Annotated in this window: 48 protein-coding genes and 1 pseudogene; 28 read left to right on the top strand and 21 right to left on the bottom strand. The window is 71.0% G+C overall.

All coding sequences use genetic code 11. From position 1 onward, the window contains the following. Positions 1–337, top strand: a 337-nt coding sequence (locus EEJ42_RS09955; RefSeq protein WP_246096309.1) for a helix-turn-helix domain-containing protein, incomplete at its 5' end; no start/stop codon positions are given. 6 nt (positions 338–343) lie between these two features. On the opposite strand, the gene EEJ42_RS09950 is transcribed toward EEJ42_RS09955, so the two are convergent. Both EEJ42_RS09950 and EEJ42_RS09945 read right to left on the bottom strand, forming a co-directional pair. Next, positions 344–2668, bottom strand: a complete 2325-nt coding sequence (locus EEJ42_RS09950; protein WP_246096307.1) for a glycosyl hydrolase family 95 catalytic domain-containing protein — start codon at positions 2666–2668, stop codon at positions 344–346. Between the two features lie 165 nt (positions 2669–2833). Next, complete coding sequence (locus EEJ42_RS09945) at positions 2834–3142, bottom strand: hypothetical protein (protein ID WP_246096305.1); 309 nt, start codon at positions 3140–3142, stop codon at positions 2834–2836. A 124-nt stretch (positions 3143–3266) separates the two neighbouring features. Between EEJ42_RS09945 and EEJ42_RS09940 the strand changes: the two genes are divergently transcribed. After that, positions 3267–4586 (top strand): SGNH/GDSL hydrolase family protein, encoded by a 1320-nt coding sequence (locus tag EEJ42_RS09940; RefSeq protein ID WP_123099603.1) that lies wholly within the window; start codon positions 3267–3269, stop codon positions 4584–4586. 42 nt (positions 4587–4628) lie between these two features. On the opposite strand, the gene EEJ42_RS09935 is transcribed toward EEJ42_RS09940, so the two are convergent. Beyond that, the gene (locus tag EEJ42_RS09935; RefSeq protein WP_123099602.1) at positions 4629–5288 is read right to left on the bottom strand and encodes a response regulator transcription factor; all 660 of its coding nucleotides are present in this window, start codon (positions 5286–5288) and stop codon (positions 4629–4631) included. Continuing rightward, positions 5261–6550: a sensor histidine kinase gene (locus EEJ42_RS09930; protein ID WP_184503013.1), complete on the bottom strand. Its 1290-nt coding sequence runs from the start codon at positions 6548–6550 to the stop codon at positions 5261–5263. Before EEJ42_RS09930 ends, EEJ42_RS09935 begins: the two co-directional genes overlap by 28 nt. Before the next feature lie 173 nt (positions 6551–6723). On the opposite strand from EEJ42_RS09930, the gene EEJ42_RS09925 reads away from it, so the two are divergent. From EEJ42_RS09925 to EEJ42_RS09900, 5 genes and pseudogenes are all read left to right on the top strand, one after another. Continuing rightward, positions 6724–7479: an ABC transporter ATP-binding protein gene (locus EEJ42_RS09925; protein ID WP_123099600.1), complete on the top strand. Its 756-nt coding sequence runs from the start codon at positions 6724–6726 to the stop codon at positions 7477–7479. Next, positions 7473–9986: an ABC transporter permease gene (locus tag EEJ42_RS09920; RefSeq protein ID WP_123099599.1), complete on the top strand. Its 2514-nt coding sequence runs from the start codon at positions 7473–7475 to the stop codon at positions 9984–9986. The genes EEJ42_RS09925 and EEJ42_RS09920 overlap by 7 nt, the downstream gene beginning before the upstream one ends. Positions 9987–10211: 225 nt before the next feature. Continuing rightward, positions 10212–10310 (top strand): annotated as a pseudogene (locus tag EEJ42_RS52645) (DNA-binding response regulator); the annotation flags it as partial. Between the two features lie 42 nt (positions 10311–10352). Beyond that, positions 10353–11240 carry an AraC family transcriptional regulator gene (locus tag EEJ42_RS09905; protein ID WP_246096303.1) on the top strand — a complete coding sequence of 296 codons (888 nt, stop codon included), beginning with the start codon at positions 10353–10355 and terminating at the stop codon, positions 11238–11240. A gap of 14 nt (positions 11241–11254) precedes the next feature. Further along, a complete protein-coding gene (locus tag EEJ42_RS09900; RefSeq protein ID WP_123099610.1) occupies positions 11255–11665 on the top strand; it encodes a VOC family protein in 411 nt (136 codons plus the stop codon). A 75-nt stretch (positions 11666–11740) separates the two neighbouring features. Here EEJ42_RS09900 and EEJ42_RS09895 read toward each other — a convergent pair whose 3' ends face one another. After that, on the bottom strand, positions 11741–12367 hold the full coding sequence (locus EEJ42_RS09895; protein ID WP_123099596.1) for a hypothetical protein: 627 nt from the start codon (positions 12365–12367) through the stop codon (positions 11741–11743). A gap of 197 nt (positions 12368–12564) precedes the next feature. Here EEJ42_RS09895 and EEJ42_RS09890 point away from each other — a divergent pair, with 197 nt between their 5' ends. Together EEJ42_RS09890 and EEJ42_RS09885 are read left to right on the top strand one after the other, a co-directional pair. Continuing rightward, entirely contained in the window at positions 12565–14097 is a 1533-nt protein-coding gene (locus EEJ42_RS09890; RefSeq protein ID WP_246096301.1) for a GMC family oxidoreductase, read from the top strand. A 106-nt stretch (positions 14098–14203) separates the two neighbouring features. Continuing rightward, positions 14204–14725: a hypothetical protein gene (locus tag EEJ42_RS09885; RefSeq protein ID WP_123099594.1), complete on the top strand. Its 522-nt coding sequence runs from the start codon at positions 14204–14206 to the stop codon at positions 14723–14725. Between the two features lie 19 nt (positions 14726–14744). Here the strand turns inward: EEJ42_RS09885 and EEJ42_RS09880 are convergent, their stop codons facing one another. After that, positions 14745–17288, bottom strand: coding sequence for an ATP-dependent Clp protease ATP-binding subunit (locus tag EEJ42_RS09880; protein ID WP_123099593.1), 2544 nt, complete (start codon positions 17286–17288; stop codon positions 14745–14747). Between the two features lie 311 nt (positions 17289–17599). Here EEJ42_RS09880 and EEJ42_RS09875 point away from each other — a divergent pair, with 311 nt between their 5' ends. Further along, positions 17600–19672, top strand: a complete 2073-nt coding sequence (locus tag EEJ42_RS09875) for a glycoside hydrolase (protein WP_123099592.1) — start codon at positions 17600–17602, stop codon at positions 19670–19672. Positions 19673–19733: 61 nt separating this feature from the next. On the opposite strand, the gene EEJ42_RS09870 is transcribed toward EEJ42_RS09875, so the two are convergent. After that, the gene (locus EEJ42_RS09870) at positions 19734–20468 is read right to left on the bottom strand and encodes an IPT/TIG domain-containing protein (RefSeq protein ID WP_184503012.1); all 735 of its coding nucleotides are present in this window, start codon (positions 20466–20468) and stop codon (positions 19734–19736) included. Between the two features lie 405 nt (positions 20469–20873). Between EEJ42_RS09870 and EEJ42_RS09865 the strand changes: the two genes are divergently transcribed. Next, positions 20874–22511: an IPT/TIG domain-containing protein gene (locus EEJ42_RS09865; protein ID WP_123099590.1), complete on the top strand. Its 1638-nt coding sequence runs from the start codon at positions 20874–20876 to the stop codon at positions 22509–22511. 10 nt (positions 22512–22521) lie between these two features. Here the strand turns inward: EEJ42_RS09865 and EEJ42_RS09860 are convergent, their stop codons facing one another. Beyond that, on the bottom strand, positions 22522–22941 hold the full coding sequence (locus EEJ42_RS09860) for a YjbQ family protein (RefSeq protein WP_123099589.1): 420 nt from the start codon (positions 22939–22941) through the stop codon (positions 22522–22524). A 101-nt stretch (positions 22942–23042) separates the two neighbouring features. Between EEJ42_RS09860 and EEJ42_RS54570 the strand changes: the two genes are divergently transcribed. The 5 genes from EEJ42_RS54570 to EEJ42_RS09840 all read left to right on the top strand — a co-directional run bounded on the left by EEJ42_RS54570 (position 23043) and on the right by EEJ42_RS09840 (position 27058). After that, a complete protein-coding gene (locus EEJ42_RS54570; protein WP_370593019.1) occupies positions 23043–23126 on the top strand; it encodes a putative leader peptide in 84 nt (27 codons plus the stop codon). A 112-nt stretch (positions 23127–23238) separates the two neighbouring features. After that, positions 23239–24051 (top strand): ABC transporter permease, encoded by an 813-nt coding sequence (locus EEJ42_RS09855; protein ID WP_123099588.1) that lies wholly within the window; start codon positions 23239–23241, stop codon positions 24049–24051. After that, a complete protein-coding gene (locus EEJ42_RS09850) occupies positions 24024–24812 on the top strand; it encodes an ABC transporter ATP-binding protein (RefSeq protein WP_123099587.1) in 789 nt (262 codons plus the stop codon). The genes EEJ42_RS09855 and EEJ42_RS09850 overlap by 28 nt, the downstream gene beginning before the upstream one ends. 54 nt (positions 24813–24866) lie before the next feature. Then, complete coding sequence (locus tag EEJ42_RS09845) at positions 24867–25904, top strand: ABC transporter substrate-binding protein (RefSeq protein ID WP_123099586.1); 1038 nt, start codon at positions 24867–24869, stop codon at positions 25902–25904. After that, positions 25904–27058, top strand: a complete 1155-nt coding sequence (locus EEJ42_RS09840) for an LLM class flavin-dependent oxidoreductase (protein ID WP_123099585.1) — start codon at positions 25904–25906, stop codon at positions 27056–27058. The genes EEJ42_RS09845 and EEJ42_RS09840 overlap by 1 nt, the downstream gene beginning before the upstream one ends. 38 nt (positions 27059–27096) lie before the next feature. Here the strand turns inward: EEJ42_RS09840 and EEJ42_RS09835 are convergent, their stop codons facing one another. The 4 genes from EEJ42_RS09835 to EEJ42_RS09820 all read right to left on the bottom strand — a co-directional run bounded on the left by EEJ42_RS09835 (position 27097) and on the right by EEJ42_RS09820 (position 29425). Then, positions 27097–27390 carry a DUF1330 domain-containing protein gene (locus EEJ42_RS09835; protein WP_123099584.1) on the bottom strand — a complete coding sequence of 98 codons (294 nt, stop codon included), beginning with the start codon at positions 27388–27390 and terminating at the stop codon, positions 27097–27099. A gap of 55 nt (positions 27391–27445) precedes the next feature. Then, positions 27446–28255, bottom strand: a complete 810-nt coding sequence (locus EEJ42_RS09830; protein WP_246096299.1) for a hypothetical protein — start codon at positions 28253–28255, stop codon at positions 27446–27448. A 119-nt stretch (positions 28256–28374) separates the two neighbouring features. Then, complete coding sequence (locus EEJ42_RS09825) at positions 28375–28593, bottom strand: DUF397 domain-containing protein (protein WP_123099583.1); 219 nt, start codon at positions 28591–28593, stop codon at positions 28375–28377. A 1-nt stretch (position 28594) separates the two neighbouring features. Then, the gene (locus EEJ42_RS09820) at positions 28595–29425 is read right to left on the bottom strand and encodes a helix-turn-helix domain-containing protein (RefSeq protein ID WP_246096297.1); all 831 of its coding nucleotides are present in this window, start codon (positions 29423–29425) and stop codon (positions 28595–28597) included. A gap of 234 nt (positions 29426–29659) precedes the next feature. Between EEJ42_RS09820 and EEJ42_RS09815 the strand changes: the two genes are divergently transcribed. Beyond that, entirely contained in the window at positions 29660–29971 is a 312-nt protein-coding gene (locus EEJ42_RS09815; protein WP_123099581.1) for a hypothetical protein, read from the top strand. Positions 29972–29978: 7 nt separating this feature from the next. Then, positions 29979–31055: an NAD(P)-binding domain-containing protein gene (locus EEJ42_RS09810; protein ID WP_123099580.1), complete on the top strand. Its 1077-nt coding sequence runs from the start codon at positions 29979–29981 to the stop codon at positions 31053–31055. 28 nt (positions 31056–31083) lie between these two features. Here EEJ42_RS09810 and EEJ42_RS09805 read toward each other — a convergent pair whose 3' ends face one another. Next, entirely contained in the window at positions 31084–32103 is a 1020-nt protein-coding gene (locus tag EEJ42_RS09805) for a LacI family DNA-binding transcriptional regulator (RefSeq protein WP_123099579.1), read from the bottom strand. A gap of 173 nt (positions 32104–32276) precedes the next feature. Beyond that, positions 32277–33170, bottom strand: a complete 894-nt coding sequence (locus EEJ42_RS09800; RefSeq protein ID WP_246096295.1) for a LysR family transcriptional regulator — start codon at positions 33168–33170, stop codon at positions 32277–32279. A gap of 119 nt (positions 33171–33289) precedes the next feature. Between EEJ42_RS09800 and EEJ42_RS09795 the strand changes: the two genes are divergently transcribed. Beyond that, positions 33290–34468, top strand: a complete 1179-nt coding sequence (locus EEJ42_RS09795; RefSeq protein WP_123099577.1) for an aminotransferase class V-fold PLP-dependent enzyme — start codon at positions 33290–33292, stop codon at positions 34466–34468. On the opposite strand, the gene EEJ42_RS09790 is transcribed toward EEJ42_RS09795, so the two are convergent. From EEJ42_RS09790 to EEJ42_RS09760, 7 genes are read right to left on the bottom strand one after another with little or no spacing between them, the layout of a single operon-like run. Further along, positions 34465–35487: a LacI family DNA-binding transcriptional regulator gene (locus EEJ42_RS09790; RefSeq protein ID WP_123099576.1), complete on the bottom strand. Its 1023-nt coding sequence runs from the start codon at positions 35485–35487 to the stop codon at positions 34465–34467. The genes EEJ42_RS09795 and EEJ42_RS09790 overlap by 4 nt on opposite strands. Before the next feature lie 5 nt (positions 35488–35492). After that, positions 35493–36917, bottom strand: a complete 1425-nt coding sequence (locus EEJ42_RS09785) for a BNR repeat-containing protein (protein WP_123099575.1) — start codon at positions 36915–36917, stop codon at positions 35493–35495. Positions 36918–36939: 22 nt separating this feature from the next. Then, positions 36940–37260: an L-rhamnose mutarotase gene (locus EEJ42_RS09780; RefSeq protein WP_123099574.1), complete on the bottom strand. Its 321-nt coding sequence runs from the start codon at positions 37258–37260 to the stop codon at positions 36940–36942. Between the two features lie 11 nt (positions 37261–37271). Continuing rightward, positions 37272–38360: a rhamnose ABC transporter substrate-binding protein gene (rhaS, locus tag EEJ42_RS09775; protein ID WP_123099573.1), complete on the bottom strand. Its 1089-nt coding sequence runs from the start codon at positions 38358–38360 to the stop codon at positions 37272–37274. Positions 38361–38385: 25 nt separating this feature from the next. Then, entirely contained in the window at positions 38386–39354 is a 969-nt protein-coding gene (locus EEJ42_RS09770) for an ABC transporter permease (protein WP_123099572.1), read from the bottom strand. Further along, on the bottom strand, positions 39351–40385 hold the full coding sequence (locus EEJ42_RS09765; RefSeq protein WP_123099571.1) for an ABC transporter permease: 1035 nt from the start codon (positions 40383–40385) through the stop codon (positions 39351–39353). The genes EEJ42_RS09770 and EEJ42_RS09765 overlap by 4 nt, the downstream gene beginning before the upstream one ends. Then, the gene (locus EEJ42_RS09760; protein WP_123099570.1) at positions 40382–41908 is read right to left on the bottom strand and encodes a sugar ABC transporter ATP-binding protein; all 1527 of its coding nucleotides are present in this window, start codon (positions 41906–41908) and stop codon (positions 40382–40384) included. Before EEJ42_RS09760 ends, EEJ42_RS09765 begins: the two co-directional genes overlap by 4 nt. A gap of 212 nt (positions 41909–42120) precedes the next feature. Between EEJ42_RS09760 and EEJ42_RS09755 the strand changes: the two genes are divergently transcribed. The 9 genes from EEJ42_RS09755 to EEJ42_RS09715 form a co-directional block, all read left to right on the top strand. After that, positions 42121–45342 (top strand): alpha-L-rhamnosidase, encoded by a 3222-nt coding sequence (locus tag EEJ42_RS09755; RefSeq protein ID WP_123099569.1) that lies wholly within the window; start codon positions 42121–42123, stop codon positions 45340–45342. A 33-nt stretch (positions 45343–45375) separates the two neighbouring features. Beyond that, a complete protein-coding gene (gene rhaI / locus EEJ42_RS09750; RefSeq protein ID WP_123099568.1) occupies positions 45376–46536 on the top strand; it encodes an L-rhamnose isomerase in 1161 nt (386 codons plus the stop codon). Between the two features lie 60 nt (positions 46537–46596). Beyond that, the gene (locus EEJ42_RS09745; RefSeq protein WP_123099567.1) at positions 46597–48636 is read left to right on the top strand and encodes a bifunctional aldolase/short-chain dehydrogenase; all 2040 of its coding nucleotides are present in this window, start codon (positions 46597–46599) and stop codon (positions 48634–48636) included. 157 nt (positions 48637–48793) lie between these two features. Beyond that, positions 48794–50263, top strand: a complete 1470-nt coding sequence (locus tag EEJ42_RS09740; RefSeq protein WP_123099608.1) for a rhamnulokinase — start codon at positions 48794–48796, stop codon at positions 50261–50263. Then, on the top strand, positions 50254–51006 hold the full coding sequence (locus tag EEJ42_RS09735) for a (Fe-S)-binding protein (protein ID WP_123099566.1): 753 nt from the start codon (positions 50254–50256) through the stop codon (positions 51004–51006). Before EEJ42_RS09740 ends, EEJ42_RS09735 begins: the two co-directional genes overlap by 10 nt. A 29-nt stretch (positions 51007–51035) precedes the next feature. Then, complete coding sequence (locus tag EEJ42_RS09730) at positions 51036–52517, top strand: lactate utilization protein B (RefSeq protein WP_123099607.1); 1482 nt, start codon at positions 51036–51038, stop codon at positions 52515–52517. Beyond that, positions 52514–53158, top strand: coding sequence for a LutC/YkgG family protein (locus tag EEJ42_RS09725; protein WP_123099565.1), 645 nt, complete (start codon positions 52514–52516; stop codon positions 53156–53158). Before EEJ42_RS09730 ends, EEJ42_RS09725 begins: the two co-directional genes overlap by 4 nt. A gap of 110 nt (positions 53159–53268) precedes the next feature. After that, positions 53269–53859 carry a hypothetical protein gene (locus tag EEJ42_RS09720; protein WP_123099564.1) on the top strand — a complete coding sequence of 197 codons (591 nt, stop codon included), beginning with the start codon at positions 53269–53271 and terminating at the stop codon, positions 53857–53859. Then, positions 53859–57636: putative T7SS-secreted protein (locus EEJ42_RS09715; protein ID WP_123099563.1), on the top strand; the 3778-nt coding region annotated here is incomplete at its 3' end. The genes EEJ42_RS09720 and EEJ42_RS09715, both read left to right, overlap by 1 nt.

Here is a 57636-nt window from a genome sequence, read left to right as displayed (position 1 = left end):
CGCCGCCGAGGTGCCGGCCGTCGTGCACGAGGCCACCGCGCCGGCCGTGCACAGCCTCGTCTCGCCCGCCGACGCCCGGGAGTTCGCCCGCGCCCGCCTCGCCGCGCTCGACCGGGCCGGGCCGCCGGGCGCCGCCGTCCTGCGCGGCACCCTGCGCACCTGGCTGACGTTCCACGGCAGTTGGGACCGTACGGCCACCGAACTCCAGGTCCACCGCAACACCGTGCGCCACCGCATGGCCCGGGTCGCCGAACTCCTCGGCGCCGACCTCCAGGACCCGGCCGTCCGCATGGAACTCTGGTTCGCCCTGGAGTGGCTTTCCGACGACGACTTCTAGTCCGGGCTAGTCCGGCAGCCCCCACGGCTTCGCGTCGCCGACGGCCGGTACGTCGCGCGGGCCCGGGTCCGGGTGGGTGCCGCGCGGGGCGACGACGGCCGTCTCGTCCCGGCGGAGCGGGATCTCGATGCGGCCCGGCCCGGTCTCCCGGTACCGCAGCCGCCTGCCGCGCTCGTCCCGTACGTCGATCGCACCGCGGATACCGTGGTCCAGCACCAGGGGCGCGCCCGCCTCGCTGTGGACGCGCACCCACCGGGTGCGGCCACCGGCCCGGTCCGCGTCGATCAGGAACGCGCCCTGGGCGCGCAGGGAGGCCACGGACGCGTCGGGCCAGCGGCGCGATACGGACGGGAAGACCCGCACCACACCGCCGTGGCTCTGCACGGCCATGTCGAGCACGGACTGCGTGGCGGTCAGGGGGCTCTCGATGCCGAGGTTTCCGCCCTCGACGTACATGGTGTTCGGGGTCATCCAGGCGTTGTTGATGACATTGCCGCCGGTGAAGTAGGTGAGGAAGTCGAGGGCCTCCTCGGGGCGGCCCATCCGCGAGGCCATCGACGAGGCGGCGGCGTAGCTGTAACCGGCCCACAGGGCACGGTCCTTGACCCAGTGGTCGAAGGTGGTCCGCATGATGTCCCGGTCGCCCGGCCGGTCCCAGTCCAGCTCGTGCAGCGGATACAGCCACAGCATGTGCGAGAAGTGGCGATGGGATTCGGTCAGCGGCTTGCCCGCGCCGATCATGACACCGGTGGCGTCGCGGGGGTAGTCCACCAGGCGCTTCAGGATCTCGCGCCAGCGCGCGGCGCGCGGATGGTCCGTACGGAGGATCCGCAGGCAGTCGAGGAGCGTGGCGCAGCCCCAGCGGAGCAGGGAGAGGTCGTAGGTGCAGTCCTCGGCGTCCGCCCACTCGGGGGAACGGGTGAGCGGAAGGTGCAGCTTTCCGTCGCCGCCCTCGTGCAGGAAGTGGTCGTAGAAGTTCACCGCCTTGACCAGGATCGGGTAGAGGACGTCGCGCACGATGCGGGTGTCCATGGTGTGGCGGTAGCTGAGCCAGACGTTGTGCATGGCCCAGATGAGGTTGCCGTTGTTGTCGGTCTTGGTGGAGGTGCCGGGGATGCCGACGGTCTTGGCGCCGGGGCGCAGCATCCAGTCGGAGGGGTGAGCGAGGGCGTAGGTCTGCCCGTCCTGGTACTCCGGTGGGACCGAGAGCGGCAGATACTTCTCGAAGCGCTGGAAGGTGGAGGTGACGGAGTCGAGTTCGAGGTGGTTGGACCCCTGGATCAGCCAGGTGGCGATCTGCACGTTGAGGTTCCACCAGACGGCGGTCCAGCTGCCGCCGGTCTCCGGGTACCACGGCCCCCACTCGGACATCGACGGCCCGTCGGCCCGGGTGGCGCAGGCCGCCTTGTAGAGCTGGATCCAGTAGAAGTCCTGGAGGCGCTTGTCGGGTACGGACAGCAGGCTGCGCCGGTAGAAGCGGTGCCACCAGGCGCGGTGTTCGGCCACCAGGTCGTCGGGGTCCGCGGCCAGCGTACGGGCCACTTCGGCGACGGCCAGCTCGGTGGTGCGGGACAGGTCTTCGGGATGGCGGTAGACGATGTGCGCGGCCAGCAGTCTGCCGGTGCCGACGCGCCGTTCGCGCCAGGCGGTGGTCCAGCCGCCGCCCGCGATGAGCGGCTGCTCCACGTACCCGGTGTCTCCCGCGGTGCCGGTGCGGGGGTCGGGGTTGCCCGTGTAGTCGGCGGGCTTGTCCTTGGTGCGCGGCGAGGCCGCGGGCAGCCACGTGAACGACCAGGCCGCTTCCCGCTCGCCCGCGCTGGGCCGGGTGGAGATCAGCAGCGCGGTACGGGTGTTGTGCACCAGCATCGAGAAGCGGACGCTGCCCCGGGTGGTGGTGACGGTGCCGCGCAGCTCGGCGTCCCAGAGGTCGAGGGTCCAGTCGATGCCGGTCACCTCGCCGGCCAGGGTGAGGTCGAAGTGGCCGATGGGCAGCCGCGAGAAGCCGTACGGGGCGCGCCACTGGGGCCGCTGGTCCTGCACCTGACTGTGGCTGACCATGACCTTCACGGAGTTGGGCGTGGCGCCCCGGTAGACCTGCGCGCCGAGCAGTCCGTTGGCGAGGAAGGGGCCGTCCTTCCAGTCTCCGGGCATCCGGCGCCACCGCAGGGCCGCGTCCCTGACGATGCGTTCGGTCGGGTTTCCTGCCCGGCCCGCGTCCTGGGGCGCGGCCCAGGCGGTGCCGGATCCGGCCAGCCAGCCCGCGGCGCCGACTGCGGCCGCCGAGCCGATCACACCTCTTCGAGAGATCCCGTTCCCTGTCGTCGGGGTCACGTATGTGCCTCCCATACCTGGTGGTGAACTACCCGGCATGGTGCAGGGGTCGGGGCAGCAAGGGAAGACCTCCGACGTATCGGAAATCGACGCGCTTCATCTCCGCAGGTGGGCGAGGCGCACGTGATCGGAACGCGGCGACAGGGGTGTCAGCCAACCGATCTCTCAGACGCTGACCAGGCAGAGGAGAGCGACCACACCCACGAAGCCGAGCCCGCCGAGAGCGGTTCCGGTGATGGCCATCCACAGACGGCCCGCACCGCGGCGGGCGTGGTGGATGCCCATGGCGCCGAGGGCGACGGCGAGGCCCCCGGCGATGGGCACCAGGGGGAGGGTGAAGGACAACAGCAGGGACGGCAGTACGCCGACGATGGCGAGGACGCCGACGACGGAGAAGACACCGAGGACCACGGCGGTGGGGCCCAGCGCGACGGCGGGTGTGTCCGTGCGGTGGGCCATGGTCGGTGCAGGCATGAGCATCCCCCTCGCAAAAGCCCTCGGAGCGGGCTCATGTGACGTACCGATCGTAGCTGGGGTTCCTCCGCGCTCCGGTGGGCAGGGTGGGTGCGTCAAGTCCGCCTGATGGAAAGGACGTTCCATGCGAGGATTTCTTCGAAGACTCGGTCCGCTGGTGGCGGTTCTCCTCTGCGTGACCCTGGTGGCGGTCGCCCAGGGAGCCGAGCGGAGCCGGGCGCGCACCGCGTCGGCCGAGGAGGGCGGCGGGCCGCGTCCGGGCAGCCACTGGGTGGGGACCTGGACGTCCATGCCGCAGCTGACCGAGCCGGCCAACATGCCGCCCCCGCCGTACACCCAGGACGGCGCGGTCCTCGCAGACAGCACCCTGCGGCAGACCGTGCACGTGTCGGTGGGCGGCCGTCAGCTGCGGCTCCGCTTCTCCAACGCCTTCGGCGGGGCGCCCCTGCCCATCTCCCGCGTCTCCGTGGCCCTTCCCGCGGGGGGCAGGGCCGGGGTGAGCGCGATCGAACCGGGCACCTCCCGGCCCGTCACCTTCGACGGCCGCGCCGCCACCACGGTGCCGATGGGCGCCCTGATGGTCTCCGACCCGCTGGACTTCCGGCTGCCGCCGGGCGCGAACCTCACCGTGACCGTGTACCTGGCCACCGGACAGCAGTCGACCGCCATCACCTCCCACCCCGGCTCGCGCACCGCCTCCCACATGCTGCGCGGCAACCACATCGACGCAACCGACTTCAAGGGCGCGGCCTCGGTCGAGCACTGGTACTTCCTCAGCGGCGTCGAGGTGTGGTCACCGGCGCGCACCCGCGCCACCGCCGTGCTGGGCGACTCGCTCACCGACGGACGCGGCTCCACCAGCAACCACAACGACCGCTGGACGGACCGGCTGATGACCCGTCTGCGCGCCGACCACAGGACGGCCGACACCGCCGTGCTCAACCAGGCGGCAGGCGGAAACCGGCTCCTCCAGGACGGTCTCGGCCCGAACGGTCTGGCCCGCCTGGACCGTGACGTCCTGGCGCAGAGCGGCGTCACCTCGCTCGTCGTCTTCGAGGGCATCAACGACATCGGCACCGCCCCCGCCACCCCCGAAGCACAACAGGACGTCGCGGACCGGCTCATCTCCGCCTACGGCCAGATCGTCCTGCGTGCCCACGCCCAGGGGATCCGCGTCTACGGCGCCACCCTCACCCCCTTCGGCGGCAGCACCCCGTACGACGACGCGGCGGGCCACCGCGAAGCGACCCGGCAGCGGATCAACGACTGGATACGGACCAGCGGCCGCTTCGACGCGGTCGTGGACCTGGACCGGGCGACACGGGACGAGGACGACCCGAGCCGCCTGCGCGCGGACCTCGACGTGGGCGACCATCTGCACCTCAACCCCGAGGGCTACCGCGTGATCGCCGACGCCTTCCCGCTGCGCCTCTTCCACCGCTGACGGCTTCCACCGGTGGCGGGGCCGTACGTCCCGCCACCGGTGTCACGCCCGCAGATAGGTGAGCACCGCCAGCACTCTGCGGTGGGTGGCGTCGGTCGGCGGGAGGTCCAGCTTGCCGAGGATGTTGCCGATGTGCTTGCCCACGGCCGCCTCGGACACCACCAGGTGGCGGGCGATCGCGCCGTTCGACTTGCCCTCCGCCATCAGGGCCAGGACCTCCCGCTCGCGCGCGGTGAGCCGTTCCAGCGGGTCGCGGCGGCGGCGCAGCAGCTGGCGCACCACTTCGGGGTCCACGACCGTGCCGCCGTCCGCCACTTCGCACAGGGCGGCCACGAACTCCTCGACCCGCCCGACGCGTTCCTTCAGCAGATAGCCGACGCCCGTTCCGTCGCCGGAGTCCAGCAGCTCCGAGGCGTACGTGCGCTGCACATACTGGCTGAGGACCAGGATGGGCAGGGTGGGCCGGGTCTCGCGCAGCCGCACCGCCGCGTGCAGTCCCTCGTCCTGGAATCCGGGCGGCATGCGGACGTCCGTGAGGACGATGTCGGGGGCGTGTTCCTCGACCGCGGCGAGCAGCGCGGGAGCGTCGCCGACGGCCGCGACCACGTCGTGGCCGCAGCGGCCGAGCAGCCCGCTGAGCCCTTCCCGCAGCAGCACGCTGTCCTCGGCCAGTACTACGCGCAAGCTTCGGTCCGTTCGCAAGGAAACTCCACACGCAGCAGGGTCGGTCCGCCCGGTGGGCTGGACAGGGAGAGTCTGCCACCCAGCGCGGACACCCGGTCGCCGAGTCCGGTGAGCCCGCTTCCGGCGCCGGGGTCCGCGCCGCCCCGGCCGTCGTCGCGCACCTGGAGGAACAGCCGTCCGTCGCGGTGTGCGCCGCTCACCTCCGCACGGTTCGCCCCGCTGTGCCGGGCGATGTTGGTGAGGGCCTCGCGGACCACGAAGTACGCGGCGGCCTCGACCGCCTGGGGCAGCCGTTTGGGCAGCTCCAGGGCCACGTCCACGGGAACCACGGAGCGGTCCGCCGCGTCGGCGACCGCCGCGGGGAGGCCGTAGTCCGCGAGCACCTTGGGGTGGATGCCGTGGATGAGTTCGCGCAGCTCCGCGAGCGCCTTGTCCGCCTCCTCGTGGGCCGCGGCGAGCTGGTCGGCGAGCGGGCCTGGGGGGATGTCCAGGCGGGCCAGGCCGAGCGTCATCGTGAGCGCCACCAGCCGCTGCTGGGCACCGTCGTGCAGATCGCGTTCGATGCGGCGCCGTTCCGTCTCGAAGGCGTCCACCAACCGGAGGCGGGAGCGGGCGAGTTCGGTGACCTTCTCCTTCAGGTCACCCTCGCGCGGGGCGATCAGCAGACGTGTCAGTTCGGCCCGGGCCCCCGCCACGACCCCCAGCACGTAGCCGCACAGACCCAGGAGCAGCAGTCCGAGCACGGCGACCGCGAAGGCCACCGGCCAGGACGTGACGATCCACTGCTTGAGCACCTTCGTCTCCCGGCCGCCACCGACCGTGGCCATCAGCAGCGGTGTCGCGACCACGGACAGCGGCGCGAGCAGGGCGACGGCGAGGACGATCGCGTCGACCGGCCACAGCAGCACCGCGAACAGCACGGCATATCCGAGCTCCCGCCACGTCGTCCGCTCCCTCATGCGGGTCGTCAGCCAGGCCCACAGGCCGTAGGCCGTGGGCGCACGGTGCTGATCGGGGGCCGGGTCCCGGTCGATCAGGCGCAGCCTGCGCCGTTCCACCCAGGCCACCGGGATTCCGGCGAGCGCCGCGAGGACGAGCAGCGGCAGCCCCACCAGCACGACGGCGAGGATGCCGCCCGCCGCGGCCGTGGTGGCGATCCCCGCGAGGGCGACCGCGCCGGTCACCGCACCGGTGAGCAGGTATCCGGCCGAACGCCACGGCCACGACGACAGCAGGAAGCCCGGCCCGGACATGGCTTGCCACACATTCCGAGGGTCCATGGAGGTCACCGTAGAAGGCCCGACCGGCCCGTGCCATCGGTCCAGAGGGTGTTCCGGGGGTATGCCTGGCCCTACCCCAAGTCTCGGTTCCGCCGTACTGCGCCGTGGTGTCCGCGCGCGGTTTCGTGGCGCTCGACATCGGAACGACTCGACATCGATACGAGTGGGGACATATGGACAACGACGCGATCCAATTGCGCTCCGTCAGCAGACGCTTCGGCTCCGGCGACGGCGCGGTGACAGCCCTCGACCAGGTCTCGCTGTCCTTCCCCGCGGGGACGTTCACCGCCGTCATGGGCCCCTCCGGCTCGGGCAAGTCGACGCTGTTGCAGTGCGCGGCGGGGCTGGACCGCCCCACGTCGGGGTCGGTCACCGTGGGCGGCACCGACCTGACGACACTGAGCGAAACCCGGCTGACGCTGCTGCGGCGCCAACGCATCGGTTTCGTGTTCCAGGCGTTCAACCTGCTGCCGTCCCTGACCGCCCAGCAGAACGTGGCACTGCCCCTGCGGCTGGCGGGCCGCCGCCCCTCCGCGGCCCGGGTGCGCGAGGTGCTCCGGCAGGTCGGGCTCGGCGAACGGGCGCGGCACCGGCCGTCCGAGCTGTCCGGCGGTCAGCAGCAACGGGTCGCCCTGGCGCGCGCCCTGATCACCCGCCCCGAGGTGCTCTTCGGCGACGAGCCGACCGGTGCCCTCGACACCCGGACCGGCCGTGAGGTGCTGACCTTGCTGCGCGGCATGGTCGACGGCGAGGGCCAGACGGTCATCATGGTCACGCACGATCCGGTGGCCGCGTCCTATGCCGACCGGGTGGTCTTCCTGGTCGACGGACGGGTCGGCGGCGAGCTGACCGGTGCGGGCGCCGACGCCATCGCCGCGCGCATGACCGGCCTGGAGAGCATGGAGAGCCTGGAGGACGTGCCGTGCTGAGCGTCGCCCTGAGCACCCTGCGCACGCGCTGGGTCACCTTCGTCGGCAGCTTCGTCGCCCTGTCGCTGGGTGTCGCGCTGCTCACCGTCATGGGCCTGGCCCTCGCCTCGTCGCTGGACGCGCCCGACCGGAAACCCGAACGGTTCGCCGCCGCGCCGGTGGTGGTCAAGGGAGCCGACACGTTGCGGGTGCGCACCCCGAACGGCGTCCGGGTCCGGAAGCTCGCACATCCGCGGGCCGTCCCCGCGGCGGCCGTCGCGCGGCTGCGGCGGCTCGGGCCCGTGGTCGAGGACCGTTCGTTCGCCGTACGGGCGCGGGGCGGGCCGGACGATCTGGTGGGCCACCCCTGGTCCACCGCCGCGTTCGGCCGGTACGAGATCGGCGCGGGGCACGCACCCCGCGCGGCCGACGAGGTGGTCATCAGCGGCGCCTGGGCGAAGCCGGGCGAGCGGGTACGGACCGGTGGCGGCACGGTACGGGTCGTCGGCACCGTACGGATCGCCGGGACCGCACGGGGCGCCGGAAACGCACGGGGCACCGGAAACGCACGGGCCGCCGGGGCCACCGCAGGGCGCGGCCTCGAGGACGCCGTCTTCTTCACCGACGAACGCGCCGCCCGCCTCTCCCCCCGCAGCGTCCAGCTCGTCGTGGATGCCTCCCCGGCGGCCGTGCGCGCGGCGGTGCGCGGCAGCGCGGGGGTCCGGGTCCTCACCGGGGACGGGCGCCGCCACGCCGACCCCGACCCGGACCGGGACCGCGAGGTGCTGATGGCGATGAACGCCCTGTTCGGCACGGCCGGTGGGGTCACCGCCTTCGTGTCGGTGTTCGTGGTGGCGTCCACCTTCGCGTTCGCGGTGGCCCAGCGGCGCCGCGAGTTCGGGCTGCTGCGCACGGCCGGGGCGACGCCGGGACAGCTCCGCCGGATGGTGTTCGCCGAGGCCCTCATGGTCGGCGTTCTCGCCTCGGCCACCGGTTGTCTGCTCGGCGCGTACGGTGCGCCACGGCTGGCCGCGTGGGTGGTCGACGGTGGTGTGGCGCCCGGCTGGTTCGCCATCGGCGATCACGTCTGGCCGTACCACGTGGCGTTCTGGACGGGTCTGCTGGTCGCCCTGTGCGGCGTGGCGGCCGCGTCCTGGCGGGCGGGCCGTACCGGACCCGCCCAGGCGCTGCGCGAGGCCGCCGTGGACACCGGGACGATGCCCCCGGGGCGGTGGCTGTGCGGACTGGCGCTCCTGCTGACCGCCGTCGTCACCCTGGGCCTGGCCTTGGCCACCGACCCGGGCGAGCTGCTGCACCGGAAGACCTATGTGAGCCGTCCGATGCTGCTCATCACCGCGGTCGCGCTGCTCGCGCCCGCTGTCGTGCCCCCGCTGGCCCGGCTGATCGCCTGGCTCCCGGCCCAACTCCCCGGCGCCGGTGGCATGCTGGTGCGGGAGAACGCCGCCGCCGGTGTGCGCCGCACCGCCGCGGTCGCGGCGCCCGTGCTGGTCACGGTCGCCCTCACCGGCTCGCTCCTGGGCGCCACCACGACGCTGAACGAGGCGAAGGCCACCGAAGTCCGCGCGCGGACAGCGGCCGACTTCGTCGTCACCCCGGCGGGCGGAGCGGGCTTCGACGCGGCGACCCTGCGAAAGCTGCGCGCGGTGCCCGGCGCCGAGGTGTCCGCGACCGCGTCGAGCGCCGTCTCCGTCCTGGAGGACGGCGTGTCCCTCGTGACGTCCGAGGCCCGCGCCGTCGACCCCGGCCCGCTCGCCGCCACCACCCGGCTGCCGGTCGAAGCCGGACAGGCCGCTGACCTCGACGACGACTCGATCATCGTCAACGGCGAGTGGCAGCAGCACACCGTGGGCCGACGCGTCCAGGTGTGGCTGGGCGACGGCACCAGGAAGTGGCTGCGCATCGCCGCGGTGATGGCCACCGGCACCGGCGGCAACGGCGTCTACGTCACCCCGCGCAACGCCCCGGGCGCCACCGTGGACCGGGTCGACGTCACCCTCGCCGACGGCGCCGACGCGACCGCCGTGGCCACCGCGCTGAGGAAGGCGGTGCACACCTCGGGCGGGCGGCTCCTCACCAAGGACCAGTGGATCAGGGCGAGTTACCCGGGGACGAAGGACACCACCCGGATCGGCCTGCTGCTGGTCCTCGGCATCGCTCTCCTCTACACCGGCATCTCCCTCGCCAACACCATGGCCATGGCCACCTCCGACCGCGTCCGCGACCTGGCCACCCTGCGCCTGGCCGGGGCCACCCCGGGGCAGATCCTGCGGCTGGTGGGCGCCGAGGCGCTGATGGTGGTCGTGGTCGGCGCCGTCCTGGGTGTCCTCGTCGCCGGGCTCAACCTGATGGGCATGGGCAGCGCCCTGCAGCTGCTGTCGGCGCCGACCACGATCCGGATCCCCTGGAGGGCCATCGGCGCCGCCACGGGCGCGTGCGCGATGCTCGCCGTGGTCTCGTCCGTCGCCCCCGCCGCGCTCACCCTGCGCTCAGTGACTCCCCGGACGTGAGGCGGGCTCGGGCCTGCCCAGGCGTCGCGCCATCGGGACCGGCGCCATGCGCCCAGCGGCCACGAGCCGCTCGATGGCGGCCCGTCTCGGTCCGGGGGTCGGTGCCCGGCAGCCGCGGGCTCAGCTCGCTGACCGTGATGTCCTGCGCGGCGCGCTCCATGCGGGTGAGCGGCAGCAGGCCGATGGCGCCACCCGCTGCGCGGGCTGGCCGAGGAGGGCTGGGCGAAGCACGTCGGGCGGGTCCTCGCCAAGATCGGTGCCCGCGACCGCATCCAGGCCGTGATCATGGCGTACGACACCGGGCTGGTCAGGGCGAAGCCGTAGGAGCCGGGGGCCGGGTCCGGCGGGGCGTCGCATACTGGCCACATGGCTGCTGAGGCAGGACGGGAAGGCGAGGCGTTCCAGGAGTTCGTGCGGTTCGCGCCCCGGCTCGGCGGGATGGTCGCCTCCGCGGTGGGCTATCGCTCCGGCGGGCAGCCACCGGCGCTGCACCGCGGACTGCCGTCCCCCTGGCTGACGTTGATCTTCTCGCTGGACGGGCCGGTGACCAGCGGGCTCACCCTGGAGCAGGCGCGCGGTGCCGATGCGGTGCGGACCGACATCGTGGTGGGCGGGCTGCACCGGAGTCCGGCGTACATCATCCAGCCGGAGCACGAGACCGGGGTGCAGCTGGCCCTGCATCCGCTGGCGGCGCGCAGACTGCTCGGCCTGCCCGCGGGGGCGCTCACGGACCAGCTCGTGGTGTCGGGGACGGAGGTGCTGGGCGCGCGGGCCGCGGAGATCCACGAGCGGATGCGGGAGCAGCCGGGGTGGGAGGAGCGGTTCGCCCTCCTCGGCTCGTACCTGCGGGCGCGTGCGGCCGCGGCGGACGAGGCCACGCCGGTCCGGCGCGAGGTCGTCGAAGCCTGGGCGTGGCTGGCCCGTCACCGGGGCGCGGGCACGCTGCGCGGGCTGCCCGAGCACGTGGCGCTCAGCCCGCGCCGGCTCACGGCGCTCTTCCGCGCCGAGACGGGGCTGAGCCCGAAGCAGGCCGCCCGGCTGATGCGCTTCGAGCACGCCAAGAGCACCGTGGCCCGGTCCTTCGCCGCGGGCGCCCCGGCCGATCTGGCCCGGGTCGCGGCCGACTGCGGCTACTACGACCATTCGCATCTGGTGCGGGACTTCCGCCAGTACACCGGCGTCAGCCCCACGGTCTGGCTCGCCGAAGAGTGCCGGAATATCCAAGCGGGCGGGCACCGGAACGGCGAAGAGTGAGAGGCATGAACACGATGGAATCCCAGCAACGACCCCCCAGCATCTGGCCGACCCTCCAGGCCCATGACGCGCCCGCCCTGATCGACTTCCTCGTCGGCACGGTCGGCTTCCTGCGCACCGCCGTGTACGAGGACGGCGACCGGGTGGCGCACGCCCAGCTCGACTGGCCCGAGGGCGGCGGGATCATGCTCGGGTCGTACGAGCCGGACAGCGCGGAGTGGTGTCTGCAACCGGGCACCTTCGGCGCGTACGTCGTCACCGACCACGTCGACAGCCTCTACGAACGGCTGAAGGCGGCAGGGTTGAAGGTCATCCGCGAGATCGAGGACCAGCCGTACGGCAGCCGCGAGTTCGCGATCGCCGACCCCGAGGGCAACAAGTGGTCCTTCGGCACCTACCGGGGCGAGCCCCGCCCGACGGGCTGACCCGGCCGGGCGGGCGACCGGCCGCTCCGCCCGCCTGAGGCAGGCAGACGTGCGGAGCGGCCCCTGGTCACGGCATCAGCCGAGGTTGAAATCGAGGTTGGTCACGTACCAGGCGTCCTTGATCTCGGTGGCCTCCACCTTGACGTCCAGCTGCCCCGCCTTCAGTCCGGTGGAGTTGGACAGGATGACCTTGTCGAGCGTCTGCCCGTCGACGGTGACCTTGTCGGCGGGCACCACGGCCTTGCCACCGGTGGCCGGGACCCGGGCGACGTCCACCTTCGGGTCGCCCGTGGACTGCTTGGGCGTGAACGACGTGCGGAGCTTCCCGACGTTCTCGCGCATCTCGCGCACCTCGGGCGTGTTGCCGTTGCACCTCGACGGGGTGCCGACCTTCGCGGGCGACGAACCGGTGGCCGGGTCCGCCATCACCAGGCACGCCTGCTTCGGCTGCCCCTTGATGACCGCGGTCACCCACGTGGCAACCGCGTCCTCGGCCGTGGCCTGACGGGGCCCCGAGGGCTTCGAGGCCGCCGAGTCCTCCCCCTGCTTCTCCGACCCGGCAGCGGTCGAGCTGTTCGCCACCGGCTTCTCCCCCTCGCCGGATTCCGCCTCCTTCGAGCAGCCCGTGACACCGACGACGGCCGCCACCACGGCGGCCCCGGCGATCCAGCGGACGGTCCTGTTTCCGTACCTCTCCGACACGCTTTCAGGAGCCTTTCACATAGACATCTATGACCTGATGTCACCCCGAGGCGTCTCTCATCAAGACACCACATCGACCATGGAGACGACAGGGGCGGCAAAACGGTTTCGCCCGCCGCCTGGCTGGCCACGGGCCCTGGTCTGCTGACAAGATCATTTGGGCGACCACGGCACACCGGCAAGTGAAGGGCGGGCATGTGACCGAGACATTCGGCCACGAGGAGTACGACTACATCATCGTCGGCGCTGGTTCGGCCGGTTGCGTGCTCGCGGCGCGACTGTCCGAAGACCCGGAGAGAACGGTACTGCTCCTGGAAGCCGGGGCGGCGGACACCAAGCCGGAGCTGGCCGTGCCACCAGCCTGGCCCGGGCTGTGGGGGACCGAGGTCGACTACGCCTACACCACGGTTCCGCAAGCCGGTACCGGCGGCGTGGCGCAGCCGTGGCCGCGGGGCCGGACGCTGGGCGGGTCGAGCGCCATCAACGCGATGGTGTTCCTGCGCGGACACCGCAACGACTACGACCGCTGGGCGGCGGCCGGGTGCACGGGGTGGGGCTTCGACGCGCTCCTGCCGTACTTCCGGCGGCTGGAGACCGTCACCGGAAAGGATCCGGAGTTCCGCGGCGACAGCGGCCCGATGCGTCCGGCGCAGGCACAGGACGGCAACCCGCTGTCCCAGGTCTTCGTCGATGCCGCCACCTCGGCCGGGCACCCGGCGACGGACGACTTCAACGGCGCCGCCCAGGAAGGCGTCGGCTGGCACGACCTGAGCATCGCGGACGGCAAGCGGCAGAGCACCGCGGCCGCCTATCTGCACCCGGTCGGCGCGGAGCGGCCGAATCTGACGGTCTCGACCGACTCCCGCGCGCACCGCCTGCTCGTCGAGGGCGACCGGTGTACGGGCGTGGAGTTCCGGCGGGGCGGCGAGCCGGTCACCGCGCATGCCCGCGCCGAGGTGGTCCTCAGCTCCGGCGCCGTCGATTCGCCCCGTCTGCTGCTGCTGTCGGGCATCGGCCCCGCCGACGAGCTGCGGCAGGCCGGTGTGGACGCCCGCCACGACCTGCCCGGCGTGGGGCGCAACCTGCACGACCATCCGCTCTGCGGGGTCGTCTACGAGGCGAGCAGGCCGGTCCCCGAAGGACTCACCAACCACGCGGAGACCTCGATGGCGTGGCGCAGCGACGCGTCCGCCCAGGGCCCGGACATGCAGCTGATGTTCATTCATGTGCCCTTCCATCCACCGACGTTGCGGGCGCCGGAGAACAGTTTCACTTTCGGTGTGACGACCGTCCCCGAGAGCCGGGGCTCGGTGCGCATCGCCGACGCCGATCCGGAGACGCCGCCGCTGATCGATCCGAACTACCTCGGCGAGGAGTCGGACGTCCGGCGCATGCTGCACGGCATCGAGGTGGCGCGGGACATCGCGGCCGCGAGCCCCTTCACGGCGTGGCGCTCGCGCGAGGTGCTCGCCGGGGACGACGTCAAGGACGAGGAGGGGCTGCGCGCGTTCCTGGCGCGCGGCACCGGAACGTACTACCACCCCGTGGGCAGCTGCGCGATGGGAGTGGGCCCGGACGCCGTGGTCGCCCCGGATCTGACCGTTCACGGCGTCCAGGGCCTGCGGGTGGTGGACGCGTCGGTCATGCCGACGATCGTCTCCGTCAACACGAACGCGGCGACGATCGCCATCGCGGAGAAGGCCGCCGACCTCATCCGCCAGGCGGCGTAAGCCGGCCATCGCTCCGGGGCCCCTTGTGCGGCCCCCGGAGTGATGGACCGATCCCGCACCGGGGCGCGCCCATGCGGGGTGCGGCCCGCTCGGCGACCCTGGGGGTGTGACACACCAGCCCCCTGCGCCTGATGCGCGGAGCCGACCGCCGACCGGTGCCACGCGCGTCGACTACAGCGGCGCGGTGTACGGCTCGCTGCTCGCCGCCTCCGTGGTGGCCGGTGTCGGCACGCTCGGCTCGTATCCACGGTTGGAACTCGTGCTGCTCCTGCTGTGTACGGGCGTGGTGTTCTGGGCCGCACACGTCTTCTCCCGCCTCTTCGGAGCCCGGATGGCGCAGGAGCCCGGGAGCCGGGAGGAAGTCCGCCGCGTGTGCGCCGACGAGCGGCCCATCCTCGAGGCGGCCGTTCCCCCGGCCGTTGCCGTGGCGATCAGCCCGCTCTTCGGGCTGGGAGTCGAGGGCGCGGCATGGCTGGCGCTCGGTGTCGCGCTGGCGGGGCAGGTCGGCTGGGCGGCCCTGGCCGCCGTCCGCGCCGGCGCCTCACGCCCTCTGATCCTGATCGCCAGTGCGGCCAACCTGCTCCTCGGCATGGTCATCGTGATCTTCAAGGTCGCGCTCCAGCACTGACCCGACAGCCATGAGCGGCTCAGGGCTGCTGCGCGTCCGACGGAGTGTCGGTGTGGAAGTCCAGGTGTCCGTCCGCGACCTCCACGCGGACCCGCTCGCCGGAGGCGAGGCCGCCGTCGAGGAGCATCCGGGACAGCCGGTTGTCGACCTCCCGCTGGATGGTGCGGCGCAGCGGCCGGGCCCCGTACTCGGGCTGGTGGCCGTGGCGCGCCAGCCAGTCGATGGCCTCCGGGGCGAACGCGACGGTGATGCCCTGGGCGTGCAGCCGACGGCGGGTCTCCTCCAGCATCACGTCGGTGATCCGGCGCAGCTGCTCGTCGTCAAGCTGCCGGAAGACGACGATCTCGTCGATGCGGTTGAGGAATTCGGGGCGGAAGTGCTCGCGCAGCGGGCGCAGGACGCGCTCGCGCCGGGCCTGCTCGCCGGTCTCGGCATCCGTGGTGCCGAAGCCGAGCGCGGTGCCACCGATGGCCTCGGAGCCGAGGTTGCTCGTCATCACGACGACGGTGTTGCTGAAGTCGACCGTGCGGCCCTGGGCGTCGGTGAGGCGGCCGTCGTCCAGCACCTGGAGCAGGATGTTGAAGACATCGGGATGGGCCTTCTCGACCTCGTCCAGCAGCAGCAGCGAGTACGGGCGCCGACGCACGGCCTCGGTGAGCTGTCCGGCCTCCTCGTGGCCGACGTACCCGGGCGGGGCGCCGACCAGGCGGCTGACGGTGTGCCGCTCCTGGTACTCGCTCATGTCGAGTCGCACCATCAGCTCCTCGCTGCCGAACAGCGCCTCGGCCAGTGCCCGCGCGAGTTCCGTCTTGCCGACACCGGTGGATCCGAGGAAGAGGAAGCTCCCGGTCGGGCGGCCGGGGTCGGCCAGGCCGGTCCGGGAGCGCAGCACCGCCTCGGCGACGGCGCCGACGGCCTCGTCCTGCCCGATGACGCGCTGGCGCAGGTGTTCCTCCAGGCCGAGCAGCCGGTCCTTCTCCTCCTGGGTGAGGCTGCTGACCGGAATGCCGGTCTGCCGGGACACCACTTCGGCGATGTCCTCGGCGGCGACCTCCAGGCTCTGCCCGTCGTCGGGCTCCGTGCCGTCGCCCGCCTCGATCCGGCCGTTCAGCTCGCCGATGCGGTCGCGCAGTTCGCCGGCCCGCTCGTATTCCTCCGCGGCCACCGCCTGGTCCTTGTCCCTGGTCAGCTGCTCGACCTCCCGCTCCAGCGCCCGCACATCGGTGCCCTTGGTCCGTGAGCGCAAGCGCACGCGGGCACCGGCCTGGTCCATCAGGTCGATGGCCTTGTCGGGCAGGAACCGGTCGGTGAGGTAGCGGTCGGACAGCTCCACGGCGGCGCACAGCGCCTCGTCGGTGAAGCGGACCTGGTGATGGGCCTCGTACCGGTCGCACAGGCCCCGCAGGATCTCCACCGCGTCGGCGGCGGTGGGCTCGGGCACCAGGATGGGCTGGAAACGGCGGGCCAGTGCCGCGTCCTTCTCGATGTGGCGGCGGTATTCCTCCAGCGTGGTGGCACCGATGACATGGAGTTCGCCGCGGGCCAGGGCGGGCTTGAGCATGTTGCTCGCGTCCATGGAGCCGCCCTCGCCGCCGCCCGTGCCCGCGCCGACGACGGTGTGCAGCTCGTCGATGAAGACGATCAGCTGCTCGGAGTGCGTACGGATCTCCTCGATGATGCCGCTCAGCCGCTCCTCGAAGTCACCCCGGTAGCGGGTGCCCGCGACGACGGCGGAGAGGTCCAGGGCGACCACGCGGCGGCCGATCAGGATGTCGGGGACATCGCCTTCGGTGACGCGCTGGGCGAGCCCCTCGACGATGGCCGTCTTGCCGACACCGGCATCGCCGATCAGCACGGGGTTGTTCTTGCCGCGGCGGGACAGCACCTCGACGGTCTGTTCGATCTCCTCGCCGCGGCCGATGACCGGATCGATGCGGCCCTCGTGGGCGAGTTCGGTCAGGTCACGGCTGAACTTGTCCAGGGTGGGCGTGTCCTGCGCCCGGCCCCCGGGCTGCTGCCCGTTCGCGGTGGCCGTCGGCGCCCCCGGTGCGGTCTGCGGTCCCTGCTGGGCCGCCGCGGGATCGAAGTGGAGGGTGTTGAGGATGCGGCCGGCGGCGGAGTCGGGGTTGGCGGCGAGCGCCCCGAGGACGTGCTCGGGGCCGATGTAGGAGGCGCCGGTGGCCCGGGCCAGGTCGTGGGCGTCCAGCAGGGCGCGCTTGACCGCGGGGGTGACGGACAGCCGGTTCTGTGGCGGTCCGTCGCCGCTCGTACGGTCGATCTGGGCGGCCAGCGCGTCGGTGTCGGCCCCCGCCCCCGCCAGCAGCCCCCGGGTCGGCTCCGCGGTCAGCGCCGCGCGCAGCAGGTGCTTGGTGTCCAGGTCGGTGCTGCCGTGCTCGGCTGCGTAGGAGACGGCGTCGGCGACCAGTTGCCGGGCGGGGTCGCTCATCAGACGTCCGATGTCGATCTGCCGGGGACCGCGCGGCCCGCCGCCGAGGAATCGCGCCAGGTATTCCTCGAACGGGTCCGGCCCGAAGCCTCCCGGCCCCATGAAACCGCTGTTCATAGCCTTCCGTTCCGCGATTCCGGCCGAGCGCGTACGAGCCGGGCCGGGCCCGCTGTTCTGGTAGGCGTCATGCTTGCCGGGCGCGGGTGCCCGGGATCGGCACGGCTTACACCTGGCGACCACCTGGAGCCGCCAACGGCGGCGGGGTGCAGAGCGCACCGGCGACGCGTCCGGTGGCGGCGGCATACGCGGGCGCCCCCGAAGGCCGCCGGGTCTCCCGCCAAGGTGCGGAAGCGCTTCCATAACGGTCGTGTTCATGTCAGCATTCATGGGAGCGCTCCCATGGCGCTCCCACACCCCCAAGGAGAGACATGGCTCTCACACCACGACGCGGCCGACGTCGAGTCTCGGTGCTCGGGTTATTGGCCGCCACCGTCATGACGACGGCCGGACTGGCCGGAACCGCCGGAGCCGCGACCGGCCCCGCTCAGGAACGGACGGCTCAGAAGCAGACGGCGACCGGCTCCGCCAAGGCCTCCACGCTGGGCGCACAGGCGGCCCAGTCCGGGCGGTACTTCGGGGCCGCCGTGGCCGCGGGCAAGCTCGGGGACGGAACGTACGCGACCATCCTGAACCGTGAGTTCAACATGGTCACCCCCGAGAACGAGATGAAGTGGGACACCATCGAGCGGTCCCGCGGCTCGTTCAACTTCGCCCCCGCCGACCAGATCGCGAACCACGCCACCTCACGCGGACAGCGCTTACGGGGACACACCCTGGTCTGGCACTCCCAGCTGCCGAGCTGGGTCAGCTCCATCGGCGACGCCACCACCCTGCGCAGCGTGATGAAGAACCACATCACCACCACGATGGCCCACTACAAGGGCAAGATCTACGCCTGGGACGTGGTGAACGAGGCGTTCGCCGACGGTGGCGGCGGCCAGCACCGCCCCTCGGTGTTCCAGAACCTGCTGGGCGACGGCTTCATCGAGGAGGCCTTCCGCGCCGCCCGGTCGGCCGATCCGGCGGCCAAGCTCTGCTACAACGACTACAACATCGAGGACTGGAGCGCCGCGAAGACCCAGGGCGTCTACCGCATGGTGCGCGACTTCAAGGCGCGCGGCGTGCCCATCGACTGCGTCGGCTTCCAGGCCCACTTCGGCACCGGCGGCCCGCCGGCCAGCTTCCAGACCACGCTGTCCAGCTTCGCCGCCCTCGGCGTGGACGTGCAGATCACCGAGCTGGACATCGCGCAGGCGCCGACGGCCGCGTACACGAACACCGTCAGGGCCTGCATGAACGTCTCCCGCTGTACCGGCATCACCGTCTGGGGCATCCGGGACAGCGACTCCTGGCGCGCCGGGGAGAAGCCGCTGCTCTTCGACAACAACGGCAACAAGAAAGCGGCCTACAACGCCACGCTGACCGCGCTGGGCGGCACACCCGCGGCGAAGGCCGCGACCAGGACCACAGCCTCCCCCACCGCCTCGCTGCCCAGCAGCTTCAAGTGGAACTCCAGCGGGATCCTGATGTCCCCGAAGCCGGACGCCACCCACAACATCGCCGGGCTCAAGGACCCGACGGTGGTCTACCACAACGGCAAGTGGCACGTCTTCGCCAGCGTCGCCAGCGCCTCCGGATACAACCTGGTGTACCTGAGCTTCACCGACTGGTCCCAGGCGGCCTCGGCCACCCATCACTACCTGGACCGAACCGCCATCGGCACCGGCTACCGGGCCGCGCCGCAGGTGTTCTACTTCGCGCCGCAGAACAAGTGGTACCTGGTGTACCAGACCGGGAACGCCTCGTACTCGACCAACAGCGACATCAGCAACCCGAACGGCTGGAGCGCACCGAAGAACTTCTACTCCGCCATGCCGGACATCATCAAGCAGAACATCGGCAACGGCTACTGGGTGGACATGTGGGTGATCTGTGACAGCGCCAACTGCTACCTGTTCTCCTCCGACGACAACGGACATCTGTACCGGTCGCAGACGACCCTGGCCCAGTTCCCGAACGGCTTCACCAACACCGTCATCGCGGCCCAGGACCCCAACAAATACGCTCTGTTCGAAGCGAGCAACATCTACAAGGTGCAGGGCAGCAACCAGTATCTGCTGATCGTCGAGGCGATCGGATCGGACGGCAAGCGCTACTTCCGGTCCTGGACCTCCGGCAGCATCGCGGGCTCCTGGACACCGCTGGCCGCCTCCGAGGCCAACCCCTTCGCCCGGGCCAACAACACCGCCTTCCCTGCGGGCGCCTGGACCAAGGACATCAGCCACGGCGAGCTGATCCGCGCCGGAAACGACCAGACCCTCACCATCAACCCGTGCAAGCTCCAGTACCTCTACCAGGGCATGAACCCGAACGCCGGCGGCGACTACAACACCCTGCCGTGGCGCCTCGGCCTCCTCACCCAGACCAACTCCGCCTGCTGAGCCCCCGAGATGCCGAAGCCCTCGGCCGACTCGATGAGCCGGCCGAGGGCAGAGGGCGGGTTCAGCCGGGGGTGACGGTGTAGGTGAAGGACTGGGACGAGTCGGTGCCGCCCGCGCTGGTGAGGGTGACGGTGACGGTGCCCGTGCCGCCCGGGGAGTAGGCGATGATGGTGTTGTCATCGATGATGTTGAAGGACGTCGAGTCGGGGCCGTACGAGATGTCCGTGACGTCACTGAGGTTGGTGCCGGTGATGGTGGAGGCCGTGCCCCCGTAGTCCGGTCCGGCCGTCGGGTCCATGCTGGTCACCGTGGGATCCCCGACGTAGGTGTAGGTGAACCCGTTGGTGGTGCCGCCCACGGTGGTGACGCTGACCCCGACGGTCTGGGGGGTGGTCACGGTCGGCACCGTGACGTTCAGCGTGCCGTCGTTCACGACTGTGGGAACCGCGGTGTTGGAGCCGAAGGCCATCGACGTGGCGGTGTACAGGTTCGCACCGGTGAGAGTGGTGGTACCGCCGCTGAGCGGTCCCGCGGTGTTGCTGAGACTGAACTTGTGCGGGGCCGGGATGTAGTAGTACCAGACCGGAGCCGATGAACCGCCCGGCGTGGTCACGACGACCTGGACGGCGGAGCTGTTCGAGGGTGCGACAGCGGTGATCTGGGTGGGGCTGTCGACCACGAAACTGGCCGATTTGATTCCGAACTTCACGCTGGTGGCGCCCGTGAAGCCGGTTCCGGTGATGACGACCTGGTTGCCGCCGGAGGTGGGTCCCTGGTTCGGATTGAGAGTGGGCACGATGCCTTCTCCTCGCCTTGAGTGATTTCTTCTCCGGAAAGGGACGACCCCCGCATGCAGGAGTGCGGCTGGGCCTATGGGCATCGGCACGACGCGCGTGACTGATTTCCTGACAGGGCATTCCCTTGCACAAGAATTGGATCAGGCACTCCACGAAAGAGGGAGGGCGCACATGAGGCACTCACTACTAATGCGATGATGTGAATTGACGCTCCCATGCCGAATGTGCGCCGGAGTGCCCCCGGTTGACCTCTTCTGCTGTTTCGCAGGATCCCGGCCGATGGGATGCTCCATGGAGCACAGTGAATCGACTCCTGAACCTGGGGCGCCCGGTGACGAATTCCGGGGGCCTGACATCATCGCTCTGACTCGTCGAATTCGGGAGTTCGGTCGAGAGGAGCCCGCATGGCCACCGCGTCCGCCCCGGACACCATCCCCGTGGGCTCGGCACCCCACTCCATCGCCATACGGCCCGACGGATCGCGCGCCTATGTGAGCAACTCCGGTGCCGGCACTTTGAGTGTGATCGACACGGCCGTCGGCGTCGTCACCGCCACCATCGGCGTGGGTGCCGGACCATGGGGCGCGACGGTCACCCCCGACGGCCAGTTCGTCTGCGTCACCGAGCCGGGCTCGGGAACGGTCGGCTTCGTCAGCACCACCACCAACGCGCTCATCGGCACCGTCAGTGGCCTGACCGTGCCGCGTGGGCTGGCCGTCACGCCCGACGGGACCCGCCTGTACGTCGCCAACTCCGGTGCCAATACGGTGAGCGTCATCAGTACGGCCACCAGAGCCATCACCGGCACCATCACCGTGGGGAACGGCCCCCAGAGCATCGCGATCCGCCCGGACGGGCTGCGCGCGTACGTCTCCCATTCCGCCGGCGGCACCGTAAGCGTGATCAACACGCTCAGCAACACCGTCACGGCCACCGTGCCGGGGTTCAACGTGCCTCTGGGCGTGGCCGTCGCCCCCGACGGGGCCCGGCTGTACGTGGCGAACTCCGGCGGCACTGCCGTCAGCATCGTCAGCACGACCGACAACTCCGTCATCGGCACCATCACCGTCGCGACCAGCCCTGCCTATGTGGCCGTCTCCCCGGACGGGACACTCGTCTACGCCACCATGACCGGCTCGGACTCACTGACGGTGATCAACGCGAGCACCAACACCGTTACCCACACGCTCTCGGGGTTCGCCACGCCCCACGAGGTGACGACCACCCCGGACGGCGGCTACCTCTATGTCGCCAACTACGGCGATGGCACGGTTGGCGTCCTGAGAAGGCCGGCCGCCATCTCCCCCAATCAGGGCCCCCCGGGCGGCGGCACGGCGGTCACCATCACCGGCCGGGGCTTCCTCGGGACGACCAGCGTCCTCTTCGGTAATCGGCCTGCCAAAAGCTTCGCCGTTCTGAGCGACACCACATTGACCGCCGTCACCCCTTCCCTCAGCAGAACCGGCGCCAAGGCCGTACCGGTCACCGTGACCGCCAGTGGCGGAACGGCCATCATCGGCCACTTCTACTACCAGCTGCTGCCTGTCATCGACGAGATCTCGTCACCTTCCGGACCTACGACCGGCGGGAACGTCCTCACACTCACGGGCAGGCGGCTCACCGGCGTCAAGTACGTGCGGTTCGGCAACGTCACGGCCGCAGCCACCGTCCTGTCGGACACCCGGCTCACCGTCACCGTTCCGCCATCGGTCCTCGCCCACAGCGTCCCCGTCTACGTCACCAACAGGGGAGGCGTCTCCAACAGCCTCTCCTACACCTACGTCAGCACCGCCGCGATCACCAGCATCAGCCCGGTCTCGGGACCGTCGGCCGGAAGCCGTATCGTCAACATCAACGGCACCTCACTGTCCCAGGTCAACAGCGTGACCTTCGGGGGCGTCCCGGCCCTCTCCTTCAAGGTCATGTCCGCCATCAAGGTCCAATCCATCACGCCGCCGCACGCCCCCGGCCCCGTGGCCGTCGTCGTGACCACCTCCACCGGCGCCACCGCCACCGCTCCCCAGCCGTACACCTACATCTGAGGACGGCCGGTCAGCCCAGGAAGCTCAGCCGGACCTTGCGGTGGGGGTTGTCCCGGTTGGTGTCGACCAGGCACACCGACTGCCACGTGCCGAGCGCCAGGCTGCCGCCGACGACCGGGAGGGTGGCGTGGGGCGGGACGATGGCCGGGAGGACGTGGTCGCGGCCGTGGCCCGGGGAGCCGTGGCGGTGGCGCCAGCGGTCGTCGGCGGGGAGGAGGTCACGGAGGGCGGCGAGGAGGTCGGTGTCGCTGCCCGCGCCCGTCTCCAGAATCGCGATACCGGCAGTCGCGTGCGGGACGAACACATTGAGCAGGCCGTCGGCGCCCTGCGCCACCTCGCGCAGGTACGCCTCGCAGTCGGCGGTGAGGTCGGCGACGGTCTCGGTGGTGCCGGTGGTGATGTCGAGCGTGTGGGTGCGGAAAGTAGCCATGACTCCATCCTCGTACGTGCTCCGTTAAAACTCCCGCAACAAAGGTCCGAGGGGCAAGACGGCGTTGACCCCGGTCGGACCCGCTGGCTAGCTTCAGGGGCATGTCTACGTCAGCCCTGCTCACCACGCGCGGTCACATCGACCTGCTGCGGGTGGCGTCCGCCACGTGTCCTGGCGCCTGCTGACCTTCTCTCACCCCTCCCTCCTTTTCGTTTTCGTCGCACCGCGCTGACCGCCGTCCCATGCTGACCGTCGTGCCGTGCGGGCGCCGAGGCGTACCCCTTTTCTGGAGTCCCCGTGTCCCCGGTTCTTCTCGAACCGGTCGTGCCGCTGTCCGCGCGCCGTCGCTCCGTACCCCGCTGGCTGCGCCGCACGACCGGTCCCCTCTTCCTGCTGCTGCTCTGGCAGGTGTGCAGTGCGACTGGCGTACTGCCCTCCGACATGCTCGCCTCGCCCGGCACCATCGCCGGTACCGCCTCCGGCATGGTCCAGGACGGCACACTGCCGCACGCCATGCTGGTGTCGGTGCAGCGGGTGCTGAACGGGCTGGTGATCGGCGGGATCGTCGGGGTTGCCCTGGCGCTGATCTCCGGGCTGTCGCGGCTCGGCGAGGACCTGGTCGACGCGAGCGTGCAGATGTTCCGCACCATCCCGTGGGTCGGGATGATCCCGCTGTTCATCATCTGGATGGGCATCGGCGAGGCCCCCAAGATCGCGCTGATCGCGCTCGGTGTCACCTTCCATCTCTATCTGAACGTGTACGCGGGCATCCGCGGTGTGGACGCGCAGCTCATCGAGGCCGGGAACTCGCTCGGGCTCGGGCGCTGGGCGCTGATCCGCCATGTGGTGCTGCCGGGCGCGCTGCCCGGGGCCATGACCGGGCTGCGGTACTCGCTGGCCACCGCCTGGCTGGCGCTGGTCTTCGGCGAGACGATCAACGCGGACGACGGAATCGGCTTCCTGCTCAACCGTGCGCGTGAGTTCTTCCAGACCGATGTGATCGTGGTCTGCCTGATCGTCTACGCCGCCCTCGGCCTGCTCGCCGATTTCATCGTCCGCACTCTGGAGAGGCTGCTGCTGCAATGGCGACCGACCTTCACCGGCAAGTGAACCTCCTCGCGAAGGACACCACGAAGGAAACGACGGACGACGCGGCGGTACGGGTCGACTCGCTCACCCGGTCCTTCGACGGCCGCGCCGTCATCGACAACCTCGAACTGACCATTCCGCGCGGCGAGTTCGTGGCGCTGCTCGGCCGCAGCGGCTGCGGCAAGTCGACGCTGCTGCGCGTACTGGCCGGGCTCGACCGGGAAATCACCGGCGAGGTGCTGGTCCCGCAGCGCAAGGCCGTCGCCTTCCAGGCGCCGCGCCTGATGCCGTGGAAGAAGGTGTGGCGCAATGTGCTGCTCGGCCTTCCCGGCCGCCCCGGGCGGGAGGTCGCCGAGAAGGCGCTGGAGGAGGTCGGGCTCGGCCACCGTACCGACGCCTGGCCCAAGACGCTGTCCGGTGGCGAGGCCCAGCGCGCCTCGCTCGCCCGGGCGCTGGTGCGCGAACCCGATCTGCTGCTGCTCGACGAGCCGTTCGGCGCGCTGGACGCGCTCACCCGGATCACCGCGCAGCGGCTGGTCGCCGAGTTGTGGCAGAGCCGCGGCTGCGCGGTGCTGCTGGTGACGCACGACGTCGAGGAGGCGCTGCTGCTCGCCGACCGCGTGCTGGTGATGGACGGCGGCGTCATCGCGCATGAGGTCCGGGTGGACCGTGACCGCCCGCGCGCCATCGCCGACCCCTCCATCGCGGCTCTGCGCGCCCAACTGCTGGACCGGCTGGGTGTGGAGGCACCCGAAGCCGCCGAGGTCGAGAAGGTCGCGTAGCCACATCTCCCCCTCCCCCTCTTGTACGACCCTCACGAACGGAATCCCGCTGCCATGAGACGGCGACTCGCCCCTGCCCTGCTCATCTCCCTCGTCCTGCCGCTGTCCGCATGCGTCAGCTCGAACTCGAACAACGCCTCGTCCGGCGCGGCCGGTAACACCGACGGCAAGGGCGATGTGACCCTGAACGTCGGCGATCAGAAGGGCAATGACGAGGCGGTGCTGCGTGCCGCCGGTGAACTGAAGAACCTTCCCTACAAGATCAAGTGGTCGACGTTCACCTCCGGTCCGCCGATCCTGGAGGCCGTGAGCGCCAAGGCCGTGGACATCGGCGGCGTCGGCAACACCCCGCCCGTCGTCGCCGCAGCCGCCAAGTCCAAGATCAAGATCGTGGGCGCCAAGCACGGCACGACCGACGGCGAGGCGATCGTGGTGAAGAAGGGCTCGCCGCTGAAGAAGACCGCCGACCTCAAGGGCAAGAGGGTCGCGGTCGCGCAGGGCAGCTCGGCCCACTTCCAGCTCGTCGCCTCGCTCCGGAAGGCCGGGCTCTCGATCAAGGACGTCAAGGTCAGCTTCCTCCAGCCCGCCGACGCCCTGGCGGCCTTCAAGGGCGGCAAGGTGGACGCCTGGGCCATCTGGGACCCGTACACCGCACAGGCTGAGCACCAGGCGGACGCACGGGTGATCACCACCGGCAAAGGGGTGACCAACGGCCTCAACTTCCAGGTCGCCAACCCCACCTCCCTCGACGACAAGAAGAAGACGAAGGTCATCAAGGACTACCTGGAGCGGCTGCGGCGCGCCCAGAACTGGGTGTACAAGCACCCCGAGGCATGGGCCAAGGTGTGGGGCAAGGAGACCGGGCTCCCGTACGACGTGGCGCTGGACTCCGTGAAGCGCACCAACGGCACCCGGGTGTACACCGCCGTCGACAAGCCCGCCATCGCCTCCGAGCAGGAGATCGCGGACACCTTCGCCAAGCTGAAGCTCACCCCGCGTCGCTTCAACTTCTCCGACTACGTGGACACCCGCTTCAACGGCGGACTGCCGCCGTCCAGCACCGCGCCCCGCACCTTCGGGAAGGGCTCGTGATGTCCGTCCACCTGCACTGGTTCCTGCCGACGGGCGGCGACGGGCGCACCCTGGTCGACCGGCACGCCTACACCGGCGGTGACCGCTCGCGCATCACCCCGGTGAGCGGTGTCCGGACGCCCGACATCGACTACCTCGCGCAGATCGCCAAGGCCGCCGAGCACCTGGGGTTCGAGGCGGTGCTGACCCCGACCGGCACGTGGTGCGAGGACGCGTGGCTGACGACGGCGGCGCTCGCCCAGCACACCGAACGGCTGAAGTTCCTGGTGGCCTTCCGCCCGGGGCTGATCTCACCGGTGCTGGCGGCGCAGATGGCCGCGACGTACCAGCGGGTCACCCGCGGGCGGCTGCTGCTCAACATCGTCACCGGCGGTGACTCCACCGAGCAGCGGCGCTTCGGCGACCATCTCGACCACGACCAGCGGTACGCGCGCACGGCAGAGTTCCTGGAGGTCGTACGGGGTGTGTGGGATGGCAAAGCCTACGACTTCGACGGTGAGCACTACCGGATCGCGGGCGGGCTGACCGCGGTGCCGCCCGACCCGCTGCCGCAGATCTTCTTCGGCGGCTCGTCCCCGGCCGCCGGGCCGGTCGCCGCCCGGCACACGGACGTCTATCTGACCTGGGGCGAACCGCCCGCCCAGGTCAAGGAGAAGATCGACTGGATCCGAGGTCTGGCGGAACGGGAGGGCCGGGAGGTCCGTTTCGGCATCCGCCTGCACACCATCGCCCGCGACTCCTCACGCGAGGCATGGGCCGTCGCCGACCGGCTGCTGGACGACCTCGACCCGGAGGCGATCGCCGGGGCCCAACAGGCGCTCGGGCGCAGCGAGTCCGTGGGGCAGCAGCGGATGCTGGCCCTGCACGGCGGCTCGCGCGACCAGCTGGAGATCTCGCCCAACCTGTGGGCGGGGGTCGGGCTGGTGCGCGGCGGCGCGGGGACGGCGCTGGTCGGCAGCCATGCGGAGATCGCCGACCGGATCGAGGAGTACCACGCCCTGGGCATCGAGCACTTCGTGCTGTCGGGCTACCCGCACCTGGAGGAGGCGTACTGGTTCGGCGAGGGCGTGACGCCGGAACTGGCTTCGCGCGGTCTGGTGGCGGACACCCCGACCGCGGGCGGCGCGCCGCTGCTGGTCGCCGGGGGCCGGTAGGCCCGTACGTACGTCCGCGGTCGGGCCCGCCGTTGTGGTCAGGGCCCGCCGTCGACGAACAGCAGCCTGCGGTCCAGGGCGTCCTTACGGATCTCCAGCGCCTCGGCGTACTCGGGGGACGCGTACCAGCGGCGGGCCTCGGCCATGGAGGGGAACTCGAGGATCACCATCCGCCGCTCGTCCGGCCACTCCCCCTCCACCGCGTCCGGATGGCGGCCCCGGGCGAGATAGCGGCCGCCGTAGCGGGCGATCGACTCAGCCGCCAGCTCGCGGTAGGTGGCGGCGCGCGACTCGTCGAGCACCTCGACCTCGGAAATGACATACGCAGGCATTCCGCCCCCGTGTCTCTCGCCGGACAGTTTTCCTGGAAGGTACCACCGGCCCGGCCTAGGGGATCGAGCGTGCGTTGGCCCGCAGCGTGTCCAGGTCCCGTCGGACCGCTTCGTACGCGGCCTTGTTCCGGTCGATGTCGGCCCGCTGACGCTTCGCCATCACGGACCACCACACCCCGAGGGTGTTGTGCTTCCGCTTGCACTCGATGTCCGCGACGGCAGTGCCGACTTCCCGCTCGGTGTGTGTGGTGTTGCCGTCGCGGCGCGTGCCCCAGGCCTTGTCCTTCCGAGCGGCCTCCGGGTTCCCGTACCGCTTGAACCCCTTGTCCACGACACAGTCCGACCAGGTCGCGAACGCCTTCCGCAGGCGCGGGTCCTTGGCCACCGCCGCCTCCAACCGCTGCTCGCGACGGCTGGGGTACGCCCACATGTGGGTGGTGTCCGCGACGCCCTTGAGCAGCTGCCGGTCCCCCTGTCCGGCGCAGCCGCCCTTCGGGGCGCGGGAGCCGGACAGGCCGTACAGGGCCGCGAACTCCTTGTCCGTCATGGCGCGGCCCTTCGGCCCGGCCCCGCCCAACGGGCTTGCCTTCGGCGCCCAGCCGTACCCCCACCGCTTCGCCCGGTCGAGGTCGAGCGGCCCCAACGGCGTCTCGCTCGCGCGGAGCGTCAGGAGCGACGACCCCGACGGCCCGGAACTCTTCGGGGGTTTCGGGTCCAGGGGGAAGTCGGCGAAGCCGAGGCCCACCATGCAGCGCTGTGCGAGGCGATCCCGCGCCGTGTCGAACTCCTTGGTGGCCCGCTTGCCGAGCTTGTACCGGTCGATGGGCAGCGTCGGCAGGTCGTCCGCCTCCTTGACCTCGGGCACCTTTCCACCTCCGGATGGTGAGGAACCGGAGCCGCAGCCCGCCACGACCGCCATCAGCAGCAGTGGGGCGACGTGCCACCACACCCGATTCGGCCTCAAGGCCCTCCCCCGTTCCTCCGTCAGCAGAGGTTGGACCTTACCGCGCTGACGAACGCGGTCCACGCGCCGGCCGGGACCACCAGGGCAGGGCCGGTCTTGTCCTTGGAGTCACGGATACCGACCTCGGTGGTGCGGGTGAGGTGGGCGATCTCCACGCAGCCGGTGCCGTTCGCTTCGCTGTAGGAGGATTTGAACCAGGCCGCCTCGGGTGCGACGTTGGTTGCTATGCCGTGGGTCATGTCAGATCTCCCGTGCTAGTCGTTGCAGGAACGCCGGTGTCTCGCCAGGCGCGAGAGCGGCGGCCCGCAGGTTTTCGAACCTGCGTGAGAAGGACCAGATCGTCGTTTCCTTGTCGCTGATGTCGGATCCGTCGACGGCGTCGCTCTGCACCACCGACGGCAGCGGGGCGCCGAACTCCCACAGGTTGAAGTTCGTGTGAGGCCGATAGGCGGGTGTGGCCATCGGAATGATCTGGACCGTCACATTGTCGAGCCGCAGCAGGGTCTGGATCTCCTCGTATTGCTCGCGCATCACTTCGGGGCTGCCGACCACGCGTCGCAGCGAGGCTTCGTCCTGGATGACCCAGAGTTCCATGGGGTTGTCCCTGCGCGTCAGGGCTTTCTTCCGTTCCATGCGGATCTGGATGTGCCGTTCGACGAACTCGGTCGTGGTCTCTTCGACCGGCTTGGCGGCCTGGAACAGCTCCCTCGCGTAGCGATCGGTTTGCAGCAAGCCGAAGACCACGTTCGGCTGCCACGTCCGGCTGGTGCGGGCGCCGCTCTCCAAACCGATGTGCATCCCCATGCCGGACGGAAGCACACTTCGGTAGACGGACCACCAGCCCCGGTTGAGGGAATCGCGGTGGATCTGCATGAGGAAGTCGATGTCTTCCTCGTCCTCGACGCCGTACCGGTCCAGGAGGGCCTTCAGGTCCGCGGCCTTGGGCAGGGCAGAGAGCCCGTTCTCGACGCGGAACAGCTTCGTGGTGGAAAACGTCAACCCGTCCACCGCCTCCGCGAGGGTGAATCCGGCCTTGTCCCTCAACCGCTTGAGTTCCCAGCCGAGTTGCATGCGACGGACCGTCGGTCCTGTTGGTGCTGCCACGAGTATGCCTTCCGTCGGGTCGAGCCTGCCATGCCGTGATGCGGGTCCCGAGTCTGGCAGCGGCAGACCAGCGCATCAGGCCAATTGCCCACTCGGTCACATATGCCATCTGAAGCGGAAATTAGCTGTCATCTTGCGCGTCAGCTTCCGCGCGCTCGAAGCTGTTTCCGCCATCACGTCCCCATCCCACGGAGCCGCCCCATGCCATCCCCACGCCCCCGCCTCCTGCCCTGGCCCGCGGAGAACGGCAAGCCCTGCTACTTCGTCAGCGACGACTCCGGCGCGGGCTACATCTCACGGCTGGCCGACGAGATGGAGACCGTGCAGCTCCGTACCGGGGCCGAGCTGCTGGCGCATGCGCGCCCGCTCCTCCAGGACCGCAAGGCGCACGCCGGTGAGCTGCGCTTCGTGGGGCATCGGCTCGCCGAGGCGCTGCATGACGCGCTGCGGGTGGCCGAGAGCCGGGGCATGCGGCTGGAGGACCGGGAAGAACCGGCGCCGGAGCCGAGTTAGTAGAAGCATGAACAACGTGGACGTCGTGGTCGTGGGCGCCGGGCAGGCGGGGCTGTCCGGGGCGTATCACCTGCGGCGGGCGGGATACGAGCCGGGCACCGGATTCGTGGTGCTCGACCACTCCCCCGCCCCCGGCGGGGCGTGGCAGTTCCGGTGGCCGTCGCTGACGTACGGCAAGGTGCACGGGATGTACGACCTGCCCGGTATGCGGCTGACCAGCGACGATGCCGATCCCGAGCGGCCGTCGTCCGAGGTGGTCCCGGCGTACTTCGCACGTTACGAGCGCGCCTTCGACCTGCGGGTCGTCCGTCCTGTGCACGTCACCGCCGTACGGGAGGATGACGGCAGGCTACGGGTCGAGACCTCGGCCGGTACGTGGTCCGCCCGCGCGCTGATCAACGCGACCGGCACCTGGGACCGCCCCTTCTGGCCGCGCTACCCGGGGCAGGAGACCTTCCGGGGGCGGCAGTTGCACACCGCGCAGTACCCGGGTCCGGAGGCGTTCGCCGGGCAGCGGGTGATCGTGGTCGGGGGCGGGACGTCCGGGGTGCAGCATCTGCTGGAGATCGCCGAGGTGGCGGCCTCGACCACCTGGGTCACCCGCCGCCCGCCGGTCTTCCGCAGCGGGCCGTTCGGCGAGGACCAGGGGCGGGCCGCGGTGTCGCTGGTGGAGGAGCGGGTACGGCGGGGGCTGCCGCCGCAGAGCGTGGTGTCGGTGACCGGGCTGCCCATGACGGAGGCGATGGAGCGGGCCCGGGCGCGGGGCGTGCTGGACCGGCTGCCGATGTTCGACCGGATCACCACGTCCGGGGTGAGCTGGGCGGACGGCCGCGCGGTGGCGGCGGACGTCATCCTCTGGGCCACCGGTTTCCGCGCCGCGATCGACCACCTCGCCCCGCTGCGGCTGCGCGAGCCGGGCGGCGGGATCGCCGTCGAGGGGACCCGGGCGGTCCGGGATCCGCGGGTGCACCTGGTCGGCTACGGCCCGTCCGCGAGCACGGTCGGGGCGAACCGGGCGGGCCGGGCCGCGGTGCGCGAGATCCGGGCCCTGCTGGACGCGGCTCCTGCCCCGGCTGGCGTCTGACGGTCCGGCCCGGGAACAGTCCGCGGGCTCACACGCCCGGCTTCGCCCCCAGCGTCGAGTCCCGCACGACCAGTTCCGGCTGGAGGACGATCCGCTGGTGGCGGTGGGCTTCGGCGTCCTCGCCGGTCTCCTCGATCAGCAGCTCCGCCGCCGTACGCCCCATCCGGAACGCGGGCTGGCGCACCGAGGTCAGCGGCACCGCAGCGGCCGCCGCGAACTCGATGTCGTCGTAACCCACCAGCGCCACCTCGCCCGGCACCGACACCCCCGCCGCGAAGAGCGCCTGGAGGACGCCCAGCGCCAGCAGGTCGTTCGCGCAGAACACCGCGGTCGGCCGGGGTGAGATGCCCAGTAGCCGGGCACCGGCGTCGCGGCCCGCCGCCACGTCCAGCCGCGCCGCCTCGATGTGCAGCAGCGCCTCCGGCGGCAGGCCCTCGTCGGCGAGCGCGGCGAGCGCCCCGGCGCGGCGGTCCTGGCACTGCGGCAGCTGCATCGGGCCGCTGACGTACACCAGCCCGCGGTGTCCCTGGGCGAGCAGATGGCGGACGGCGAGCGCGCCGCCCTCGATGTCGTCCACCGACACCGAGCAGCCCTCGGCGCTGGGCACCTCGCGGTCGACCAGGACGAAGGGGATGTCGTGGCGGCGGAAGTTCTCCAGGTTGCCGCCGGTGGCGTCGGCGGGGGTCACCAGGACGCCGCGCACCCGGTGCTCGGCGAAGAGGCCCAGGTAGTCGGCCTCCTCGTCGGGGCTCTGCGCGCTGTTGCACACCATGACGCCGAGGCCCGCGTCCCGGGCGGCGCGCTCGGCGCCGCTGGCCACGTCCACGAAGAAGGGGTTCGCCATGTCGAGCACCAGCAGCGAGATGATCCGGCTGCGTCCGGCGCGCAGCTGGCGCGCGGATTCGCTGCGTACGTAGCCGAGCCGCTCGATCGCGGCCTGCACCCGGTCACGGGTGGCCTCGGCGACCATCTCCGGTCGGTTGATCACGTTCGAGACGGTGCCGACGGACACTCCCGCCTGCCGCGCGACGTCCTTGATCCCCACCATGCGTCCCACGACCTCGGCCTCCGCCTTCCCGCGACCCACCTCGGCCGCGGGACCCATGCTATGGCGTGCGCGGAGGGGATGGGTGCATGCCCCGGATACGCCGGAAACCCGCCGCGGGATGATCTTGTGCGAGCTGCACCAGCCCTTGCTGCGGGCGCCCCGGCATGCGGCGGTCACCCGGTACGGGCGGCCAGTTCGCCGATCGCGTGGCGGATCGCGGTGAGGAAGGTCTGGATCAGGGGATGCTCCCCGGCTCCGGCGCGTACGGTCGCGTGCACGGTGCGGGTGTGGCCCGCTGAGCCGACGAGGAGGAGACCGGGGGTCCGATCGAACCACAGCATGTCGGGCAGGAAGGCCACCGCGTGGCCCTCCTCGACCAGCCGTGCGTGGACCAGCATGTCCGCGGACACGTAGACGACGTCCGGCTCGAACCCGGCGGCGTGACACATGCCGGTCGCCCATGCCCGGGCGGGCGTGCCGGCGGGTTCCATCACCCAGGGGCGCTCGGCCAGATCAGCGAGCGACACCACGGGTGCGGGGGTGGCCAGCCGCATGGGGTCCTCGCACAGCGGGTGGTGCTCGAACTCGGAGGCGCGGGCCGGGCGCGCGTGCCCGGGGAACGTCTCGTCGATCACGAGGTCGAAGTCCCGGGTGAGCAGACCCGGCAGCGAGGTGTCGGGCTCGGCCTGTGTGGCCTCCACCCTTATCCGGGGATGGTTCTCCCGCAGCCAGGTCAACGCGACGGGCACCAGTGCGAGCATCGCGGTCTGGAAGGCCGCAACCTTGATCGTCCCGGATGTCTCCCGCAGCGAGGCCGCGATCTCCGCCTCGGCGCGCTCCAGCTCCCGCAGCGCCTTCTCCGTGCGGGCGACGAGGATTTCCGCCTGCGGCGTCAGCCGGACCCCCCTGCCTTCCCGCTCCAGCAGCGGTGCGCCGACCTCGGACTCCAGCAGCGTCAGCTGCTGGGAGACAGCCGAGGGGCTGTAGGACATGGCCGAGGCGACAGCGGCCAGCGTGCCACGGTGCTTCAGTTCCCGCAGCACCACCAGGCGGCGCAGATTGTGCACAGCCCTCACTCCATCCATCAATTTTTACGGCCTGTCTCCTCCAGAAACGTTCACTTTACTGAAGGGAGGTGCTTTGGAAACGTGAAGGCAGAGCAGCACCGCACAGATGGGAAACGGGCATGGACATCGAAGCGCTCCGCCAGGACACCCCGGGCACCGCGAACCGGATTCACCTCAACAACGCGGGCGCGGGCCTGCTGTCGCGGCAGACGCTCAAGGCCGTGATCTCCCACCTGGAGCTGGAGGCCGCGATCGGCGGCTACGAGGCAGCGGACCAGGAACGGGACCGCATCGACGCCACCCACGGGCACATCGCCCGACTGGTGGGCGGCCGGGCGGACGAGATCGCGCTGTTCGACAACTCCACCCACGCCTGGAACGCCGCGTTCTACTCCATGACGTTCAAGCCGGGCGACCGCATCCTCACAGGCCGGGCCGAGTACGGCAGCAGCGTCCTCGCCTATTTGCAGACGGCCCGGCGCACCGGAGCCGAGGTCGTCGTCGTCCCCAACGACGAGTCCGGCCAGCTCGACACCACGGCCCTCGCGAACCTCATCGACGACCGCACCAAGCTGGTGGGCATCGCCCACGTCCCCACCAGCGGCGGCCTGGTCAACCCGGCCGCCGAGATCGGACGCGTCACCCGCGCCGCCGGCGTTCCCTTCCTTCTCGACGCCACCCAGTCCGTCGGCCAGTTCCCCGTGGACGTCGCGGAGCTCGGCTGCGACATGCTCACTGCCACCGGCCGCAAATTCCTGCGCGGCCCGCGCGGCACGGGCTTCCTCTGGGTGCGCCCCGAGGCACACGCATACCTGGAGCCGCACGTGACCGACGTCGCCGCTGCCACCTGGGACGGCAAACGCAGCTTCACCTGGAAGGACGGCGCGCGGCGTTTCGAGACATGGGAGGTCGGCTACTCCAACGTTCTGGGGCTGAGCGCCGCCGTCCAGCAGGCCCTGGACCTCGGCATGGACGAGATCGGCCGACGCACCTTCGAGCTCGGCGCCCGTCTGCGCGACCAGTTGGACGCCGTTCCCGGCATCACCACCCACGACCTCGGCCGGCAGCGGTGCGCGATCGTCACCTGCGAGGTCGGCACCATGGCGACGGCCGATGTCGCCGCCGCCCTCGCCGGGCGCGGCATCAACGTCAGCACCACCGACCCGGCGCAGACCCAGTTCGACACCGAGGACCGGGACGTCCACCCGCTGGTACGGCTCTCGCCGCACTACTACAACACCGAGGCCGAGATCGACCGCGCCGTCGAGGTCCTCACCGAACTCGCCGCGGCCCGCTAGCCACGGGTCAGGCTCGATCCGCGGACGACGAGTTCGGGCCGCAGCACGATCCGCCGGTGGCGGTGGGCGTCGGCCTCGTCGCCGGTCTCCTCGATCAGCAGCTCGGCCGCCGTACGCCCCATCCGGAACGCGGGGCGGCGCACCGAGGTCAGCGGCACCGCAGCGGCCGCCGCGAACTCGATGTCGTCGTAACCCACCAGCGCCACCTCGCCCGGCACCGACACCCCCGCCGCGTACAGCGCCTGCAACACCCCCAGCGCCAGCAGGTCGTTCGCGCAGAACACCGCCGTCGGACGCGGTGCCATGCCCAGCAGCCGCGCCCCCGCGTCCCGGCCGCCCGCCACGTCCAGCCGCTCCACCTCCACGTGGCGCAGCGCGGCCTCGGCGACCCCTCCCTCCCGCAGAGCGGTCAGCGCGCCGGCGCGGCGGTCGCGGCACTGGGCGAGGTGCATCGGGCCGCTGACGTACGCCAGCGCGCGATGCCCCTGGCCGAGGAGGTGGCGGGCGGCGAGCGTGCCGCCCTCGATGTCGTCGACCGACACCGAGCAGCCCTCGGCGCTGGGCACCTCGCGGTCGACGTAGACGAACGGAATGCCGTGCCGCCGGAAGGACTCCAGGTTGCGGCCGGTGGTGTCGGCGGGGGTGACGAGGACGCCGCGTACCCGCTGCTCGGTGAAGAGCCCCAGGTAGTCGGCCTCCTCCTGGGCGCTCTGCGCGCTGTTGCACACCATCACCCCGAGGCCCGCCTCGCGCGCCGCGCGCTCGGCGCCGCCCGCCACGTCCACGAAGAAGGGGTTCGCCATGTCGAGCACCAGCAGCCCGACGATGCGGCTGTGGCCCGCGCGCAGCTGGCGCGCCGACTCGCTGCGTACGTACCCCAGCCGCTCGATGGTGGACAGCACCCGGGCCCGGGTCCGCTCGGACACCGAGTCCGGGCGGTTGATGACGTTGGAGACCGTGCCGACCGAGACCCCGGCGGCCTTCGCCACCTCCTTGATGCCGACGCCGTGGGCGCTCAAGTCCCCTAGCCCGGCAGTCGGAAGTCGATGACGCGGAGGGCCGAGGGCGTGGTGCCGCTCGACTTCCGCTGGTACATGAACGACAGCACGCCGTCCTGGGCGAGTCGGGTGTCGTCGACGACGACCTCGCCGAAGGCGTTCAGCCCGCTGCCGTCGAAGAGCGTCTTCCAGTCGGTGTATCCGGACGCGCTGGACGCGGCGACGATGCGGCCGTACGGCATGACGGCGTAGGCGTTGTCGTATGTGTCGAAGGCCAGGTGGGTGCGCTGGCTGGAGTTGAGCGCGACCGGGATCTCGGTCTTCTTCCAGGCGCCCGCGGCGTTCTTGAAGAGGTGGAAGGCGCGGCCGTCTCTGGTCCGGTCGGCCACGTAGTCGGTGGTGCACTGGCCGAAGCGGCCGGGGACGTAGCTGATGACGGCGTGGGGGCGCCCGGCGGAGTCGGTGGCCTGGCTCTCCTGGTTCATCAGCGAGTGGTCGGGGCCCAGCGGATCGACGACGGTGCCGGTGTCGTTCACGGTCACCTTGTCGGCGCCGCCGGTGGTGCCGACCACGGTGCCCGCCGCGTTGCGCCAGGTGCGGCCGCGGTCGGTGCTGTAGACGTAGCCGGTGTCGTGGTTGGTGAGGCCACCGGCGTTGCACATCACCGCGGTGTTCTGCTCGCGCCAGGTGTAGAAGGCGTGCAACCGGCCGTCGGCGCCGTAGTCGATGCCGTGCAGATACATGTTGCGGGCGGTGCTGGAGCCGTGCTCGCTGGTGTACGTGCCGGTGGACGCGGACCACTCGCCGAGCGCGGTCCACTTGGTGCCGTCGTACTCGGCCAGCGCGTTGCGGCCGTTGCCGGAGACCCCGACGCGGTAGCTGAGCTGGAGGCGGCCCTCGGGGGTGGCCACGAACTGCGGATACGTGAACTGGGACGTGAGCGCGAGCCCGTCCAGGGTCGTCTGCACGGCGCCGAACTGTGCGCTGTTCCAGGGGTGTCCGGCGGGGTCGTCCAGCAGCCCGGCCACCGACTTCACGTAGAAGAAGCCACTGCTGTGTGAGTCCATGTTGAGGTGGAGTCGGCCGTCGACGCGCGAGATCCCCATGGAGATCACGTTGTGGGAGTCGTCGGTGGTGAGCTTGTGCGGCAGCCGGACGGTCTGCCAGTCCGCCCGGCCCAGCGCGCGGCGCCCGATGACGGCGGTGCGGTCGCCGGTGTACCAGACGGCGTACTGGTAGCCCTGGTAGGTGAGCAGCCCGTTCTTCTGGAACGCGTTGTTGTTGACGAGGCCGTTGTACGACTCGAAGTACACGGCCCCGGGGTCGAGCTGGGTGTCGGCGACCTTGCTGACCGCCGGGCCGGGGGCGCTCGGGGCGGCGGTCGCGCTTCCGGTGGGGATGGCGGCGCTGATGAGGGCGGTGGCCAGCACGGCGACGGCCAGGGGTCTCATATGCGTTTGTCTCCTACGTGTCCTAGGCGAGGTGGAACACTTCGGTGAGCGGTGTCATGGCCTCATCCGGCTTCGCGCCGTCCAATGCCTCGAAGAAGTCGGCCATTTCCGCCTGCCACCGCGCGTTGACGTCGGTGGCGGCCATCGCGGCCTGCGCGGCCGCGAAGTCCTCGGTCTCCAGATAGCCGACCAGCAGCCCGTCCTCCCGCAGGAAGAGCGAGTAGTTGTGCCACCCGGCCGCCGAGAGCGCCTCCAGCATCTCCGGCCACACGGCCTCGTGCCGCTCGCGGTACTCGGCCAGCCGGTCCTGACGGACCTTCAGCAGAAAACACACACGCCGCATCACGGGCCGCCTCAGAAGTGGAACTTGTCGATGTTGGACTTGTCGAAGACCGTGGGCGGGCCGAGGATGACCTCGCCCTTCTTGCCGACGGTGTACTCACCGAGCTTCCCGGCCTTGAACTTCTCCCCCTCGGCCCCGGTGATCTGCCCGGAGGCGAGCGCCGCGGCAGCGTACGAGCCCAGGTACCCCAGCTTCTTGGGGTCCCACAGCGCGAACTGCTCGACGGTGCCGTCCTTGACGTACTTGCGCATCTGGTTGGGCGTGCCGAGGCCGTTCAGCACGACCTTGCCCTTGTACGAGGAGTCGCTGATGTAGCGGGCGGCCGCGGCGATGCCGACCGTGGTGGGCGAGATGATGCCCTTCAGCTTCGGGTACGCCTTCAGCAGGCCCTGGGTCTCCTGGAACGACTTCTGGTCGTCGTCGTCCCCGTACACCGTCTTGACCAGCTTCATGTTCTTGTACGCGGGCTTCTTCAGCTCGTCCTTCATGAACCCGATCCAGGTGTTCTGGTTGGTCGCGTTCTGGGTGGCCGAAAGGATCGCGATCTCGCCCTTGTAGTCGAGCTGCTTGGCCAGGTGCTGGACCTGGCTGCGGCCGATCTCCTCCGAGCCGGCCTGGTTGATGAACAGCTGGCGGCACGCCGGGGCGGTGTCCGAGTCGTACGCGACGACCTTGATGTTCTTCTTCATGGCCTGCTTGAGCGGGCCGCACACCGCGTTGGGGTCGTTGGCGGCGATGAGGATGGCGTCCTGCCGCTGCTGGACCAGGGTGTTGATGTACGACACCTGGGAGGAGGCGCTGGCGTCGGACGGCCCGACCTCCTTGCCCTTGCCGCCGAACTCCCGGGCGGCGCCGATCCCGGAGGTGTCCAGGATCTTCAGGTACGGGTTGTTGATCTGCTTGGGCAGGAAGGCGAGCTTCAGCCCCTTCTTCAGCGGGGCGTCGGGGTTGGCCTTGGCCTGCGATCCGCTGTCGGCCTTGCCGCTGTTGTCGGTGTCCTTCTTGGTGGTGCCGCCACAGCCGGCGAGGGTGACGGCGAGGGCGCAGACCGCGGCCGCGGTGGCGGCGGCACGGCGCCGCGCGGAGGAACGCTGGATCATGGGTGACCTTTCAGCCGTATCTGTGTCAACTCGTCGTGGCGGCGCGCCGATGGCGCCAGGCACTCACGGTGGTGATCAGGCGCGGGGTGAGGACGGACGCCACCAGCAGCAGCCCGGTGACGATCACCTGGACCTCGTTGGCCACGTCGTTGAGGGTCAGCAGGTTCTTCAGGACGCCGATGAGCAGCACCCCGGCGACCGCGCCGAACAGGGTCCCCTTGCCGCCGTCGAAGTCGACCCCGCCCAGCAGGACAGCGGCGATGACCAGCATTTCGAAGCCCTGCCCGTTGTCGGCGCGGGCGCTGCCGTACCGCAGGGTGAACACCACCCCGGCGAAGGCGGAGACGAGCCCCGCCACGACGAACAGCAGCAGCTTGATCCGCTTGACGCGGATGCCCGCGAAGTACGCGGCGTCCTCCTGGGCGCCGATGGCGAACAGCGACCGGCCGAGCCCGGTGGAGTGCAGCACCACGGCGGCGACCACGGCCAGCACGATGAACAGCGCCACCGGATAGGTGAGGAAGGTCCCGGGCACGGTGGTGGTGTCGACCGCCCACTTCGCGTACGTCTCGGGGAAGTCGGTGATGGCGTTCGAACCGAGCACCACCGAGGCCAGCCCCCGGTACAGCGCGAGCGTGCCGATGGTGACGGCGAGCGACGGCAGCCCGACCCGGGTGACCAGCCAGCCGTTGAGCAGCCCGCCGGCCACGCCGACCAGCAGCACGATCGGCACGATGGTCTCGAACGCCCAGCCCTTGTCCCACAGTTCACCGGTCAGCGCGCTGGACAGGCCGAGCATCGAGGCCACCGACAGATCGACCTGCCCGGCCACCACCAGCAGCGTCATCGGCAGCGCCATCAGCGCGACCTCGGCGATGTCGTTGAAGGCGAAGGCGAGGTTGTCGCGGCTCGCGAAGCCGTCCGTCGTACCGAGCCCGGCGACGAAGACGGCCACCAGCAGCACCCCGACCGCGGTGTCCCACCTCGGCTTCATCGCGCGCTCCTCTTCCTCAGCGCACGGGTCATGCGCACGTTCACGATCCGGTCCACGCTGATGGCGGCCAGCAGCAGCGCGCCCGCGATGGCGTCCGCCCAGAAGGAGTCGACCTTCAGCACGGCCAGCGCGCTGCCGATGGTGGTGAGCAGCAGTGCACCCAGCGCCGCGCCCCACACGGTGCCGGTGCCGCCGACGATGGCGACCCCGCCGACCACGACCGCGCTGACCACGGTCAGCTCCCAGCCGTGCGCGTTGTCCGCGACGACGGTCCCGAAGCGGGCCAGCCACAGCGCTCCCGCGAAGCCGGAGACGGCCCCGGAGAAGAGGTACGCGCCGAGCACCCGCCGCCGGATCGGCACCCCGGCGAGCCGGGCGGCCTCGGGGTTGGAGCCGATGGCGTACAGCTCCCGGCCGCTGCGGTACGTCCGCAGGACGTACGCGGTCCCGGCGAGCACCGCTAGGGAGATCAGCGGCAGATACGGCAGCCCCAGGACACTGCCGCTGCCCAGGTCCAGCACGGACTGCGGCACGTCGGCGGCGTTGATCTGCTCCCCTTGCGCCCACCAGTAGTCGAGGCCCTGGATGATGTAGAGCATCCCGAGCGTGACCACCAGCGCGGGCACCTCGCCGAAGCTGACGAGCGATCCGCTGACGAGGCCGCAGACCGCGCCGACAAGGACGCCGAGCAGCAGCACCGTCAGCACCCCGTGGTCCGTCCCCGAGACGAACTTCCCGCAGGCGAAGGCGGACAGGCCCACCACGGAGCCCACCGACAGGTCGACGTTGCGGGTGATGACCACGACGGACTGCCCGACCGCGAGCAGCACCAGGATCGCGGCGTTCAGCAGCAGGTCCTTGATGCCCTGGTCGTTCAGGAAGCGGGGCTCGGCGACCCAGGTGAACAGCACCAGCAGCACCAGCGCGCCCGCGATGCTGATCTCCCGCGCCCGGAAGACGGCGTCGACCAGCGAGCGCGCCGAGCGTTCCGTGTCCGGCGCCGGTGCGGGTTTCTCGACCGTGACCGTCATGCCGCCCTCCCCTCGCCGCCGAGGCCCGTCGCGGCGGCCATCACCGACTCCTCGGTGGCCTCGGCCCGCGGGATCTCGGCGACCAGCCGACCCTCGTGCATCACCAGCACCCGATCGGCCATGCCGAGCACCTCGGGCAGATCGGAGGAGACCATCAGCACCGCGAGCCCCTCGGCGGCCAGCGACGACAGCAGCCGGTGCACCTCGGCCTTCGTCCCGACGTCGATGCCGCGCGTCGGCTCGTCCACGATGAGCACCGCCGGGTCGGTGGCCAGCCACTTGGCGAGCACGACCTTCTGCTGGTTGCCGCCGGACAGCACCCCGACGTGGTCGCCGAGGCTGCCGTACTTCAGCTGGAGCCGCACCGCCCAGTCCGACGCCCGGCCGCGCTCCAGCGCGCGCTTCACCATCCCCGCGCGGCCCAGCCGGTCCAGCCCGGTCAGCCCGATGTTGCGTTCGATGGACATCTCCATGACCAGGCCGCGCTGGCGCCGGTCCTCGGGGACGAGCGCGAGCCCGGCGTCCATGGCGGCGGTCGGCGAGCCGGGCCGCAGCACCGTGCCGCCCACCCGCACCTCTCCCGCGTCCGCCCGGTCCACCCCGAAGACGGCCTGCGCGACCTCGCTGCGCCCGGCGCCGACCAGCCCCGCGAGCGCGACGATCTCCCCGCGCCGCACGTCGAACGACACGTCCCGGAAGACGCCCTCCCGGGTCAGCCTGCGCACGGACAGCGCGGTCTCGCCGACCCGGGTCGGCTGCTTGGGGTACAGCTCCTCCAGGTCCCGGCCGACCATGCGGCGTACGAGGTCGTCCTGCGTCAGCCCGTCCAGCGGCTCGGACGCCACCCAGCGCCCGTCCCGGAGCGTGGTGACCCGCTGACACAGCTCGAAGATCTCCTCCAGCCGGTGCGAGATGAACAGCACCGCGGCGCCCTCCGCCCGCAGCGCCTCGACCACCGCGAAGAGCCGGGCGGTCTCGCTGCCGGTCAGCGCCGCCGTCGGCTCGTCCATGATCAGTACGCGGGCGTCGAAGGAGAGCGCCTTGGCGATCTCCACGATCTGCTGGTCGGCGATGGACAGCCCGCGCGCGGGCCGGTCCGGGTCGAGGTCGACACCGAGCCGCGCCATCAGACCGGCGACCTGCGCCCGTACCGCCTTGTGGTCGATCCGGCCGAGCGCCCGCCGGGGCTGACGGCCCATGAAGATGTTCTCGGCGATCGACAGATCGGGGAAGAGCGTCGGCTCCTGGTAGATCACGGCGATGCCCACGTCGCGGGCGTCGGCGGGGCCGTGGAAGACCACCGGTTCGCCGTCCAGCAGCACCTCGCCGGAGTCCGGCCGGTGCACTCCGGCCAGCGCCTTGATGAGCGTCGACTTGCCCGCGCCGTTCTCCCCGGCCAGGGCGTGCGCCTCCCCGGCGAAGAGCTCGAGCGAGACGTCCCGGAGGGCCCGTACGGCGCCGAAGGACTTGTTCACCCCCTTGAGGGCGAGGACCGGAACGCCGGTCGGAACTGACTGGCTCACGGAGTCTCCTGATGCGTGCCGAACACGGTGCGAATGAAATGTTTCAATGCGGATTCCGGGAAGCTAGCTCCGAGCCATGGGCCCGTCAAGGGGGTGCGCAGCAGGTAAATCCCCTCCGCGCACGACCACTTGACGCACCCCGGCGACCGGCCCTACGGTCCAGGCGCCTGTCGATTGAATCGTTTTCATCCAGCCGTCCCTGGAGGAAGCTCGTGATCAGCAGACGCCACCTGCTCGCCACCACCGCTGCCACCGGTACGGCCCTCACGGGTCTGCCCGCACTCGCCCCGTCCGCCGCCGCGGAGAACCGCCCCACCGCGGGACTGCGGATCCGGAGCACCACGGTCGAGTACGCCACCCGCCCGCTCGGCCTGGACACCCCCCACCCCCGGCTGACCTGGATCCTCGAATCCGACGCCCGCGACCAGTCGCAGAGCGCCTACCGCATCCGGATCGCCACCTCCCCGGACCGGCTCGACGACCCGGACGTCTGGGACAGCGGCAAGCGCACATCGGGCCAGTCGGCCCTGGTCCGCTACGACGGCCCGGCCCTGCGCCCGCGCACCCGCTACCACTGGTCCGTACGCGTCTGGGACGACCGCGGCCGCCCCTCCCCGTGGTCGGCCCCCGACTGGTGGGAGACCGGGCTGCTCGGCGCCGGGCAGTGGCAGGCGCGCTGGATCACCGCGCCCGCCGAAGTGACCGCGCCCCCGCACCTGGACGGCGCCACCTGGATCTGGTTCCCCGAAGGCGACCCGTCCGCCGACGCCCCGGCGGCCACCCGCTGGTTCCGCACCACGGTCCGGACTACCGGCACCGTCCGGCGCGCCCGCCTGGTCGTGGCGGCCGACGACGGCTTCACCGCCCACGTGGACGGCACCGAGGTCGCCGCCCGCGAGGCGCTGGGCGTGGCCAAGGCATGGGCGCACCCGGTCACCGTCGACGTCACCGAACACCTGCGCCGGGGAGCGGCCACCCTCGCGATCGCGGCCACCAACGCCGAGCAGGGTCCGGCGGGTCTGCTGGCCACCCTGGCGCTCACTTACGAGGATGGCACCCCCGAGGACGGCACCACCCACCACCACACGGACCGGACCTGGCGCACCACCGACCGCCGGCCACCCGCCACCTGGACCTCCCCCGGCCACGACGACAGCGACTGGACCACCGCCAAGGAGCTCGCCCCCTGGGGCGGCGGGCCGTGGGGCAGGGTGCTGCCGCAACAGTCGCCCGCCCAGCTGCGCCGCACCTTCCGGCTCGGCCGGAAGCCCGTCGCCCGCGCCCGGCTGTACGCCACCGCGCTCGGCCTCTACGAGGCCCACCTCAACGGCGTCCGCGTCGGCCACGACCAACTGACCCCCGGCTGGACCGACTACCGCAAGCGCGTGCAGTACCAGACGTACGACGTCACCGACGCCCTGCGGCGCGGCACCAACGCCATCGGCGTGACCCTCGCCCCCGGCTGGTACGCCGGAAACGTCGCCTGGCTCGGCCAGCACCAGTACGGCACCCGCCCCGCGCTGCTCGCCCAGCTGGAGGTCACGTACACCGACGGCAGCACCGAGCGCGTCACCACCGACCCCGAGTGGCGCGCCGCCACCGGCCCGCTGCTGACCGCCGACCTGCTGATGGGCGAGGCGTACGACGCCCGCAAGGAGACCCCGGGCTGGACGTCACCGGGCTTCGACGACACCGGGTGGCAACCCGCCACCACCGCCGCGGACATCGCCACCGAGGTGGTGGCCCAGGTCGACGCGCCGACCCGGGTGGAACGCGAGCTGACACCCGTCAAACGCACCGAACCCACCCCGGGCGTCCACCTCTTCGACCTGGGCCAGAACATGGTCGGCAGCGTCCGCCTCACCGTCTCGGGACCGGCCGGCCACACGGTCCGGATCCGCCACGCCGAAGTGCTGAACCCCGACGGCACCGCGTACACCGCCAATCTGCGCACCGCCCACCCCACCGACACGTACACCCTGAAGGGCGGTGGCACCGAGACCTACACACCGCGCTTCACCTTCCACGGCTTCCGCTACGTCGAGGTCACCGGCTACCCCGGCACACCGCCCCTGGACGCGGTGACCGGCCGGGTCATGCACACCGCCGCCCCGTTCACCATGTCCTTCCGCACCGACGTGCCGATGCTGAACCAACTGCACTCCAACATCACCTGGGGCCAGCGCGGCAACTTCCTCTCCGTCCCCACCGACACCCCGGCCCGCGACGAACGGCTCGGCTGGACCGGGGACATCAACGTCTTCTCCGGCACGGCCGCGTACACCATGGAGTCGGCCCGCTTCCTCACCAAGTGGCTCCAGGACCTGCGCGACGGACAGGGCTCGGACGGCGCCTTCCCCGATGTGGCCCCGGTCGTCAGCGGCCTCGGCAGCGGCACCGCGGGCTGGGGCGACGCCGGGGTGACCGTCCCCTGGAACCTGTACCAGGCGTACGGCGACACCCGGGTCCTGCGCGAGAACTGGCCCGCCATGCGCCGCTGGATCGCGTACCTGGAGAAGCACAGCTCGGACCTGCTGCGCCCCGCCGAGGGCTACGGCGACTGGCTCAACGTGGACGCCGAGACCCCCAAGGACGTCATCGGCACCGCCTACTTCGCCCACGCCACCGACCTCGTCGCCCGCACGGCACACGTCCTCCGCGAGGACCCCGCCCCCTACGAGGACCTGCTGGCCCGCATCAAGAGCGCGTTCACCGCCGCGTACGTCTCCGACGACGGCAAGGTCAAGGGCGACACCCAGACGGGTTACGTCCTGGCGCTCTCCATGGACCTGCTGCCCGCCGCCCTTCGCCGCCCGGCGGCCGACCGCCTCGTCGCCCTGATCGAGGCCCGCGACGGGCACCTGTCCACCGGCTTCCTCGGCACCCCGCGGCTGCTCCCGACGCTCACCGCGACCGGCCACACCGACCTGGCCCACCGCCTGCTCCGGCAGCGCACCTTCCCCTCCTGGGGCTACCAGATCGACCGGGGCGCGACCACGATGTGGGAGCGCTGGGACTCCATCAAGCCGGACGGCGGCTTCCAGGACGTCGGGATGAACTCCTTCAACCACTACGCCTACGGCTCGGTCGGCGAGTGGATGTACCAGAACATCACCGGCATCGCCCCCGCCGCCCCCGGCTTCCGCCGGATCCTCGTCCGGCCCCGCCCCGGCGGCGACGTCCGCTCGGCCGAAGGCCGCTACGACTCCCTCTACGGGCCGATTACCACCCGCTGGTCACAGCGGGACGGGGCGTTCACGCTCACGGTCTCGGTACCGGTCAACACCACCGCCGAGATCTGGGTGCCCGCGCGCCGCGAAGCCGACGTGACCCAGCGGGGCGCCCGGTTCCTGCGGCTGGCCGACGGCTGCGCGGTGTACGCCGCGGGCTCGGGTTCGTACCGCTTCTTGACGCGCACCGACGTGCGCGCTTAGCTTTCTTGAATCGTTTCACTCCCAAGGAGACCCATGTCTGACGTTCCGGCCGTGAAGGCAGCCCTCAAGAGCCAGGCGATCGAGACGCCGTCATGGGCGTACGGCAACTCCGGAACCCGTTTCAAGGTCTTCGCCCAGCCCGGTGTCCCCCGCACCCCCCAGGAGAAGCTGGACGACGCCGCCCAGGTGCACGCCTTCACCGGCGTCGCCCCCACTGTCGCCCTGCACATCCCCTGGGACAAGGTGGACGACTACGCGGCGCTCGCCAAGTACGCCCAGGAGCGCGGGCTGAAGCTGGGAGCGATCAACTCCAACGTCTTCCAGGACGACGACTACAAGCTGGGCTCGGTCACCCACCCCGACCCGGCGGTCCGCCGCAAGGCCGTGGACCACCTCCTGGAGTGCGTCGACATCATGGACGCCACCGGCTCCCGCGACCTCAAGCTCTGGTTCTCCGACGGCACCAACTACCCCGGCCAGGACGACATCGCCGCCCGCCAGGACCGCCTCGCCGAGGCCCTGAGCACCGTCTACGACCGGCTCGGGGACGACCAGCGCATGCTGCTGGAGTACAAGTTCTTCGAGCCCGCCTTCTACACCACCGACGTCCCGGACTGGGGCACCGCCTACGCCCACTGCCTGAAGCTCGGCCCCAAGGCCCAGGTCTGCGTCGACACCGGCCACCACGCCCCGGGCACCAACATCGAGTTCATCGTCGCGCTGCTCCTCCGCGAGAAGAAGCTCGGCGCCTTCGACTTCAACTCCCGCTTCTACGCCGACGACGACCTCATGGTCGGCGCCGCCGACCCCTTCCAGCTCTTCCGCATCATGTACGAGGTCATCCGCGGCGGCGGCCTCACCCCGGACATCGCGTTCATGCTCGACCAGTGCCACAACATCGAGCCCAAGATCCCGGCGATCATCCGCTCGGTGATGAACGTCCAGGAGGCCACCGCCAAGGCCCTCCTCGTCGACCGCGACGCCCTCGCCACCGCCCAGCGGTCGGGCGACGTCCTCGGCGCCAACGCGGCCTTGATGGACGCGTACAACACCGACGTACGCCCCCTCCTCGCCGAGGTGCGCGAGGAACTGGGCATCGACCCCGACCCGATGGCCGCGTACCGGGCGTCCGGCTGGGCGGACCGGATCGTCGCGGAGCGCGTGGGCGGCGAACAGGCGGGCTGGGGCGCGTAGCCCCTGCGTACCCCCGTCCCTTCCTCCCCAGACAGGTCCGCACCCCACACAGAGGACGACATGACCGCAGAACTCCACCCCGAGGCGGCCACGCTGCTGGAGCGGAGCCACCGCCTCGGCGCCGATCCGCGCAACACCAACTACGCGGGCGGCAACACCTCCGCCAAGGGCACCGACACCGACCCCGTCACCGGCCAGGACGTCGAGCTGATGTGGGTCAAGGGCTCGGGCGGCGACCTGGGCACCCTCGCCCCCGCCGGGCTCGCCGCGCTCCGCCTGGACCGCCTCCGCGCGCTCACCGGCGTCTACCCGGGGGTGGAGCGCGAGGACGAGATGGTCGCCGCGTTCGACTACTGCCTCCACGGCAAGGGCGGCGCGGCGCCGTCCATCGACACCGCCATGCACGGCCTGGTCGACGCCGCCCATGTGGACCACCTCCACCCCGACTCCGGCATCGCCCTCGCCTGCGCAGCCGACGGCGAGGCGCTCACCAAGGAGTGCTTCGGCAACCAGGTGGTCTGGGTGCCCTGGCGCCGCCCCGGCTTCCAGCTGGGCCTGGACATCGCCGCCATCAAGAAGGCCAACCCCCAGGCCATCGGCTGCATCCTCGGCGGCCACGGCATCACCGCCTGGGGCGACACCTCCACCGAATGCGAGGCCAACTCCCTACGCATCATCCGCACCGCCGAGAAGTTCCTCGCCGAACGCGGCAAGACGGACCCCTTCGGCCCCGTAGTCCACACCACCCTCCCCCAGGCCGAACGCCGCGCCCGCGCCGCCGCCCTCGCCCCGGTCATCCGCGGCCTGGCCTCCACCGACCGTCCGCAGGTGGGCCACTTCACGGACAGCGACACCGTGCTGGACTTCATCTCCCGCGCCGAACACCCCCGCCTGGCGGCGCTGGGCACCTCGTGCCCGGACCACTTCCTCCGTACGAAGGTCCGCCCCCTCGTGCTGGACCTCCCGCCGGACGCGCCCCTGGACGAGGCGATCGACCGCCTCAAGGAACTCCACGCCACCTACCGCACCGACTACGCGGCCTACTACGACCGCCACGCCACCCCCGACTCCCCCGCGATGCGCGGCGCGGACCCGGCGATCGTGCTGATCCCGGGCGTGGGGATGTTCAGCTACGGCAAGGACAAGCAGACGGCCCGGGTCGCGGGCGAGTTCTACGTCAACGCGATCAACGTGATGCGGGGCGCCGAGGCGGTGTCGTCCTACGCGCCCATCGAGGAGTCGGAGAAGTTCCGCATCGAGTACTGGGCGCTGGAAGAGGCCAAGCTCCAGCGCATGCCGAAGCCCAAGCCCCTCGCCACCCGGGTCGCCCTGGTGACCGGCGCGGGCTCGGGCATCGGCAAGGCGATCGCCCACCGCCTGGTGGCAGAGGGCGCCTGCGTCGTCGTGGCAGACCTGAACGCGGACTCAGCGGCAGCCGTGGCCCAAGAGCTGGGCGGCCCGGACAAGGCAATCCCCGTAACAGCAGACGTCACCAAAGAAGACGACATCAAGGAAGCCTTCACCACCGCAGCCCTGGCCTTCGGCGGCGTGGATCTCCTGGTCAACAACGCCGGGATCAGCATCTCCAAACCGCTCCTCGACACCACCGCCAAGGACTGGGACCTCCAGCACGACATCATGGCGCGCGGTTCCTTCCTCGCCTCGCGCGAGGCGGCCCGCGTGTTCATCGCCCAGAACATGGGCGGCGACATCGTCTACATCGCCTCCAAGAACGCGGTCTTCGCGGGCCCCAACAACATCGCGTACTCCGCCACCAAGGCCGACCAGGCACACCAAGTACGCCTTCTAGCCGCCGAGTTGGGCGGTCACGGCATCCGCGTCAACGGGGTCAACCCCGATGGCGTCGTCCAGGGCAGCGGCATCTTCGCGGGCGGCTGGGGCGCGCAGCGCGCCGCGGTGTACGGGGTGCCCGAGGAGAAGCTGGGCGAGTTCTACGCCCAGCGCACCCTGCTCAAGCGCGAGGTGCTCCCGTCCCACGTGGCGAACGCGGTCTTCGCGCTCACCGGCGGCGATCTGTCCCACACCACGGGCCTGCACATCCCGGTCGACGCGGGGGTCGCGGCGGCGTTCCTGCGCTGACGCGCGCGTGAGGGGGACGGGGCCCCGGAAGGCCCCGGCCCCCGCCCGTACGAAACCCACCGCACCCCTTCCGCACACCCACCCCCACCACGAGGTCAACGTGTCCAGAGAACACCGCTTCGCCGCCGTGGACCTCGGTGCGTCCAGCGGCCGCGTCATGGTCGGCCGGGTCACCCCGGACACGCTGACGCTCCACGAGGTGCACCGCTTCCCCAATGAACCGGTGCGCCTCAACGGCACCCTGCACTGGAACATCCTGTCCCTCCACCAGGGCGTCCTGACCGGCCTCAAAGCAGCGGCGCACGGCACCGACACCCCCCTGACCAGCATCGGCATCGACAGCTGGGCCGTCGACTACGGCCTGCTCGACACCACCGGCTCGCTCCTCGGCAACCCCGTCCACTACCGCGACACCCGCACCGCCGACGCGGCGGACACCGTCTCGGCGGCCATCCCACCCGCGGCCCTCTACGCGGCGACGGGCCTCCAGCACCTCCCCTTCAACACGATCTACCAGCTCGTCGCCGCCCGCGGCACCCCCGCCCTGGCCGCCGCCCACCGCCTGCTCCTCATCCCCGATCTCATCGCGTACTGGCTGACGGGCGAGGCGGGCACGGAGCTGACGAACGCGTCAACCACCCAGCTCATCGACCCCCGCACGCGCGCCTGGTCCCCCCACATCGCGGACACCCTCGGCATCGACCTCGCCCTCTTCCCGCCCCTCCGGGACCCCGGCACCCCCGCCGGAACCCTCCTCCCGGACGTCCTCGCCGCAACCGGCCTCGCCCACCACACCCCCGTGACGGCGGTCGGCTCGCACGACACCGCCTCCGCCGTCGTCGGCGTCCCCGCCACGAGCCCCCGCTTCGCGTACATCGCCACGGGCACCTGGTCGCTGGCCGGGCTGGAGCTGGACGCGCCGGTCCTCACCGAGGCGAGCCGGCTGGCGAACTTCACCAATGAGCTGGGCGTGGACGGCACGGTGCGCTACCTGCGCAACATCATGGGCCTGTGGCTGCTCCAGGAGTGCCTGCGCACCTGGGAGAACGCCGGAGACCAACACCACCTCCCCACCCTCCTCGAAGCAGCAAGCCACGCCACCCCCCTGCGCTCCGTCGTGGACGCGGGCGACCCGGCGTTCATCGCCCCCGGCAACATGCCCGACCGCATCGCCGCCGCCTGCCACCGCACCGGCCAGCCCGCTCCCCGTACGCCCGTCGAGACGACCCGCTGCGTCCTGGACTCCCTCGCCCTGGCGCACCGCCGCGCGCTCCGGGACGCCGTCCGCCTGTCGGGCCGTACGGTCGACACCGTGCACATCGTCGGCGGTGGCGCGCACAACACCCTGCTGTGCCAGCTCACGGCCGACGCCTGCGGCCTCCCGGTGGTCGCGGGCCCGGCCGAGGCGGCGGCGCTCGGAAACGTCCTGATCCAGGCGCGCACGGCCGGAACGATCAGCGGCGGGCTGCCGGAACTCCGCGCGCTGCTTCACAGCACCCAGCCGCTGAGGCAGTATGAGCCCACGGGTGATCACTCGGCGTGGGACAGGGCAGCTTCCCGCCTGGAAGGCGCACAGGTCACCGCGACCGAGGAGGCCGAGGCGGCCGAGGAGGAACCGTGCGGGTAGCGCTCTTCATCACCTGCGTCAACGACACGCTGTATCCGCGTACCGGCCAGGCCGTGGTCACCCTGCTGGAGCGGCTGGGCGTGGAGGTGGGCTTCCCGCCCGAGCAGAGCTGCTGCGGCCAGCCGCAGTTCAACACGGGCTACCGCCACGACACCGAGCCCCTCCTGCGCCGCTATGCCACCGCGTTCCGCGGCTACGACTACGTCGTCACGCCCTCCGGGTCGTGCGCCGCGATGGTGCGCGACAACTATCCGAGGATGGGCGCGAAGGCCGCCGCCGAGGGCCGTGGCCAGGAGCTGGCGGACCTGGCGGCCACCGTCGTCCCGAAGACGTACGAGCTGACGGAGTTCCTCACCGAGGTGCTCGAGGTGACGGACGTCGGCGCCTACTACCCGCACACCGTCACGTACCACCCCACCTGCCACGGTCTGCGCATGCTCCACCTGGGCGACCGCCCGCGCACACTCCTCTCCGCCGTCAAGGGGCTGGACCTGGTGGAGTTGCCGGGCGCGGAGGAGTGCTGCGGTTTCGGTGGCACGTTCGCGGTCAAGAACGCGGCCGTGTCGGCGGCGATGGGCGCGGACAAGGCGCGCAACATCACGGCGACCGGCGCCGAGTCGGTCTGTACGGTCGACAATTCCTGCCAGATGCACATCGGCGGCACCCTCGCCCGCCAGGGTTCGGCGGTCCGCCCGGTGCACATCGCCGAGATCCTGGCCAGCACGGAAGGAGACGTCTGGTGAGCGGAACCCACCAAGCCACCTATCTGGGGATGCCCGCCTTCCCGGCGGCGGCCGACGCCTCCACCCGCAACACCCAGCTGCGAGCCAACCTGCGCCACGCCACGCACACCATCCGCGCGAAGCGCGCCACGGCCGTGTCCGAGCTGGACGACTGGCAGCGGCTGCGCACCGCGGGCGCGGCCATCAAGGACCGTACGCTGCGCCATCTCGACCACTACCTGGAGCAGCTGGAGAGCGCGGTCACGGCGGCCGGGGGCCAGGTGCACTGGGCGGGCGATGCCGACGAGGCGAACCGCATCGTCACCGACCTGGTGCGGGCCACGGGCGAACGCGAGGTCGTCAAGGTCAAGTCGATGGCGACGCAGGAGATCGGGCTGAACGGCGCCCTGTCCTCCGCCGGGATCACGGCGTACGAAACCGATCTCGCCGAGCTGATCGTGCAGCTCGGTGACGACCTCCCGTCCCACATCCTGGTCCCGGCCATCCATCGCAACCGCGGCGAGATCCGCGACATCTTCACCGAGCGGATGGCCGGGTGGGGCCGCCCGGCCCCGGAGGGCCTGACCGACGCCCCCGCCGATCTGGCGGAAGCCGCCCGTCTCCACCTCCGCGAGAAGTTCCTGAACGCCAAGGTGGGGATCTCCGGCGCCAACTTCATGATCGCGGAGACCGGGACCCTGGTCGTCGTCGAGTCCGAGGGCAACGGCCGGATGTGTCTGACCCTCCCCGAGACGCTGATCTCCGTCGTCGGCATCGAGAAGGTGGTTCCCACCTTCCAGGACCTGGAGGTGTTCCTCCAGCTCCTCCCCCGCTCCTCGACCGCGGAGCGGATGAACCCGTACACCTCCACCTGGACCGGCACCACGGACGGCGACGGCCCGCGCGCCTTCCACCTCGTCCTGCTGGACAACGGCCGCACCGACACCCTCGCCGACACCGTGGGCCGCCAGGCGCTGCGCTGCATCCGCTGTTCGGCGTGTCTGAACGTGTGCCCGGTGTACGAGCGGGCCGGCGGCCATGCGTACGGCTCGGCGTACCCCGGCCCGATCGGCGCCATCCTCACCCCGCAACTGCGCGGCACCCAGAGCGAGTTGGACGCCTCCCTGCCGTACGCGTCCTCCCTGTGCGGTGCGTGCTACGAGGTGTGCCCGGTGGCCATCGACATTCCCGAGGTCCTGGTGCACCTGCGCGAGCGGGTGGTCGAGGGCGGCCCGGCGTCGGTGCGCGGCACCCGCGCGGTGGTCAAGCCCGCCAAGGGCCACGCCGCGGAGCGGGCCGCCATGCGGGCGGCGAGCTGGGCCCTGGACCACCCCGGCGTGCTGCGCACCGGCCAGCGCCTGGCCGCCCGCACCCGCCGCTTCCACCCGCGCCGCCTGCCGGGGCCGGGGCGGGCGTGGAGCGACACGCGGGACCTGCCGAAGGTGCCCGCGGAGTCGTTCCGCGACTGGTGGCAACGGACGCGGGGCGATGGCGGAACCGTTGACGCCCACGACGCGAGGAAAACCCCATGAGTTCCCGAGCCCTGGTGATGGCGCGTATCCGCCGCGCCCTGGCCGATGTGCCGCGCGCGGAGACACCGTCCGAGGTGGCGGTCGACCGTACGTACCACCGCGTCCACGGCGACCGCACCACCGCCGAGACGGTCGACCTGCTTGCCGAGAACCTGGCCGACTACCGCGCGATCGTGCACCGCACTACGGCCTCCGACCTGCCCGCCCTGATCGCGAGCCTGCTCACCGCGCGCGGTGCGACGAGTGTGGTCGCTCCGTCCGGCCTGCCCGCCGAGTGGCTGTCCGCGACCGATGTCGTACGGCTGACGGACTCCCCCGACCAGACGCCCCACGATCTGGACGACGTGTCCAGCGTGGTTACCGCCTGCGCGCTGGCCATCGCCGAGACCGGCACCATCGTCCTGGACGCCGACACCGACCAGGGCCGCCGCCGCATCTCCCTCGTCCCCGACCACCACATCTGTGTGATCCGCGTCCCGGCCCAGGTGGTGGACTCGGTCCCGCAGGCTCTCGAACGCCTCGACCCGGCCCGCCCGTTGACCTGGATCTCGGGCCCGTCGGCGACGAGCGACATCGAGTTGGACCGCGTGGAAGGCGTCCACGGCCCCCGCACCCTGGAAGCGGTCCTCGTAGCGGACTGAGACCCTCGCCATGAAATTCGAACACGCCGCGCACCCTCCGTCGCTCGCGGTGACCACGTGTCGTACGGTGCTGGTTGGATGGGGGCCGTGTCGAACGGGGAGGGCGAGCGGTGAGCGGCGGCGGCGCCAAGGGCGGCAACATAGATCTGGCTTTCGACAAGGATTCGCAGGCCGAGATAGTGAAGGGCCTGCGGGCGGCGATCGGCGAGCTGAGGGACATCGCCTCGGCGTCGGACGCCGAGACGGGGGCGGGGTTCGAAGAGCTGTCCATGACGTCCATGGAGGCCGGACACAACGGCCTGGCCAAGGACTTCGAGGACTTCTGCGAACTGTGGGACTGGGGTGTGCGCGGCTTGATCGAGGACGCCAGCAAGCTCGCGGAGAAGGTGGGACTGGCGGCCGGCTCGCAGTGGGAGCAGGAGCAGTACGCCCAGGGGACGTTCAAGGTGGCCGCGAACTCGATGCTGGGCAATCCGCACCTGGATGAAAAGACGGTCGTGAAGAAGGACATGGGTGAGCTGATCTCGGTCGACACCTGGACGCCGGACTACAGCAAGGAGTCCTTCGAGAAGAGCGCGGCCGACTCTGAGAAGGCATGGGACGCCGCCGGCGAGGAGGCGGGCCATCGGTATAAATCGACCGGCATTCAGCACTTCGTCGACCAGGCTGCCGAGGAGAGCGCCAAGAGGGGCGACCGCTGATGGGCTGGGACCTGACCCCCGACTTCGTCGACGACGCCGTCGAGAAGGGCGGGGAGCTCATCGGCGACGGCGTCGAATGGGCCGGCAACAAGACCGCGGACGGGCTGGACAAGGTCGGCTGGGAGAGCGGCGCGGACTTCGTCCGCGACAAGTCCCGCTCCACCGCGAACTACCTGGGCGCGGACGTCGCCGAGATGCAGCTCGGGGAGACCGAGGACCCCAAGAAGCTGATCTACGGCAGCGTGAGCAGGATCCGCTCCACGGCGAAGCACCTGAAGGACTTCCAGTCGGCGTTCGAGAAGGTCGGCAACGGCCTGAAGGCGCTGGACTCCTCCCACTGGAAGGGCGAGGCCGCCGACGCCTTCCGGGACGAGGTGTCGGTCAAGCCGAAGGAGTGGTTCAAGGCCGCGGACGCGTGCAAGAAGGCCGCCGGGGCGCTGGAGGACTTCGCCGGGACCGTGGAGTGGGCGCAGGGCCAGGCGCAGGACGCGATCGACGCGTACAAGGCGGCCAAGACCGCGTCCGAGGAGGCCCGTTCCGCGCACAACGCCAAGGTGGACGCGTACAACACCGCCGCCGAGGCGTACAACGCGAAGGTGGACGACGGCAAGGACCCGGGCAAGAAGCCCACCAAGCCGGGCGAGTTCCACGACCCCGGCACGGCCAAGGCGAAGGCGGCGCAGGAGAAGCTGGACGAGGCGCGCCGCCAGCGGGACGAGGCGGTCATCGCGGCGCGCAAGGCGGTCCAGCAGGCCAAGGACGCGGCCCCGCCGAAGCCGTCGTACGGCGAGCAGTTCGGGGCCGGCCTGGATGGGCTGGGCGCGGACGCGATGCACTTGACGGGCGGAGTCATCAAGGGCGTCGCGGGGCTGAACTCGTTCGCGCGCAGCCTGAATCCGATGGACCCGTACAACCTGACCCACCCGGCTGAGTACCTCACGGGTCTGAACAGCACGGCGGCCCAGCTCCACACGGTGGCCAGCAACCCGGGCGCGGCCCTCAAGAACATGTACAACGAGTTCTCCAAGGACCCTTCGGAAGGTTTTGGCCGGGCCCTCCCCGAGCTGCTCGGCACGAAGGGCGCAGGCCGCCTGAAGGAGGCGGCGCGCCTGGGCAAGGCGCGCAAGACCCTGAAGAACGAGGGGCCGCACGGCGCCGGGCGCAGGGATGGCGACAAGACTTGCGGCTGGGACCCGATCGACCTCGCCACGGGGAAGATGTTCCTGCCGCAAACCGATGTCTCCCTGCCCGGTGCGTTGCCGTTGGTGTTCAGGCGCCGGGTTGAGTCCGGCTATTCGGCGGGGCGCTGGTTCGGCCCGTCCTGGTCGAGTACCGCTGACCAACGGCTGGAGATTGACGCCGAAGGCGTCATCTTCGTCAGCGAGGACGGGGTGCTGCTGTCCTACCCGCACCCCGCACCCGATGTCCCAACCCTCCCGGAGGCAGGCCCACGCTGGCCTCTGGAGCGGGACCCTCATGGCGACTACACGCTCACCGACCCCGACACCGGCTGCATCCGCCACTTCAACGGTCCACGGGGCGTGGACCCGGGCGGCGACGGGATCGCCCCGCTGGACCAGATATCCGACCGCTCCGGCCACTGGATCACCTTCGAGTACGACGCCGAGGGCGCCCCGACCGCCATCGCGCACAGCGCCGGATACGAGCTGAAGCTCAGCACCGCCGAGGGCCGGATCACCGCCCTCCACCTGGCGGGCGCGGCCGAGGGCGGCAACGACCGGGAGCTGGTCCGCTACGGGTACACCGACGGCAACCTCACCGGCGTGACGGGCTCCTCCGGCCTCCCCCTGCGGTTCGAGTACGACGACGAGCGCCGCGTCATCGCTTGGATCGATACCAACGACCGCCGGTACGACTACGTCTACGACCACCGGGACCGCTGCATCGCCGAGGGTGGCGAGGCGGGCCACGTATCCATCCACCTCTCGTACGACGAGGTCGACCAGGCAACCGGCCACCGCGTCACGATCGTCACCACGCCCGAGGGTCACACCACGCGGTATCTCGTCAATGACAAGGCGCAGGCGGTCGCCGAGACCAACCCCCTGGGCCACACCACCCGCACCGAGTACGACCGCTACGACCGCGTCCTCTCCCGCACCGATGCGCTGGGCCGCACCACTGCTTTCGCCTACGACGAGGCGGGCCACCTCACCCGGATCACCGCCCCCGACGGCAGCGAGTCCACGGCGACGTACAACGACCTCGGCCAGCCGACGTCCATCACGGGCCCGGACGGCGCCACCTGGACCCAGACGTACGACGAGGCGGGCCGCCCCACGTCGGCCACCGACCCGGCAGGCCACACGACCCGTTTCTCCTACGACTCGTACGGCCACCTGTCGTCCGTCACCAACGCGCTGGATGAAACGACCCAGGTCCGCTGCGACAAGGCGGGCCTGCCGGTGGAGATCACCGACCCACTGGGGGCGGTGACCCGCTACGAACGCGACGCTTTCGGCCGCCCCATCACAATCACCGACGCGCTCGGCGCCACCACCCACCTCAGCTGGACGGTGGAAGGAAAACTCACCCGCCGTACCAACCCCGATGGCTCCACGGAAACCTGGACGTACGACGGCGAAGGCAACTGCACCACCCACACCGACGCCATCGGCGCCACCACGACCTTCGAATACACCCACTTCGACCTGCTCGCAGCCCGCACCGACCCGAACGGCGTCCGCTACGAGTTCGAGCACGACACGGACCTGCGCCTCACTCAAGTCACTAACCCGCAGGGCCTGACCTGGGATTACGTCTACAACTCCGCAGGCCACCTCACCTCCGAGACGGACTTCGACGACCGCACCGTCACGTACGAACACGACGCGGCGGGCCAGTTGCTCCGCCGTACCAACCCCCTGGGCCAGACCATTGCGTATGAGTACGACGCCCTCGGCCAGATCACCCGCAAGACCGCCGACGACCAAGCGACGACCCTCACCTACGACCCAGCGGGCCGCCTAACCGCAGCCACCGGTCCCGACACCGAGGTGATCTATCAGCGCGATCGCCTGGGCCGGATCAAGTCCGAGATGGTGAACGGCCGCGTCCTGGCCCACACATACGACTCCCTGGGCCGGCGCACTCGCCGTGTAACCCCAAGCGGCGCGATCACCACATACACCTACGACGCGGCAGGCAACCGCACCGCCCTGACCGCCGGTGGCCACACATTGGCCTCCGAACACGACGCGGCAGGCCGCGAGACAACTCGCCGCATCGGCGACACCCTCACCGTCACCAACACCTGGGACCCCCTGGGCCGCCTGACCGAACAATCCCTGACGGGCGCATCCGACGCGTCCCTCATCCAGCACCGCGCCTACACCTACCGCGCAGACGGCAATGTCACCGCAATCAACGACCGTCTGAACGGCCCGAGCAGCTTCGACCTGGACGCGGCAGGCCGCGTGACAACGGTCCGCGCCACCGGCTGGACCGAGACGTACGCCTACGACGAAGCAGGCAACCAAACCCAAGCGGCGTGGCCCACCAACGGTGCACCCCAGGAAGCCACCGGCCCCCGTACCTACACCGGCACCCGCATCACCCGCGCCGGAAATCTGCGCTACGAACACGACGCCGGGGGCCGCCTCACCCTCCGCCAGAAGACCCGCCTCTCGAAGAAGCCCGACACCTGGCACTACACCTGGGACTCCGAAGACCGCCTCACCACCGTCACCACCCCCGACGGCACGGTATGGCGCTACCTCTACGACCCCTTCGGCCGCCGCACCACAAAACAACGCC

Source organism: Streptomyces botrytidirepellens, from assembly GCF_003721215.1.
Taxonomy (GTDB): Bacteria; Actinomycetota; Actinomycetes; order Streptomycetales; family Streptomycetaceae; genus Streptomyces; species Streptomyces himastatinicus.
The sequence above is the reverse complement of the archived record's forward strand: the minus strand, read 5'-3'. Positions and strand labels throughout refer to the sequence as shown.

Bases quoted from the DNA above. Each gene is read 5' to 3' on its own strand.
- EEJ42_RS09945 (WP_246096305.1), bottom strand. From the start codon at position 3,142: ATGCCTGCACCGACCATGGCCCACCGCACGGACACACCCGCCGTCGCG.
- EEJ42_RS09940 (WP_123099603.1), top strand. From the start codon at position 3,267: ATGCGAGGATTTCTTCGAAGACTCGGTCCGCTGGTGGCGGTTCTCCTC.
- EEJ42_RS09930 (WP_184503013.1), bottom strand. From the start codon at position 6,550: ATGGACCCTCGGAATGTGTGGCAAGCCATGTCCGGGCCGGGCTTCCTG.
- EEJ42_RS09925 (WP_123099600.1), top strand. From the start codon at position 6,724: ATGGACAACGACGCGATCCAATTGCGCTCCGTCAGCAGACGCTTCGGC.
- EEJ42_RS09905 (WP_246096303.1), top strand. From the start codon at position 10,353: ATGGCTGCTGAGGCAGGACGGGAAGGCGAGGCGTTCCAGGAGTTCGTG.
- EEJ42_RS09900 (WP_123099610.1), top strand. From the start codon at position 11,255: ATGGAATCCCAGCAACGACCCCCCAGCATCTGGCCGACCCTCCAGGCC.
- EEJ42_RS09880 (WP_123099593.1), bottom strand. From the start codon at position 17,288: ATGAACAGCGGTTTCATGGGGCCGGGAGGCTTCGGGCCGGACCCGTTC.
- EEJ42_RS09875 (WP_123099592.1), top strand. From the start codon at position 17,600: ATGGCTCTCACACCACGACGCGGCCGACGTCGAGTCTCGGTGCTCGGG.
- EEJ42_RS09865 (WP_123099590.1), top strand. From the start codon at position 20,874: ATGGCCACCGCGTCCGCCCCGGACACCATCCCCGTGGGCTCGGCACCC.
- EEJ42_RS09860 (WP_123099589.1), bottom strand. From the start codon at position 22,941: ATGGCTACTTTCCGCACCCACACGCTCGACATCACCACCGGCACCACC.
- EEJ42_RS54570 (WP_370593019.1), top strand. From the start codon at position 23,043: ATGTCTACGTCAGCCCTGCTCACCACGCGCGGTCACATCGACCTGCTG.
- EEJ42_RS09850 (WP_123099587.1), top strand. From the start codon at position 24,024: ATGGCGACCGACCTTCACCGGCAAGTGAACCTCCTCGCGAAGGACACC.
- EEJ42_RS09845 (WP_123099586.1), top strand. From the start codon at position 24,867: ATGAGACGGCGACTCGCCCCTGCCCTGCTCATCTCCCTCGTCCTGCCG.
- EEJ42_RS09840 (WP_123099585.1), top strand. From the start codon at position 25,904: ATGTCCGTCCACCTGCACTGGTTCCTGCCGACGGGCGGCGACGGGCGC.
- EEJ42_RS09835 (WP_123099584.1), bottom strand. From the start codon at position 27,390: ATGCCTGCGTATGTCATTTCCGAGGTCGAGGTGCTCGACGAGTCGCGC.
- EEJ42_RS09825 (WP_123099583.1), bottom strand. From the start codon at position 28,593: ATGACCCACGGCATAGCAACCAACGTCGCACCCGAGGCGGCCTGGTTC.
- EEJ42_RS09820 (WP_246096297.1), bottom strand. From the start codon at position 29,425: ATGCAACTCGGCTGGGAACTCAAGCGGTTGAGGGACAAGGCCGGATTC.
- EEJ42_RS09815 (WP_123099581.1), top strand. From the start codon at position 29,660: ATGCCATCCCCACGCCCCCGCCTCCTGCCCTGGCCCGCGGAGAACGGC.
- EEJ42_RS09810 (WP_123099580.1), top strand. From the start codon at position 29,979: ATGAACAACGTGGACGTCGTGGTCGTGGGCGCCGGGCAGGCGGGGCTG.
- EEJ42_RS09805 (WP_123099579.1), bottom strand. From the start codon at position 32,103: ATGGTGGGGATCAAGGACGTCGCGCGGCAGGCGGGAGTGTCCGTCGGC.
- EEJ42_RS09795 (WP_123099577.1), top strand. From the start codon at position 33,290: ATGGACATCGAAGCGCTCCGCCAGGACACCCCGGGCACCGCGAACCGG.
- EEJ42_RS09785 (WP_123099575.1), bottom strand. From the start codon at position 36,917: ATGAGACCCCTGGCCGTCGCCGTGCTGGCCACCGCCCTCATCAGCGCC.
- EEJ42_RS09780 (WP_123099574.1), bottom strand. From the start codon at position 37,260: ATGCGGCGTGTGTGTTTTCTGCTGAAGGTCCGTCAGGACCGGCTGGCC.
- rhaS (WP_123099573.1), bottom strand. From the start codon at position 38,360: ATGATCCAGCGTTCCTCCGCGCGGCGCCGTGCCGCCGCCACCGCGGCC.
- EEJ42_RS09770 (WP_123099572.1), bottom strand. From the start codon at position 39,354: ATGAAGCCGAGGTGGGACACCGCGGTCGGGGTGCTGCTGGTGGCCGTC.
- EEJ42_RS09765 (WP_123099571.1), bottom strand. From the start codon at position 40,385: ATGACGGTCACGGTCGAGAAACCCGCACCGGCGCCGGACACGGAACGC.
- rhaI (WP_123099568.1), top strand. From the start codon at position 45,376: ATGTCTGACGTTCCGGCCGTGAAGGCAGCCCTCAAGAGCCAGGCGATC.
- EEJ42_RS09745 (WP_123099567.1), top strand. From the start codon at position 46,597: ATGACCGCAGAACTCCACCCCGAGGCGGCCACGCTGCTGGAGCGGAGC.
- EEJ42_RS09740 (WP_123099608.1), top strand. From the start codon at position 48,794: ATGGTCGGCCGGGTCACCCCGGACACGCTGACGCTCCACGAGGTGCAC.
- EEJ42_RS09730 (WP_123099607.1), top strand. From the start codon at position 51,036: ATGCCCGCCTTCCCGGCGGCGGCCGACGCCTCCACCCGCAACACCCAG.
- EEJ42_RS09725 (WP_123099565.1), top strand. From the start codon at position 52,514: ATGAGTTCCCGAGCCCTGGTGATGGCGCGTATCCGCCGCGCCCTGGCC.